The organism is Luteimonas sp. A501 (assembly GCF_054052085.1).
The window spans coordinates 903,244-959,832 of record NZ_JBSVRI010000001.1; the positions used below are offsets into that span (position 1 = coordinate 903,244).

At 69.7% G+C, this 56,589-nt stretch carries 49 protein-coding genes and 1 tRNA gene (1 of these 50 only partly in view); 29 read left to right on the forward strand and 21 right to left on the reverse strand.

The genetic code is table 11. The annotated features are described in order from the left end of the window. From ACW7G5_RS04110 to ACW7G5_RS04125, 4 genes are all read right to left on the reverse strand, one after another. On the reverse strand, positions 1-684 hold the 5' portion of the coding sequence (locus tag ACW7G5_RS04110; protein ID WP_457002044.1) for a polysaccharide biosynthesis protein. It extends 81 nt beyond the left edge of the window; 684 of the gene's 765 nt are visible here — the first part of the coding sequence; it begins with the start codon at positions 682-684; the stop codon falls past the left edge of the window. After that, a complete protein-coding gene (locus ACW7G5_RS04115; protein ID WP_457002046.1) occupies positions 681-2,270 on the reverse strand; it encodes an XrtA system polysaccharide chain length determinant in 1,590 nt (529 codons plus the stop codon). The genes ACW7G5_RS04110 and ACW7G5_RS04115 overlap by 4 nt, the downstream gene beginning before the upstream one ends. Beyond that, entirely contained in the window at positions 2,270-2,890 is a 621-nt protein-coding gene (locus tag ACW7G5_RS04120) for an XrtA/PEP-CTERM system exopolysaccharide export protein (RefSeq protein WP_457002047.1), read from the reverse strand. The genes ACW7G5_RS04115 and ACW7G5_RS04120 overlap by 1 nt, the downstream gene beginning before the upstream one ends. Before the next feature lie 104 nt (positions 2,891-2,994). Beyond that, complete coding sequence (locus tag ACW7G5_RS04125) at positions 2,995-5,028, reverse strand: HzsA-related protein (protein WP_457002049.1); 2,034 nt, start codon at positions 5,026-5,028, stop codon at positions 2,995-2,997. A 576-nt stretch (positions 5,029-5,604) separates the two neighbouring features. On the opposite strand from ACW7G5_RS04125, the gene galE reads away from it, so the two are divergent. Continuing rightward, on the forward strand, positions 5,605-6,654 hold the full coding sequence (gene galE, locus ACW7G5_RS04130; protein ID WP_457002050.1) for a UDP-glucose 4-epimerase GalE: 1,050 nt from the start codon (positions 5,605-5,607) through the stop codon (positions 6,652-6,654). On the opposite strand, the gene ACW7G5_RS04135 is transcribed toward galE, so the two are convergent. Together ACW7G5_RS04135 and thiD are read right to left on the reverse strand one after the other, a co-directional pair. Beyond that, positions 6,606-7,535: an alpha/beta hydrolase family protein gene (locus ACW7G5_RS04135; RefSeq protein WP_457002051.1), complete on the reverse strand. Its 930-nt coding sequence runs from the start codon at positions 7,533-7,535 to the stop codon at positions 6,606-6,608. The genes galE and ACW7G5_RS04135 overlap by 49 nt on opposite strands. Beyond that, positions 7,532-8,335, reverse strand: a complete 804-nt coding sequence (gene thiD / locus ACW7G5_RS04140; protein ID WP_457002053.1) for a bifunctional hydroxymethylpyrimidine kinase/phosphomethylpyrimidine kinase — start codon at positions 8,333-8,335, stop codon at positions 7,532-7,534. The genes ACW7G5_RS04135 and thiD overlap by 4 nt, the downstream gene beginning before the upstream one ends. 138 nt (positions 8,336-8,473) lie before the next feature. Between thiD and ACW7G5_RS04145 the strand changes: the two genes are divergently transcribed. Continuing rightward, positions 8,474-10,147: a SulP family inorganic anion transporter gene (locus tag ACW7G5_RS04145; protein ID WP_457002055.1), complete on the forward strand. Its 1,674-nt coding sequence runs from the start codon at positions 8,474-8,476 to the stop codon at positions 10,145-10,147. Positions 10,148-10,471: 324 nt separating this feature from the next. Here ACW7G5_RS04145 and ACW7G5_RS04150 read toward each other — a convergent pair whose 3' ends face one another. The 3 genes from ACW7G5_RS04150 to ACW7G5_RS04160 form a co-directional block, all read right to left on the reverse strand. Beyond that, entirely contained in the window at positions 10,472-11,875 is a 1,404-nt protein-coding gene (locus tag ACW7G5_RS04150) for a PhoH family protein (RefSeq protein WP_457002057.1), read from the reverse strand. A gap of 115 nt (positions 11,876-11,990) precedes the next feature. Further along, positions 11,991-12,470: a peroxiredoxin gene (locus tag ACW7G5_RS04155; RefSeq protein WP_457002058.1), complete on the reverse strand. Its 480-nt coding sequence runs from the start codon at positions 12,468-12,470 to the stop codon at positions 11,991-11,993. A gap of 16 nt (positions 12,471-12,486) precedes the next feature. Next, positions 12,487-13,050 carry a glycine cleavage system protein R gene (locus ACW7G5_RS04160; RefSeq protein WP_343254837.1) on the reverse strand — a complete coding sequence of 188 codons (564 nt, stop codon included), beginning with the start codon at positions 13,048-13,050 and terminating at the stop codon, positions 12,487-12,489. 190 nt (positions 13,051-13,240) lie between these two features. Between ACW7G5_RS04160 and dapA the strand changes: the two genes are divergently transcribed. Together dapA and ACW7G5_RS04170 are read left to right on the forward strand one after the other, a co-directional pair. After that, on the forward strand, positions 13,241-14,152 hold the full coding sequence (gene dapA, locus ACW7G5_RS04165) for a 4-hydroxy-tetrahydrodipicolinate synthase (RefSeq protein ID WP_457002060.1): 912 nt from the start codon (positions 13,241-13,243) through the stop codon (positions 14,150-14,152). A 22-nt stretch (positions 14,153-14,174) separates the two neighbouring features. Then, on the forward strand, positions 14,175-14,708 hold the full coding sequence (locus ACW7G5_RS04170) for a hypothetical protein (protein ID WP_457002062.1): 534 nt from the start codon (positions 14,175-14,177) through the stop codon (positions 14,706-14,708). A gap of 49 nt (positions 14,709-14,757) precedes the next feature. Here the strand turns inward: ACW7G5_RS04170 and fdxA are convergent, their stop codons facing one another. Both fdxA and ACW7G5_RS04180 read right to left on the reverse strand, forming a co-directional pair. Further along, positions 14,758-15,081, reverse strand: a complete 324-nt coding sequence (fdxA, locus tag ACW7G5_RS04175) for a ferredoxin FdxA (RefSeq protein ID WP_457002064.1) — start codon at positions 15,079-15,081, stop codon at positions 14,758-14,760. 93 nt (positions 15,082-15,174) lie between these two features. Beyond that, positions 15,175-15,250: transfer RNA gene (locus ACW7G5_RS04180), tRNA-Glu, on the reverse strand. Positions 15,251-15,386: 136 nt separating this feature from the next. Between ACW7G5_RS04180 and pcnB the strand changes: the two genes are divergently transcribed. From pcnB to pgi, 6 genes are all read left to right on the forward strand, one after another. Next, positions 15,387-16,715: a polynucleotide adenylyltransferase PcnB gene (gene pcnB, locus ACW7G5_RS04185; RefSeq protein WP_457002065.1), complete on the forward strand. Its 1,329-nt coding sequence runs from the start codon at positions 15,387-15,389 to the stop codon at positions 16,713-16,715. Continuing rightward, positions 16,712-17,206 carry a 2-amino-4-hydroxy-6-hydroxymethyldihydropteridine diphosphokinase gene (gene folK, locus ACW7G5_RS04190; RefSeq protein ID WP_457002067.1) on the forward strand — a complete coding sequence of 165 codons (495 nt, stop codon included), beginning with the start codon at positions 16,712-16,714 and terminating at the stop codon, positions 17,204-17,206. Before pcnB ends, folK begins: the two co-directional genes overlap by 4 nt. A 65-nt stretch (positions 17,207-17,271) precedes the next feature. Next, the gene (gene panB, locus ACW7G5_RS04195; RefSeq protein ID WP_457002069.1) at positions 17,272-18,087 is read left to right on the forward strand and encodes a 3-methyl-2-oxobutanoate hydroxymethyltransferase; all 816 of its coding nucleotides are present in this window, start codon (positions 17,272-17,274) and stop codon (positions 18,085-18,087) included. Continuing rightward, positions 18,084-18,974 (forward strand): pantoate--beta-alanine ligase, encoded by an 891-nt coding sequence (gene panC, locus ACW7G5_RS04200; protein WP_457002071.1) that lies wholly within the window; start codon positions 18,084-18,086, stop codon positions 18,972-18,974. Before panB ends, panC begins: the two co-directional genes overlap by 4 nt. A gap of 462 nt (positions 18,975-19,436) precedes the next feature. After that, entirely contained in the window at positions 19,437-19,817 is a 381-nt protein-coding gene (panD, locus tag ACW7G5_RS04205; protein ID WP_457002073.1) for an aspartate 1-decarboxylase, read from the forward strand. Positions 19,818-19,821: 4 nt separating this feature from the next. Then, positions 19,822-21,336, forward strand: coding sequence for a glucose-6-phosphate isomerase (pgi, locus tag ACW7G5_RS04210; RefSeq protein WP_457002074.1), 1,515 nt, complete (start codon positions 19,822-19,824; stop codon positions 21,334-21,336). Positions 21,337-21,382: 46 nt separating this feature from the next. On the opposite strand, the gene queG is transcribed toward pgi, so the two are convergent. Then, entirely contained in the window at positions 21,383-22,465 is a 1,083-nt protein-coding gene (queG, locus tag ACW7G5_RS04215; protein WP_457002076.1) for a tRNA epoxyqueuosine(34) reductase QueG, read from the reverse strand. Between the two features lie 26 nt (positions 22,466-22,491). Here queG and ACW7G5_RS04220 point away from each other — a divergent pair, with 26 nt between their 5' ends. From ACW7G5_RS04220 to ACW7G5_RS04245, 6 genes are all read left to right on the forward strand, one after another. Then, entirely contained in the window at positions 22,492-23,985 is a 1,494-nt protein-coding gene (locus tag ACW7G5_RS04220; RefSeq protein ID WP_457002077.1) for an NAD(P)H-hydrate dehydratase, read from the forward strand. After that, complete coding sequence (gene tsaE / locus ACW7G5_RS04225) at positions 23,985-24,485, forward strand: tRNA (adenosine(37)-N6)-threonylcarbamoyltransferase complex ATPase subunit type 1 TsaE (protein ID WP_457002079.1); 501 nt, start codon at positions 23,985-23,987, stop codon at positions 24,483-24,485. The genes ACW7G5_RS04220 and tsaE overlap by 1 nt, the downstream gene beginning before the upstream one ends. Positions 24,486-24,559: 74 nt before the next feature. Continuing rightward, the gene (locus ACW7G5_RS04230; protein ID WP_457002867.1) at positions 24,560-26,119 is read left to right on the forward strand and encodes an N-acetylmuramoyl-L-alanine amidase; all 1,560 of its coding nucleotides are present in this window, start codon (positions 24,560-24,562) and stop codon (positions 26,117-26,119) included. Positions 26,120-26,192: 73 nt separating this feature from the next. Beyond that, positions 26,193-28,085 carry a DNA mismatch repair endonuclease MutL gene (gene mutL / locus ACW7G5_RS04235; protein WP_457002081.1) on the forward strand — a complete coding sequence of 631 codons (1,893 nt, stop codon included), beginning with the start codon at positions 26,193-26,195 and terminating at the stop codon, positions 28,083-28,085. Next, positions 28,085-29,044 carry a DUF1684 domain-containing protein gene (locus ACW7G5_RS04240; protein WP_457002083.1) on the forward strand — a complete coding sequence of 320 codons (960 nt, stop codon included), beginning with the start codon at positions 28,085-28,087 and terminating at the stop codon, positions 29,042-29,044. Before mutL ends, ACW7G5_RS04240 begins: the two co-directional genes overlap by 1 nt. Positions 29,045-29,105: 61 nt before the next feature. Then, the gene (locus ACW7G5_RS04245; RefSeq protein WP_457002085.1) at positions 29,106-30,107 is read left to right on the forward strand and encodes a TraB/GumN family protein; all 1,002 of its coding nucleotides are present in this window, start codon (positions 29,106-29,108) and stop codon (positions 30,105-30,107) included. Here the strand turns inward: ACW7G5_RS04245 and rnfB are convergent. The 4 genes from rnfB to ACW7G5_RS04265 form a co-directional block, all read right to left on the reverse strand. Then, positions 30,104-30,529, reverse strand: a complete 426-nt coding sequence (gene rnfB, locus ACW7G5_RS04250) for an Rnf electron transport complex subunit RnfB (RefSeq protein WP_457002087.1) — start codon at positions 30,527-30,529, stop codon at positions 30,104-30,106. The two genes, ACW7G5_RS04245 and rnfB, sit on opposite strands and share 4 nt — an antisense overlap. A gap of 7 nt (positions 30,530-30,536) precedes the next feature. Then, positions 30,537-32,642, reverse strand: a complete 2,106-nt coding sequence (metG, locus tag ACW7G5_RS04255) for a methionine--tRNA ligase (RefSeq protein WP_457002088.1) — start codon at positions 32,640-32,642, stop codon at positions 30,537-30,539. Positions 32,643-32,711: 69 nt separating this feature from the next. Continuing rightward, complete coding sequence (locus ACW7G5_RS04260; protein WP_457002090.1) at positions 32,712-33,152, reverse strand: DUF2147 domain-containing protein; 441 nt, start codon at positions 33,150-33,152, stop codon at positions 32,712-32,714. A 163-nt stretch (positions 33,153-33,315) separates the two neighbouring features. Next, complete coding sequence (locus ACW7G5_RS04265) at positions 33,316-36,345, reverse strand: TonB-dependent receptor (protein WP_457002092.1); 3,030 nt, start codon at positions 36,343-36,345, stop codon at positions 33,316-33,318. 344 nt (positions 36,346-36,689) lie between these two features. On the opposite strand from ACW7G5_RS04265, the gene apbC reads away from it, so the two are divergent. Together apbC and dcd are read left to right on the forward strand one after the other, a co-directional pair. Further along, positions 36,690-37,568 carry an iron-sulfur cluster carrier protein ApbC gene (apbC, locus tag ACW7G5_RS04270; RefSeq protein ID WP_457002094.1) on the forward strand — a complete coding sequence of 293 codons (879 nt, stop codon included), beginning with the start codon at positions 36,690-36,692 and terminating at the stop codon, positions 37,566-37,568. 124 nt (positions 37,569-37,692) lie between these two features. Then, positions 37,693-38,280: a dCTP deaminase gene (dcd, locus tag ACW7G5_RS04275; protein WP_457002096.1), complete on the forward strand. Its 588-nt coding sequence runs from the start codon at positions 37,693-37,695 to the stop codon at positions 38,278-38,280. A gap of 6 nt (positions 38,281-38,286) precedes the next feature. Here dcd and ACW7G5_RS04280 read toward each other — a convergent pair whose 3' ends face one another. Beyond that, positions 38,287-38,721, reverse strand: coding sequence for an HIT family protein (locus ACW7G5_RS04280; RefSeq protein WP_457002098.1), 435 nt, complete (start codon positions 38,719-38,721; stop codon positions 38,287-38,289). Between the two features lie 148 nt (positions 38,722-38,869). Here ACW7G5_RS04280 and rimO point away from each other — a divergent pair, with 148 nt between their 5' ends. Together rimO and ACW7G5_RS04290 are read left to right on the forward strand one after the other, a co-directional pair. Continuing rightward, complete coding sequence (gene rimO / locus ACW7G5_RS04285) at positions 38,870-40,255, forward strand: 30S ribosomal protein S12 methylthiotransferase RimO (RefSeq protein ID WP_457002100.1); 1,386 nt, start codon at positions 38,870-38,872, stop codon at positions 40,253-40,255. After that, positions 40,246-41,412 (forward strand): acyltransferase family protein, encoded by a 1,167-nt coding sequence (locus ACW7G5_RS04290; protein WP_457002102.1) that lies wholly within the window; start codon positions 40,246-40,248, stop codon positions 41,410-41,412. The genes rimO and ACW7G5_RS04290 overlap by 10 nt, the downstream gene beginning before the upstream one ends. On the opposite strand, the gene greB is transcribed toward ACW7G5_RS04290, so the two are convergent. Together greB and ACW7G5_RS04300 are read right to left on the reverse strand one after the other, a co-directional pair. Further along, complete coding sequence (gene greB / locus ACW7G5_RS04295) at positions 41,382-41,903, reverse strand: transcription elongation factor GreB (RefSeq protein WP_457002103.1); 522 nt, start codon at positions 41,901-41,903, stop codon at positions 41,382-41,384. The two genes, ACW7G5_RS04290 and greB, sit on opposite strands and share 31 nt — an antisense overlap. Before the next feature lie 87 nt (positions 41,904-41,990). Continuing rightward, positions 41,991-43,517 carry a helicase HerA-like domain-containing protein gene (locus ACW7G5_RS04300; RefSeq protein ID WP_457002105.1) on the reverse strand — a complete coding sequence of 509 codons (1,527 nt, stop codon included), beginning with the start codon at positions 43,515-43,517 and terminating at the stop codon, positions 41,991-41,993. A 129-nt stretch (positions 43,518-43,646) separates the two neighbouring features. Here ACW7G5_RS04300 and ACW7G5_RS04305 point away from each other — a divergent pair, with 129 nt between their 5' ends. From ACW7G5_RS04305 to ACW7G5_RS04320, 4 genes are all read left to right on the forward strand, one after another. Further along, positions 43,647-45,170 (forward strand): transglycosylase SLT domain-containing protein, encoded by a 1,524-nt coding sequence (locus ACW7G5_RS04305; protein WP_457002106.1) that lies wholly within the window; start codon positions 43,647-43,649, stop codon positions 45,168-45,170. 41 nt (positions 45,171-45,211) lie between these two features. Then, complete coding sequence (locus ACW7G5_RS04310) at positions 45,212-46,822, forward strand: protein adenylyltransferase SelO (protein ID WP_457002107.1); 1,611 nt, start codon at positions 45,212-45,214, stop codon at positions 46,820-46,822. A gap of 41 nt (positions 46,823-46,863) precedes the next feature. Beyond that, positions 46,864-48,768: an ATP-binding cassette domain-containing protein gene (locus tag ACW7G5_RS04315; protein WP_457002109.1), complete on the forward strand. Its 1,905-nt coding sequence runs from the start codon at positions 46,864-46,866 to the stop codon at positions 48,766-48,768. A gap of 189 nt (positions 48,769-48,957) precedes the next feature. Then, positions 48,958-49,968, forward strand: a complete 1,011-nt coding sequence (locus tag ACW7G5_RS04320; protein WP_457002111.1) for a diguanylate cyclase — start codon at positions 48,958-48,960, stop codon at positions 49,966-49,968. 49 nt (positions 49,969-50,017) lie between these two features. On the opposite strand, the gene ACW7G5_RS04325 is transcribed toward ACW7G5_RS04320, so the two are convergent. Next, the gene (locus tag ACW7G5_RS04325; RefSeq protein ID WP_457002113.1) at positions 50,018-51,844 is read right to left on the reverse strand and encodes a M14 family metallopeptidase; all 1,827 of its coding nucleotides are present in this window, start codon (positions 51,842-51,844) and stop codon (positions 50,018-50,020) included. 119 nt (positions 51,845-51,963) lie between these two features. Here ACW7G5_RS04325 and ACW7G5_RS04330 point away from each other — a divergent pair, with 119 nt between their 5' ends. Continuing rightward, complete coding sequence (locus ACW7G5_RS04330; protein WP_457002115.1) at positions 51,964-53,601, forward strand: POT-type proton-dependent oligopeptide transporter; 1,638 nt, start codon at positions 51,964-51,966, stop codon at positions 53,599-53,601. Between the two features lie 14 nt (positions 53,602-53,615). Next, positions 53,616-54,218 (forward strand): rhomboid family intramembrane serine protease, encoded by a 603-nt coding sequence (locus ACW7G5_RS04335; RefSeq protein ID WP_457002868.1) that lies wholly within the window; start codon positions 53,616-53,618, stop codon positions 54,216-54,218. Position 54,219: 1 nt separating this feature from the next. Here ACW7G5_RS04335 and ACW7G5_RS04340 read toward each other — a convergent pair whose 3' ends face one another. Continuing rightward, positions 54,220-54,405: a hypothetical protein gene (locus ACW7G5_RS04340; protein ID WP_457002117.1), complete on the reverse strand. Its 186-nt coding sequence runs from the start codon at positions 54,403-54,405 to the stop codon at positions 54,220-54,222. A 204-nt stretch (positions 54,406-54,609) separates the two neighbouring features. On the opposite strand from ACW7G5_RS04340, the gene ACW7G5_RS04345 reads away from it, so the two are divergent. The 3 genes from ACW7G5_RS04345 (at position 54,610) to ACW7G5_RS04355 (ending at position 56,479) form a co-directional block, all read left to right on the forward strand. Then, on the forward strand, positions 54,610-55,401 hold the full coding sequence (locus tag ACW7G5_RS04345; RefSeq protein WP_457002119.1) for a histone H1-like repetitive region-containing protein: 792 nt from the start codon (positions 54,610-54,612) through the stop codon (positions 55,399-55,401). 12 nt (positions 55,402-55,413) lie between these two features. After that, on the forward strand, positions 55,414-55,692 hold the full coding sequence (locus ACW7G5_RS04350) for a GNAT family N-acetyltransferase (RefSeq protein ID WP_457002121.1): 279 nt from the start codon (positions 55,414-55,416) through the stop codon (positions 55,690-55,692). Positions 55,693-55,765: 73 nt separating this feature from the next. Beyond that, positions 55,766-56,479, forward strand: a complete 714-nt coding sequence (locus ACW7G5_RS04355; RefSeq protein WP_457002123.1) for a pseudouridine synthase — start codon at positions 55,766-55,768, stop codon at positions 56,477-56,479. Positions 56,480-56,589 lie beyond the last annotated feature (110 nt).

Sequence of the window (56,589 nt, forward strand, 5' to 3'; positions counted from 1 at the left end):
GGCCTTGCCGTAGCCGGTCACCAGCACCACCACGTCGGCAAGGTCGGAGAGGATGCGGGCGTCGGGCGAATTCAGCGCCGACGGCGCGTCCAGGATGATGTAGCGGTTGGGATCGGCCTGTCGCAGCGAATCGATCATCGTCCGCGCGCGCGCCGAGGTGAAATACTCGCCGGCGATCTCGCGCACGCTGCCGTTGGGGATCAGCTGCAGGCGCGGGATCCCGGTGGAGTACTGGATGTCGTCGAGGTCGTCGATGCCGCCGCCGAGGTAGTCCATCAGCCCGCAGTTGTCGCTGCCCGCGGCCAGCGCGATGTGCTGGCTCGGGTGCAGGGCGTCGCAATCGACCAGCAGCGCGGTCTTGGCTTCGTCGAAGGCGAACGCCAGCGCGAGATTGCGTGCCACGAAGCTGCCGCCGCAGTTGTGCGCCACCGGCGCCACCAGGGTGATGAAGTTCTGGTTGCCGCGCAGGTTGAGCAGGCGCGTGCGCAGGTCGCGGAAGGCGTCGGCCTGGACGCGCACGGAGTCCTGGCGGTGGATCAGCCGGCGCTCTTCGAGCGCGCGCGGCGAAAACGGCTGCGGCTGGACGCGGGCCAGGCTGCGCGAGGCCTCCTTCGGTGGCGTGCCGACGGCTTCGGCCAGGGCATGCGCGCCGCGCTGCGGTTCGATCATCGATGCGGAGTTCATGCGGCCACGACCCTGTATGCGTAGGTGAGGACATAGACCAGCGCCACCGAGCCGAGCATGGCGATGGCGAAGGCCACGGAGAAGTATTCGCGGCGGCGTTCGCCCGGCGTCGGGTAGGCCGGGACGGTGGTCAGCAGCGGCAGGCTGGCATGCTTGACGATGAGGTGCTGCGAGCGCACGCGCGGGTCGAAGCGGGCGACCGCGAACACCAGCATCAGCGGCAGCGCGATGGCGATCAGCAGGCCGACCGCCGCGATGTGCATGAAGCGCAGGCCTGAAGGCCGCAGCGGCATGATCGCCGGGTCCTGGATGCGCAGCGTGAGGCCGCGGTTTTCCTGGTCGAGGCCCATCGAGACACGCGCGTTCTCGCGCCGGCGCAGCAGGTCCTGGTAGATCTCGCGGTTGACCTCGTAGTCGCGGGTCAACTCGGCCAGCGCGCCTTCCGACGCCGCGATCCGCCGGCTGCGGTCGAGTTCGTCGTCGAGCAGCGATTGCGCGATCTGCAGCCGCGAACGGGTGGCGGCGGTCTCCCGGCGGGCCTGCGACAGCTGGCTGCGCAGCTCCTGGTAGAGCGGATTGGCCTGGGCTTCATCGGACAGCGTGCCGGCCGCGCCGGGCGCCTCGCGGCGGTCCCGCTCGTCGGCGAGCATTCGGGTGATGTCGTCGATCTGGTGGCTCAGGCGCAGCACGTCCGGGTGCTGCTCGGTGTACGCCAGCAGCAGCCGGTCGCGTTCGGACTGGAGCTCGATCAGGCGCGTGCGGTAAAGGTTCTCGCGCGTCTGCACCGCAGTCACCGCAGACTCTCCCGACAGCTGGGCGGCGATCGAAGATTCGCGCGACTCCTGCTCGAGCAGGGCCATGCGCGTCTGCTCGAGCTGGGTGCGCAGTGCACCGATCCGGGTGGTGGAGTCGGCGGCGCTTCCCGGCTGGGCGTCGACGTTGCGCGACTGGTAGTCCTGCAGGTTGCCCTCGGCGCTCGAAAGCTTGGCGTGGTATCCCTGCACCTGGCTGTCGATGAACTCGTAGGCCTCGCGGCTTTCGCGCTGCTTGGCTGCAGCGGCCTCCTTCATGAACATGTCGCCGAAGGTCGCCGCGAGCGCAAAGGCGCGCTCGGGGTCCCGGTCGCGATAGCTGATCTGCACCAGCTCGGGCCGCGGACTCTCGATCAGCGTGCGGTTGCGGATGTCCTCCATCAGCCGGTCCTGCTCGATCGGCGAGGGATTGCCCTGGAGCCAGCCGCCAACCGCCAGGGCTTCGCCCAGCACCTTGCGGCCGTAGATGATCTGGCGCGCCATGCCGGCGCGGTCGGACACACCGGTGGGAACCGCCCGCCCTTCCAGCAGCGGCTGGATGATGTCGCTGTCCTGGGCCAGGATCGTCACCGAAGAGGTGTAGTTGCGCGGGATCACGAACAGGCCGACGACCAGGGTCAGCAGCGCGATCGCGGTGAAGATCGAGACCAGCAGCATGATCCGCGCCCGCGCCTCGCGCAGCAGGATCGGGAGCAGTTCGGTGGGTGCCAGGTCGGGAACGCTGGAGGGCGGGCCACCGGGGCGCCGGGGTGCGGCCAGTGCGTGGGACGCCATCAGAATGCGCGCTCGGGAATGGTGATCACGTCGCCGGGTGCCACGCGGTGGTTGCTGGCCAGGTCGCCGCGGTCGAGGATCCGGTCCAGGCGCACGGCGTAGGTCGTGGTGGAGTCGTCGCCGGTGCGGCGGTACAGCGCGGCGCGGTCGGAGGCCGCGAACTCGTTGACGCCGCCAGCCGCGAGCACCGCGTCAAGCACGGTCATGCCCTGGCGGAAGGGGATCGAGACCGGCTGGCGCACGGCACCGGTGACGCGGACGCGCGAGAGGTATTCGTGGCTGCGCAGGTCGGTGAGGATCACCGCCACCTGCGGGTCGCGCACGAAGGCCGAGAGCTTGTCCTGGATGTCGGCCGCCACGGCGGCGGGTGCCAGCCCGCCGGCGACCACGTCGCCGACCAGCGGCACGGAGATCCGGCCGTCCGGGCGCACCGGGACCGTGATCCCCAGCTCGGGGTTGCGCCACACGGTCACCTGGACGATGTCGTCGACGCCGATCAGATACTCACCGACGGCGGCCTGGGGCTGGTCGGGTGGGACATCGGTGATGCCGCGGGACGACGCGCATGCGCCCATCAGGGCGGCAAGCGCGAGTGTGGCGATCATGCGGAGCGCGGTCATCGGCGGGGTTTCCACGTGTGGCGGGTTGCCAGATACAACGGCAAAGCCCGCCGCCTGCGGTCACCACGCCGCCGGCGGTCACCACGCCGCCGCGCGTCCGCGTGCTAAGGGGCCGGCGGGAGCAGCGGTGCCGATCCGTCGCGCGGTGCCGGCTGGGCGCCGCGCTGCTTCCAGTGCCGCAGCAGGGTCCTCAGGGCCGTCGGCGCGTTGGCCGGTTCCGCCTGGCCGGCCTGGTTGCGCGTGTTCTCGCCGTGGCATCCGCCACAGGTGCGGATCTCGCCGGGCTGCATGGTGATCCACACGCGCTCGCGCACGACCGGCACGCCGTTGGGATCCACCGTCTGCCAGGTCAGCGCGCGGTTGGCGGGCACGAAGGCGGCGGTCGAGCCATCGGCCTCGATGCGGACGCTGCCATCCGGCCCCAGCGGATTGCCGGGATTGGCGCCCGTGTCGATCGGCTGTGCGAGCACGCGCCGCCCGGACGTGGAGTCCCGGTACGCACGCACCAGGTTGCCCTGCAGGACCTGGAAGTGGGCGATGTCGTAGACGATGCCGTCGTTGGCCACCGTCTGCGTGCCGCCGGGGACGCGCAGGTTGTAGGGCTGCTGGCGGTCGCTCCGGTCGCGGCTGGTCTGGTTGCGGGTGACGATGATCGCAAGGTCGTTGGCCCGCAGCCAGCTGCGGAAAGCGCCCTCGTCCACGCCTTCGGACGCGAACAGCGCGCGTTCCGGCGTCTGCAGCGCCGCTTCGGAGGTGTAGGGCGGGCGCGGGCGTGCGACCACCTCGACGGGTTCGATTTCCCACAGCGCGCCCTCGAAGGACCGCAGGCTGTCGGGTGTCCACCAGGACACCGACTTGACGATCCCGGGCGTCAGCGCGGGGCCCGCGGCCAGCGTGCCCGGCGTACCCACCACCTGGCGCAGGCGGAGCTCGATGCCCGGGCCGGCGTTGGCGCTGGGCGTGTGGCTTGCGACCATGTGCCCGCTGGTCATCGGCAGCGGGTTGCGGAAGCGGCCACCGCTCAGGCCGGCGCCGGTCGGCGCGGGCGATGCATCGGTGATCACCATCTGTTCCGGGTTGAGGTGCGGAGCGCCGCTCATGCGGATGATCTGATGGGTCGTCAGGCTCCCGAATTCGGCGGTGTTGATTCCGTAATAGATCCCCGGCTGCGTCGGGTCCTCGCGGAGATGGAACAGGCCGCCGTACTGGCTGATGAACTTGCGGTTGGCGATCAGCGACGTGTCGGTGTTGTCGGACAGCGACGGATCGCCGGCGAAGGAGCGGCCGAGGAAGCCGAAGCTGATTTCGTGCCGGCCGACGTGGTTGAGCGTCTGTTCGAAGCTGCCGTCCTGGTTGACCTGCCAGGGCATGAAGATGTTGCTGTGGTAATTGCCGACCGGGCCGTAGGGACTGTCCATCCCCAGCCGCGCCTCGGGGAAGACATCCGTCCGGGTGCCGACCGAAGGCGCGCCCGTGGCTTCGCTGGCGTAGTCGAACGAGCCGGAGGTACCGGCGTCCTGCTGCTGGTCGCGCTGCAGGTGGTCCCAGCGGGTGAAGACGATGCGGCCATAGCTGTCGATGACGGGGCTGAAGGCCCCGCTGGGCGCGTGGTTGAGGATGCGCACGGCGCCGCTGGCGGGATCAAGCCGGAAGAGGCCGGTGACGATCGGCGTGCTTTCGTATTCATCGAGCTGCGGATACAGGTGCGCCGAGCCATCGCGGGGCCGGTCGGAGGTGAAGAGGATGCTGTCGTCCGAGCCGTACAGCGGCGAAACGTTGTTGTAGGCGGGCTGGTTCGCGACTTTGGTGATGCTTGCCGCCAGACCCTGGCCCAGGCCGCTGACCTCGTACATCTGCCAGCGCCCGGTGGTGGCGCCGTACTGCTGCGTGGGCGCGCCGACCAGCATGCTGAAGATCGCCTTCGTGCCCGACCAGTGCACGGTCGGCTCGCGGACGGCGATGGCGTTGGCACCCTGGCGGCCATCCATGCCGAAACCCGCTTCGCGGGTCAGGTCGCGCAGGCTGCCGTCGGGATAGCGGATCAGCAGGCCGCCACCGCGGGGCACCGACGTCATGCCGGTCATGTGGTTGGCGAAGGTGGACAGGCGCGATGCGAACACGTCGCCGTCGGTCGGCACCTGGGTGACGAAGAGGACGGGGTTCTGGACGGGGGTGGAAGCGAACGCGGCGGCGGGCGGCGGCGGGGATACTGCCTGGCCGGCGGCGCGGGCCGGGCCGGAGGTCGATGACGCGATGGCCGGGGCGGTTTCGGCCGCGGGGGGCTGCCGGGAGCCGGGGCTGCAGGCGGCGAGCGTGCCGGCGGCGAGCAGCAGAACAATGAGCCGGGACGTGGAAACAGGGGTGGTGCGGGGTAATCGGAAAAAGGTGGATAAGCGCGATACGCAAGCCGGGGGGCTTGGCGGGCGGGGCGGGACTGTCATCGTGGCGTATCCAGGAAGGGATCGGGGGAATGCACTCGGCCGTTGCCGCCAACCGCGGGTGGTCGGCGCGGCTCTCACGCAGCTGGAATTCAGGCTGAATACCAGATCGAGAACAAGTGGCAAGGCATGAATAGGTGACGCAGTTCACTGTTTGGCGGTTGCGGCGGAGCGCAGGCGTTCCACCCGCCCGCCTGGACACCGCGATGCCTGGGTTTCCGCTGGCGCCGGGCATTCGCGTACGCTTTCGACGCAGATTCCAAGGGGGACGATCCAATGCGCATCCTGGTCACCGGCGGCGCCGGCTACATCGGCAGCCATGCCTGCATCGAACTGGCCGCTCGCGGTCATGACTTCGTGGTCGCGGACAACTTCAGCAACAGCTCGCCGCGCGTGCTCGAACGCCTGGCCACGCTCCTGGGCCAGCCACCCGCACTGCGCCGGGTGGACCTGCGCGACCGCGCCGCGGTAGACGCGCTGTTCGCGGGGGAACGCTTCGACGCGGTGATCCACTTCGCGGCGCTCAAGGCCGTGGGCGAGTCCTGCGAGCGCCCGCTGGACTACTTCGACAACAACATCGGCGGCACCATCCACCTGCTGCAGGCCATGCGCGGCCACGGGGTCCACAGGCTGGTCTTCAGCTCGTCGGCCACCGTGTACGGCGACCCGGCCTCGGTGCCCGTGCGCGAGGACGCGCCGCTGCAGGTCACCAATCCCTACGGGCGCACGAAGCTGGTCATGGAGCAGCTGATCGGCGACCTCTGCGCCAGCGACCCGGGCTTCCACGCCGTCAACCTGCGCTACTTCAATCCGGTGGGAGCGCACGCCTCGGGCCTGATCGGTGAAGCGCCCGGTGGCGTGCCCAACAACCTCATGCCCTATGTCTGCCAGGTGGCCGTGCAGCAGCGGGAGCGGCTCGCGGTGTTCGGCGGCGACTGGCCGACCGTGGACGGCACCGGCGTGCGTGATTACATCCACGTGGTCGACCTGGCCCGCGCCCATGCAGACGCGCTTGAATTCCTGGTGCGCGAGGGTCGCAGCGCCAACATCAACCTCGGCACCGGGCGCGGCACCAGCGTGCTGGAACTGGTCCGGGCCTTCGAAGAGGCATCGGGGCACGCGGTGCCCTTCGAGGTCGTCGCCCGCCGCCCCGGCGACGTGGCCGAGGTCTATGCGGATCCTTCGCTTGCGCAGGAGCTGCTCGGCTGGCGCGCCGAACACGGGATCGAGGCGATGTGCCGGGATGCGTGGCGCTGGCAGTCGCGCAATCCGCGTGGCTACGAGCCCGCCGGGGCGGTGGAGCCGCCGGCCGACGGAGCGTCCTGAACGGTCAGCCCGCCCGGGCCCGGCTCCTGCAGCCACCTGGCCACGCGGGCAGGCGACCTCATCCAGGCGAAGTGGTCGGAGGCCACCCCGAGGGCGTCATCGTCGAACACCGCGCGCGCCGACGGTGACCTCGGCAGTTTCGACAACAGGCAGTCGAGCGACGACGCCGGCGCAAGCCAGTCGCGTGCGAACAGGGCCGCGCGGATGTCCACGCGCACCGCGGCCATCGCCGGCTCCAGGTTGCCCAGCCCGCTCGCGGCATAGCGGCAGCTGGTCGCAGTCGCGCTCCAGTCGCGCATGAGCCCCCGCGCTTCGTTGCCGCCGAAGCCAAGGCGCCGCCCCGGAAGGCTGCCGGCGCGATCGGCAAGCCACGGCAGCACGCGGTAGGCCAGCGGCAGCCACAGGCGCTGCGGCAGGGGGAACGCCCGCCAGTACGGCGCACCGCAGCCGGCCAGCCACAGCGCCGCGTACGTGGCGGGCGCCAGCGCCAGGCGGCAGGCACCGAGCTGTCCGCCCAGGCTGTGGCCGCCGATGACGCGTGGAAGGCCGGGCAGGGCGGCGGTGATCGCCTCTTCGCTGGCGGGGATGTCGAGGGACAGCAGTTCGCGATAGCCCCAGTCCACCTGGCGGCCGGCGCGCAGGCTGCTGCTGCCGTGTCCGCGCCACTCGTGCACGAACACGGCGATTCCGTGCCGTGCCAGCGCCTCGGCCAGCGGCAGGTAGTGGCGCGCGGCGACGCCGAGCGCCGGCAGCCAGAGCAGGCTGCGTCGAGGCCGGTCGGTGGCGCAGGCCAGCAGTTCGAACCGGTGGCCGTCCGCGGCTTCAATCGCGAGCGCCCGCGTCGCGACATGCCCTGCGCCCGCCGCGGTTCCCGGCGTCATGCCCCGGGGCGCGCGTCGAAGTGCCCGAGGACCAGCACGTCGCTGCGGCCGGGCCGCATGCCCTTGCGCAAGGCGTCGCGCACGTAGGCGATGCCGTGGCTGACGGCATCGGGAAGATCGCGGCCAAGGCAGAGGTTGGCGGTGATCGCCGATGCCAGCGTGCAGCCGGTGCCGTGGCCATCGACCACCAGCCGCGGCCCGCGGTGTCCGGTGCACGCGCTGCCGTCGGCGAAGCGGTCGACGACGGTGTCGCCCTCGTCCAGGTGCCCGCCCTTCAGCAGCACCGCGTCCGCGCCCAGGGCACGCAGTGCGGCAAGCGCCGCGTCCGCCGCCGGTCCGTCGGCGATGGCGTGTCCCAGCAGCAGCTCGGCCTCGGGGATGTTGGGGGTGAGCAGGTTGGCCATCGGCAGCAGCCGCGTGCGCATGGCCTCAAGCGCATCGGCCTCGAGCAGGCGCGCACCCGAGGTCGCCACCATCACCGGGTCGAGTACCAGCCACCGCGGGCGATGGACCTCGAGCGCATCCGCCACGGCGTGGATCACCTCGGCCGAAGCCAGCATTCCCAGCTTCACCGCGCCAACGTCGAAATCATCGAAGCAGGCATCGATCTGCGCGCGCAGGAATTCCACCGGCGGTACGTGCACCGCGGTCACCCCGCGCGTGTGCTGCGCGGTGAGTGCGGTGATCGCCGACAAGCCGTGGACGCCGTGGGCGGCGAAGGCCTTGAGGTCGGCCTGGATGCCGGCGCCGCCGCCGGAGTCGGAACCGGCGATGGTCAGTGCTGAGATGGGCCTGGTCATGGTCGGGTATTGTGATGTTTCACATATCAGAATGCATGTCCTCGACAGGGCCAGGCGAATGAGTGGAGTTGCATGGAATCGGGCCGCCAAGGCCCTGCCCGGGGGCGGGCGTCGGTGCCCGGGCCAGGCGGGCGGCGCATGATCGCGCTGCTTGAAGCCAAGCGCGCCGGCCTGTTCCGCCGCGACAACTGGATGCGCAACGTCACCGCTGGCCTGATCGTCGGCGTGGTCGCGCTACCGCTGGCGATGGCCTTCGCAATCGCCTCGGGCGTGAAGCCGGAGCAGGGCCTGTACACGGCGATCATCGCCGGCATCGCGGTGTCGCTGTTCGGCGGTTCGCGGGTACAGATCGCCGGTCCCACGGGCGCCTTCATCGTCATCCTCGCCGGCGTCGTCGCGCAGTTCGGCGTGAGCGGGCTGCTGGTGGCGACGCTGATGGCCGGCGTCATCCTGGTGGCGATGGGCCTGGCGCGGCTGGGCTCGGTGATTCGCTTCATCCCGGACCCGGTGATCGTGGGTTTCACCGCCGGCATCGCGGTCATCATCTGGGTGGGGCAGTGGCAGTATTTCTTCGGCCTGCCGACGGCGGGCGAGGGGCCGTTCTACATGAAGGCCTGGCAGATGCTGCAGTCGTTCACGCAGCTGCACTGGCCCACCGCGCTACTTGGGCTGGGCAGCCTGGCCCTGGCATTGTCCGGGCCGCGCATCCCCGGGCTTTCGCGCGTGCCGGGGCCGCTGCTGGCGATGGTCGCGGCGACCGCGGTGGTCGCGGCGTTCGGGCTGCCGGGCGTGGCCACCATCGAATCGACCTTCGGCGCGATCCCGCGCTCGTTGCCGGAGTTCGCGGTGCCCTCGATCAGCTTCGACACCATCATGTTGCTGCTGCCTTCGGCGTTCACCATCGCCATGCTGGGCGCGATCGAGTCGCTGCTCTCGGCCGTGGTCGCCGACGGCATGGCCGGCACGAAGCATGACTCCAACCAGGAGCTGGTGGGGCAGGGCATCGCCAACATCATCTCGCCGCTGTTCGGCGGCATCGCGGCGACCGGTGCCATCGCGCGCACGGCGACCAACATCCGCAACGGTGGCAATGCGCCGATCGCGGGCGTGGTGCATGCGATCGTGCTGGTGCTGATCCTGCTGGTGATCGCGCCCTATGCGGGCAAGGTGCCGCTGGCGGCGCTGGCGGCGATCCTGTTCGTGGTGGCCTGGAACATGAGCGAGGCGCCGCGCTTCATCCGGATGGTGCGCCAGGCGCCGCGCGCGGACGTCGCGATCCTGCTGATCACGTTCGCGCTCACCATCCTGACGGACCTGGTGGTGGCGGTGAACATCGGCGTGATCCTGGCGATGATGCAGTTCATGCGCCGGATGAGCGCGTCGGTGGAGGTGGTCGAACACCAGCAGGCCAGCCTGCGCCAGGAGCTGGAAGAGGCCGGGCTCTCGACATTGCCGAAGGACGTGGCTGTGTATTCCATCGACGGGCCGTTCTTCTTCGGCTCAGTCGATTCGCTCGAACGCGCGCTGTCATGGTCACGCGAGGCGCCACCGCGCTACGTGGCGCTGCGCCTGGAGCGGGTTCCGTTCATCGATGCGACGGGCCTCAAGAGGCTGGAGTCCTCCATCGCAAGCCTGCGCGCGCGCGGGGTGCGAGTGCTGCTCAACGGCGCCAACATGGCCGTGTTGCGCAAGCTGGTGCGTGCCGACATCGTGGGCCGGGATGATCCGGGCAGCTACTTCAAGACTCTGTCGGAGGCGTTGCTTTACATCGAGGCCCGGCGTGACGTGGTGGAGCCTGTCGTCGACGAGTGATGGCCGGCTTTAGGGCGAGGGCGGCGCGCGCAAAGGCGCAGGCAACCGGGCAACAGCTGCGGCACGCGGTGCGCGGCGGTGCCGGGTCGATGGGTACTCCCATCAATCCGCCATGGATACGCCTTCGCAGGCGCGGCGGCGGCTGTTGTGGGAGCCGCTATAGCCGCTCCCACAAGGTCATTGTCCAAGCGAAGGCTCGCAGTTGCTGTTGCCGTTGTTCTTGCCTTTGCCCTTGCCTTTCACCCCCAGCCTGCAGTGTCGATGGCAGCGGAGTACCCACACACCTCCGCCCCCACGACCCAAGCCCACACGACCCAAAGGCCCTTAAAGCACCTCGGACGCGTAATCCGCCAGGCGCGAACGTTCGCCGCGCCGCAGGGTCACGTGCGCGCTGTGGGCCCAGTGCTTGAAGCGATCGACGGCGTAGGTCAGGCCGGAGGTGGTTTCGGTGAGGTAAGGCGTGTCGATCTGCTCGACGTTGCCCAGGCAGACGATCTTGGTGCCGGGGCCGGCGCGGGTGATCAGGGTCTTCATCTGTTTGGGCGTGAGGTTCTGCGCCTCGTCCAGGATCAGCCAGCGGTCGAGGAGCGTGCGGCCGCGCATGAAGTTCAGGGAGCGGATCTTGATGCGCGAGGCCAGCAGGTCGTTGGTGGCGGCGCGGCCCCAGCTGCCGCCTTCCTTGTTGCTGGGCAGCAGCACTTCGAGGTTGTCGGTCAGCGCGCCCATCCAGGGCGTCATCTTTTCTTCTTCGGTGCCGGGCAGGAAGCCGATGTCCTCGCCCACGCTGATGGTGGCGCGGGTCATGATGATCTCGCGGTAGCGCTGGGCGTCCATGGTCTGTGCCAGGCCCGCGGCCAGGGCCAGCAGGGTCTTGCCGGTGCCGGCGGTGCCGAGCAGGGTGACGAAATCGATCTCGGGATCCATCAGCGCGTTCATCGCGAAGTTCTGCTCGCGGTTGCGCGCGACGATGCCCCAGACGGCGTGCTGGTGGCTGCGGTAGTCGTCGACGATCTGCAGCACCGCGCGGTCGCCTTCGACCGACGCCACGCGGAACTCCGCGTTTTCGTCGCCCGGCAGGTAGAGGTACTGGTTGGGATGCCAGTCGTCGTCTTCGGTATGGCGCAGTTCGTACCAGGTACGGCCCTTGTCGGTCCAGGACTTGAGGTCCTTGCCGTGGCGCTGCCAGAAGTCCTCGGGCAGGGCGGTGGCGCCGGTGTAGAGCAGGCTGAAATCGTCCAGCGCGCGGTCGTTCTCGTAGTCCTCGCTGGGGATGCCGGCGATGGCCGCCTTGATGCGGAGGTTGATGTCCTTGGAGACGAACACCACGGGGTCGCTGCCGTCCTCGCGCTTCAGGTCGAGGATGGCGCCGAGGATGCGGTTGTCCGGGGCCACGGCGCCGAACGAGGTCTTGTCCTCCTTCGGTACGGTGGTCTGGAAGCGCAGCACGCCGCTGGCGCCGGTGCCGCGCAGCTGCAGGTCGCCGGGGCGCTCCAGTTTCAGTCCGGACGCGATGTGGTCGGCACCGTGGGCCTCGATCAGTTCGTTGATGAAGCGGCTGACCTGGCGCGCGTTGCGGTTGGCTTCGGTAGTGCCCTTCTTGCCGTTGTCGAGCTCTTCGATCACCTGCATCGGCAGGTAGACATCGTGCTCCTCGAACTTGAACAGTGCAGTCGGGTCGTGCATCAGCACGTTGGTATCGAGTACGTAGATCCGCTTGCCGTGGTTCATCAGGGTGTTCGTCCGTCCGGAGTGGCGTGGCAGGGGGGTAGTGCAAATGTGGCGCACGCGCGGACCGCCGCGGCCCGCATGGCGGGGCGGCGATGGGCGGGGGCGCAGCGGTGGTTCACCGGGCGCGGGCTTCCTTCAGCGCCTCGAACACGGCATCGGCATGCCCCGGGACGCGCACCTTGCGCCATGCGCGAGCGATGCGTCCCTCGGGGTCGATCAGGAAGGTGCTGCGCTCGATGCCCATCACCTTGCGGCCGTACATGTTCTTCTCTTTGATCACGTCGAACGCGCGGCACAGGGCCTCGTCGGCGTCGCTGACCAGCGGGAACCGGAAACCCTGCTTCGCGCAGAAGTTGTCGTGCGACTTCACCGAGTCGCGGGAGACGCCCAGCACGGTCGCATCCAGCGCTTCGAGTTCCGGCAGCAGGGCGTTGAAGTCCAGGCCCTCGGTGGTGCAGCCGGGCGTGGAGTCCTTGGGATAGAAGTACAGCACCAGCCAGCGGCCGGCATGATCGGCCAGCGTCGCGCTTTGCCCGCCTGACAGCTGCAGCGGGAGCACGAGGGTGGTGCGGTCCAGCTTGTCGCCTTCGTTCATTGCCATTCCTGCGCGCTCAGAACTTCATCGGGTCCATGATCGCGTCGAGGTTGAGGTGGTCGCAGAATTCGAGGAAATCGTCGCGCAGCACCGCGATGTGCATGTCCGCGGGCACGCCGATGGTGACCTGGGCCGAGAACATGTCGGCGCCTGTCTGCATCGCGCGGTAGCGCGAGCAGTGCAGGCTTTCGATGGTGATGCTCTGGCGGTCGAAGAAATCGGCCAGCTGGTAGAGGATGCCGGGCTTGTCCGACGCCACCACTTCGACGATGTAGGGCAGCAGGTTGGACTGCACGGGCTTGGCGCCGGTGCGGTACCACACCAGCTTCAGGCCCTCTTCGCGCTCCAGGCGCGAGAGCATGGCTTCGAGCTTCGCCACTGCGTCCCAGGAGCCGGTGGCCAGCGCCGTGACCGAGACGTCGCGGCCGACGGTGGACAGGCGCGTGTCGACCAGGTTGCAGCCGCTGTCGGCGATCCGCCGCGATACCGCCAGCAGCGGCGAGCGCGGATGCGTCGTATAGGCGTTGATGAGCAGGTGGTTCTCGGTCGGCGCGGGCCGGGTTGTATCGGTGTCGGTCAAATCGGAGTCCACGGGGGTGGCAGTGCGGGGCGCCGGGAGACTGGCTGCCATTCGCGCCTGGACGGGCCAAGCGGCCGCCCTTGAGGCTGCAGCCAGCATACTTGCCCGTGCTTCGACGCCGCAAGTAAGATCACCCTGCTGCGCGCCCCGTCGCGCAGCCTCCCGCACGGCTTCCCAACGCAGGTCCAGCTTGCATCTTTCCGGCAGCATCACCGCGCTGGCGACGCCTTTCAGGGCCGCCGGTGGACTCGATACCGACGCATGGCTGCGGCTGGTCGACGCCCAGCTTGCGGGCGGCACCCAGGCCCTGGTGGTCGCCGGCTCCACCGGCGAGGCCGCCGCGCTCACCGGCGCTGAATACGAAGTCCTGCTGCGGGCGGCCGTGGAGCGCGTGGCCGGCCGCGTGCCGGTCATTGCCGGCACCGGCCACTCGGGCACCGCGCATACCGTCGAACGCACCCGTCTTGCCGCCGCCTGCGGCGCCGACGCGGCGCTGGTGGTCACGCCGCCCTACGTGCGGCCGACGCCAGCGGGCCTGGTCGCTCACTACCGCGCGGTCGCCGACGACGGCGCGCTGCCGGTCATCCTGTACAACGTGCCGCCGCGCACCGGCTGCGACATGCAGCCGGACACGGTCGCCCAGCTGGCCACCCACAAGGCCATCATCGGGATCAAGGAGGCCGTCGCCGACGAAGCACGCATGCGCGCGCTGCTGCCGTTGGCGGGGCCGGGCTTTTCGATTCTGAGTGGCGACGATGGCAGCGCGGCGCGCGCGATGCTGGCCGGCGCCGATGGCCTGGTCTCGGTTGCGTCGAACGTGGCACCCGCGGCCTTCCGCCGCCTGTGCGACCTTGCGCGGGGCGGCGATGCCGGCGGTTGCGCGACCCTGGGTGCGAAGATCCGGGGATTGATCGAATTTTGCGGCGTCGAATCCAACCCGATCCCGGTCAAGGCCCTGCTGGCGCGGCGTGGCTTCGGTGACGGCGATGGCATCCGCCTGCCGCTGCTGCCGCTTTCGGCGGCGTACGCTGCGGCCGCGGACGACCTTGCCGCCGGCCTCGATGCGCTTGAACAGACCTGCCGCGAAGCCATCGCGGCCTGAACCGTTTTCCCAGGAGACAGCAATGCAGCCTTCCCGTTCCATGCTTCGTCCGGCCATTGCGGTCGCCCTTGTCGCGACCCTGGTCGCCACCGCCGGCTGCAGCTGGTTCCGCAAGGACAACGCGCTTTACGCAGCCGCGCCGCAGGACCGGCCGCTCGAGGTGCCGCCCGATCTCGATCGCCCCGACACCAGCTCGGCGATGGCCGTTCCGGATACCGGAACCACCAGCGTGACCCGGTCGGACATGTCGTCCGCAGCGCCGGCGGCACCGGCCGCGCAGGGCTCGACCAACGGCTTCACCGTCCAGCTCGCGCGCGACGACGCGTTCGAGCGCATCGAGTCGCTGCTCGGCGGCATCGAGGGCGTGACCGTGGTCAGCAAGGCGCAGCTGCTGGGCACCTACGACATCGACGCCGGAGACACCAAGTTCCTGGTGCGCGTGACCCAGGTCGAAGCGGGCACCTATGTGTCGGCGGTCGATCCGCGCGGCCTGCCGGCGGCCGGCGAGGACGCGGTGCGCGTGATCGAAGCCCTGCGCGCGGGCCTGGAGCAGTAAGCCTTCCGCGGGCAGTGGCGGGGCGCGCGGTCCGGAAGCGGATCGCGCGTCAGCGCTCCAGCAGCGGCAGCTTGTTGGGCTTGCCGTCCCACTCCTCGGCGTCCGGCAGCGGGTCCTGCCGGGTGGTGATCACCGGCCATTCCTTGGACAACTCGGCGTTCAGGGCCACGAAGCCCTCCTGGCCGGCGGGAACGTCATCCTCGGCGTAGATCGCGCCGATCGGGCATTCGGGCTCGCACAACGTGCAGTCGATGCACTCGTCGGGATCGATCACCAGGTAGTTCGGACCTTCGTGGAAACAGTCCACCGGGCACACTTCGACGCAGTCGGTGTACTTGCACTTGATGCAGTTCTCGGTGACGACGAAGGGCATGGTTCGCGATGCTGGCTGTGGAGGCCGCATATTGTAGCGCCCACGCATAAAAACAGGGCCCGCGACCGTTGCCGGTGCGGGCCCTGATGAATATGGTGCTCCCTACGGGATTCGAACCCGTGTTTTAGCCTTGAGAGGGCCACGTCCTGGGCCTCTAGACGAAGGGAGCAGTGGTGCATTCGCCGCCCTTTCGGGACGGCACCGGCTGGACGACCGGTCCCGCGACAAGCCAAGGCTGTATGCGGCTTGCTAGTATAGCAAGCACAGGCTGCCACTGGGCAACCAGCGCAGGTACTTTTTCCCCGATGCCCAACGATATCCCTTCCGTTACACCGGTCCTGCGGACGATCCCGCGCGACCAGCACACCATCTCCCGCAAGGACATCAGCGCCAGCGCGCTGCGCGTCCTCTATCGGCTGCGCGAAGGCGGCCACGAGGCCTACCTGGTCGGTGGCGCGGTCCGCGACCTGCTTGTCGGCGGCAGCCCCAAGGACTTCGACGTCGCCACCAGCGCCACGCCCGAAGAGGTCAAAGCGCTGTTCCGCAACTGCCGCCTGATCGGGCGCCGGTTCCGGCTGGCGCACGTGGTCTTCGGGCGCGAGATCATCGAGGTCGCGACCTTCCGCGCCAACGTCGACGACGGCAGCGGTGACCGCGAGACCCACGAGGGCGGGCGACTGCTGCGTGACAACGTCTACGGCACGGTCGAGGACGACGCCGTGCGCCGCGACTTCACCGCCAACGCGCTGTATTACACGATCGACGACTTCTCGGTGCGCGACTACCTGGGCGGCTTCGAGGACGTGCAGAACCGCGTGCTCAAGCTCATCGGCGACCCCGAAACCCGCTACCGCGAAGATCCCGTGCGCATGCTGCGCGCGGTGCGCCTGGCGGCCAAGCTCGACTTCGACATCGACCCGGCCACCGCGGCACCGATCCGCGCGCTGGCGCCGCTGCTCTCCGAGGCCGCGCCCGCGCGCCTGTTCGAGGAAACCCTGAAGCTGTTCCTCTCCGGGCACGGGGTGGCCAGCTTCGAGGGCCTGGAGCGCCACGGCCTGCTGAAGGCGATGTTCCCCGAGGCGGGGGCGGCGATGGAGGCGAACCGCAGCGGTGCGCTGCGCGCCGTCGTGCTGGAGGGCCTGCGCGGTACCGACGCGCGCGTGGCCGCCGACGAGCCGGTGTCGCCTGCGTTCCTGTTCGCACTGCTGATGTGGCCCGCCTATTGCCGCACGCTGATGACGCTGCAGGCGCAGGACGTGCCGCCGGCCGACGCCCAGCGCCGCGCCGCCGACCGGGTCACCGTGCACGAGCTGGCCACCATTGCGGTCCCGCGCCGGTTCTCGCTGCCGATGCAGGAGATCTGGCTGCTGCAGTCGCGCTTCGGCCTGCGCCAGCGCAAACGGGTGATGCGCATGATCGCGCACCCGCGCTTCCGCGCCGCCTTCGACTTCCTGCAGGTGCGCCAGGCCGGTTCCGACGAACACGCCGAAGACATCGCCTTCTGGCGCGAGGCCCAGCTTGATCCCGACATGGCCATCGCCCACAGCCCGCTGGACGACGTGGAGGGCGACGGCGACGACGCCCAGCGCACGCCCCGCCGCCGCCGTCGCCGACGGCCCGTGACCACGGGATGAGTGCGCCGGTCCGGGCCTTCATCGGCCTGGGCGGCAACATGGGCGAGGTGGCCGCCACCCTGCGCTCGGCGCTGGCCGCGCTCGATGGGCTGTCGGCCACTCGCCTGCTGCGCACCTCGCGCCTCTACCGCACGCCGGCCTGGGGCGTGGAGGCGCAGCCCGATTTCGTCAACGCGGTCGCCGCGCTGGAGACCACGCTCAGGCCGCGCGAGCTGCTCGACGCACTGTTGTCGATCGAACGCGACCATGGCCGCGAGCGCGCCGCAGACGGCAGCCGCTGGGGGCCGCGCACGCTCGACCTTGACCTATTGCTGCATGGCGACGCGGTGGTGGACGAACCGGGACTGGTGGTGCCGCATCCCCTGCTGCACGTGCGCGCCTTCGTGCTGGTGCCGCTGGCCGAGGTCGCGCCCGACGTCGTGGTTCCCGGGCTCGGCCGCGCCGACGCGCTGCTCGCGGGCATCGACGCCAGTGGCATCGCAGCCGTCTGAGCCCTCACGCCACCACGCGGCGTAAGATTGGGGTGCCTCCCCCCCAACCACGGACGCGATACTCGATGGCCAAGAACCAGGACCGCCGGCCGATGACCGTGCCCGGCCTCGCAGAGGCGCGCGCAGCGGGCCGCAAGCTCGCCATGCTGACCGCCTACGACGCCGGTTTCGCGCGCGTGTTCGACGCCGCGGGCGTCGACCTGATCCTGATCGGTGATTCACTGGGCATGGTAGTGCAGGGCCGCGCTTCGACGCTGCCGGTGACCGTCGACGACATCACTTATCACACCGCTTGCGTTGCCCGCGCGCTGAGCCATGCGCTGCTGGTGTCCGACCTGCCGTTCCAGGCCGACGCCACGCCCGAACGCGCGCTGGACGCATCCACCCGGATGCTCCAGGCAGGCGCGCAGATGGTGAAGCTGGAGGGCGCTGGTCCCAAGCTCGACGTGATCCGCTTCCTGGCCGAGCGCGAGATGCCGGTCTGCGCCCACCTCGGCCTGACGCCGCAGTCGGTGCTGCGCTTCGGCGGCTTCAAGGTCCAGGGGCGCGAAGAGGCCGCTGCCGGGCGCCTGCGCGCCGAAGCGCGCGAAGTGGCCGAAGCCGGCGCCGCGCTGATCGTGCTGGAGGGCGTGCCCGCAGCGCTGGCGGCCGCCATCACCCGCGACAGCGCGGTGCCCACCATCGGCATCGGCGCGGGTGCCGACTGCGATGGCCAAGTGCTGGTGATGCACGACATGCTCGGCCTCGATTCCGGCCACCGGCGCCCGAAGTTCGTGAAGGATTTCCTGGCCGAAGGCGGCTCGGTGGCCGGCGCCGCGGAGGCGTTCGTGGCCGCCGTGCGCGACGGCAGCTTCCCCGACGCGGCGCACTCCTACGCATGAGCGCGGCGATCGAAGTCGCGCGCGCGCTCGGCGCGCTGAGCGCACGCATCGCCGCCTGGAAGCGCGACGGCCTGCGCGTGGCCCTGGTCCCGACCATGGGCAACCTGCACGAAGGCCACTACAGCCTCGTGCGCCTGGCGCGCGTGCATGCCGACCGCGTGGTCGCCAGCGTCTTCGTCAATCCCACCCAGTTCGGTCCCGGTGAAGACTACGAGCGCTATCCGCGCACGCCCGATGCCGACGTCGCCGGCCTCGATGGCGCCGGCTGCGACCTCGTCTGGCTGCCGCAGCTTGCGGAGATGTACCCGCTGGGCACGGCGCGCGCGGTGCGCGTGCAGGTGCCCGGGATCACCGGCGTGCTCGACGGCGCGCATCGCCCGGGGCACTTCGACGGCGTGTGCACCGTGGTGGCGCGGCTGTTCAACCAGGTGCAGCCCGACGTCGCGGTGTTCGGCCGCAAGGACTACCAGCAGTTGGCGGTGATCCGGCACATGGTCGACGACCTCGCGTTCCCGGTGGAGGTGCTGGGCGCCGAGATCGTGCGCGACGACGATGGCCTGGCGCAGAGCTCGCGCAACCAATATCTGTCGCCCACCGAGCGCGCGCTGGCTCCTGAAATCCACCGCGCCCTGCTGGCGATGCGCGCGGCGGTGCAGGGCGGCGCCGACCGGCGCGCCGCGGAAGCCGAGGCCGTCACACGACTGCAGGCCGCCGGTTTCGAAGTCGACTACGCCGTGGTGCGCACGCCGCTGCTGGTCGAACCCGATGCGCCGGGCGATGCCGACGACGGCCGCCGCGTCGCCCTCATCGCCGCCCGCCTCGGCCGCACCCGCCTGATCGACAACCTCGAATTCCCGGCCCGACCCACCGCGCCCCCGCCTCTGTAGGAGCAGCTACAGCTGCGACCCCCACATGACGCGACGTCTCGCCAAAGGCGCGCGGTACGGCGGGCCGGTGGCTACTCCGTGGGCTGTCCCGCTGCGCGGGCCTTTATGCCCACTGCGCACCCCCCGACCCGCCTTGCAGCGCCTTCCCGCGGGCCGCCGGAAAATCAAAGGCGCGACGCTCCTGCTCGTTCCACCACCCCACTGCGCCGATGGCAGCGGAGGGTGGGCGGGTATTCCGCCGGCAATCAGGAGCAGCTTCACCGCGACGCCGGCGGAGTACCCGCCCATCCTCCGCCCCCGCCAAGCCCAGGTCCCTGACACGCCTGCGAAGCGTCCGCCCTGCAACCCACCCGGAACCCTGAACCAGTCCACGGCAGCAGTCGTCCCGGACAAGAGCAAAACCCGCCATCTTGTAGAATCGAAGGCTGACGCCGATTTCCCGGCAGATCGCGGTCCCCAACCATGCTCCTGACCCTCCTCAAAGCCAAGATCCACCGCGCCACCGTCACCCACGCCGAGCTGCATTACGAAGGCTCCTGCGCGATCGACGGCCGCCTGCTCGACCTCTCGGGCATCCGCGAATACGAGCGCATCGAGATCTACAACATCAACAACGGCAAGCGCTTCGCGACCTATGCGATCCGCGCCGAAGAAGGCAGCGGCATTATCTCCGTCAACGGCGCCGCCGCCCATCAGGCCGAACCGGGTGACCTGGTCATCGTCTGCGCCTATGGCGCCTGCGACGAGGCCGAGGCCGCCGCGTTCAAGCCCAGCCTGGTGTACGTCGATCGTGAGAACCGGATGACGCACACCAACGACGCCATCCCGGCGCAGGCGGCCTGACGCCTTGGCCGGCGAAGCGCTGGTCCGGCAGTTCCTCGACCACGCCGAGCGTCTTGCCGGCTCGCGCATCCCCGACCTGGTCGCAGCCGATCCCGCGCGTGCGCAGGCGATGGCGCTGCGCGTGGGCCCGGTGTACGCGAGCTTCGCGCGCCAGCGTCTGGATGGGCCGACCCTGGCCACCCTCGGCGAACTCGCCGGGCATGTGCGCCTGTCGCTGGCGCTGCGCGCCCTGGTCGATGGTGCCGAGGTAAACGTTTCCGAGGGCCGGCCCGCGCTGCATACGGCGCTGCGTTCGGACATCGGTCGCGGCGAGGTTGCGCAGCGCGCGCACGCCGATGCGCTGGCCGCGCGGGAACGCATGGCGGGCCTGGTCGCGTCGCTGCGCGAATCCGGCGTCACCGACATCGTCAACATCGGCATCGGCGGTTCGGATCTTGGCCCGCGGCTGGTGGTGGATGCGCTGAAGGATTTCAACGACGGCCGCTTCCGCCTGCACTTCGTCAGCAACGTCGATGGCAGCGAGGTGCAGCACACACTGCGCGGCCTGGATCCGGCGCGCACCGCGGCGATCCTGGTGTCCAAGAGCTTCGGTACCCAGGAGACGCTGCTCAACGGCGAGGTCGTCCGTGACTGGCTGGGCGGGGGCGAGCACCTGTACGCGGTCAGCGCCAACGTGGCCGCGGCCGAGGCCTTCGGCGTGGCGCCGGAGCGCGTGCTGCCGATGTGGGATTGGGTCGGCGGGCGCTATTCGCTGTGGTCGGCGGTCGGGTTCTCGATCGCGCTGGCGGTGGGCATGGGCGGGTTCGAGGCCCTGCTTGCCGGCGCCGCCGAGATGGACGCGCACGCCGTCGAAGCGCCGCTGGAAGCCAACCTGCCGATCCGCCACGCGCTGGTGGCGGTCTGGAACCGCAACGCGCTCGGCCTGCCCACGCAGGCCGTGCTTCCCTACGACCAGCGCCTGGCGCACCTGCCGGCCTACCTGCAGCAGCTGGTGATGGAAAGCCTGGGCAAGTCGGTGCGCAGCGACGGCCGCGCGCCCGGCGTGGCGACCGTGCCGGTGGTCTGGGGTGGCGCCGGCACCGGCGCCCAGCACAGTTTTTTCCAGGCCCTGCACCAGGGCACCGACGTGGTGCCGGCCGATTTCATCGGCGTGGTGCGGCCGGCGCATGCGCATGCGGGCAACCACGATGCGCTGCTCGCCAACCTGCTGGCGCAGGCCGAGGCGCTGGGCAACGGGCATGCGGCCGATGATCCGCAGAAGGCGTATCCCGGCAACCGGCCGTCGACGCTGTTCCTGCTCGACGAACTCACGCCGCATTCGCTCGGCGCGCTGCTGGCGATGTACGAGCACAGCGTCTACGCGCAGTCGGTGCTGTGGGGCATCAACGCCTTCGACCAGTGGGGCGTGGAGCTTGGCAAGCGCATCGCCGGCGAGCTGCTGCCCGCGGTGCGCGGCGAGCGCGAGGCGGGTGATGCTGTGACGCGGGCGCTGCTTGAAGAGATCCGCGCGCACCGCTGAATCCCTTGGGTCGCGCCTCGCTGCTCCTACGAAAGGGGCGGGGTGTTCAACGGGCGGCGTGTCGCGCCAGGGCCCAGGCAACGTGTTCGCGGATGACGGGGTCGGGGTGTTCGCGGCGCGTTTCAAGCGCGTGCAGCACGTCCGGCGTGGCCGGTGCATTGCCCAGCGCGATGGCGATATTGCGCAGCCAACGCGCATGCCCGCTACGGCGCAGCGCGGTGCCTTCGGTGCGGCGCAGGAATTCGTCCTCCTCCCACGCGAACAGTTCGGCAAGGCTGGCGGTGTCCAGGTCGTTGCGGGCGCGGAAGTCGGGTTCGTCGTGGCGGCGGGCGAACTTGTTCCAGGGGCAGACCAGTTGGCAGTCGTCGCAGCCGAAGATGCGGTTGCCCATCAGCGGCCGCAGCTCCTCGTCGATCGGGCCTTCGTGCTCGATGGTGAGGTAGCTGATGCAGCGCCGCGCATCCAGCACGTTCGGCCCCAGGATCGCCTGCGTCGGGCAGACATCGATGCAGCGCCGGCAGCTGCCGCAGTGCGGCGTCGCCGGCGGGTCGGGGGGCAGGGCGATGTCGAGGTAGAGCTCGCCGAGGAAGAACCAGGAGCCGCCGTCGCGGTCGATCAGGCAGGTGTGCTTGCCGATCCAGCCGAGGCCGGCGTTGCGCGCCAGCGCGCGTTCCAGCACCGGCGCCGAATCGACGAACACGCGATGGCCGAACGGCCCGATCTCCGCGGCGATGCGGTCGGCCAGCTTCTGCAGGCGGTTGCGCATCAGCTTGTGGTAATCGCGGCCCAGCGCGTAGCGGGCGACGTAGGCGCGCTCGCCGTCGGCCAGGGTCGCCCAGGCCTCGACGTCGTCGCGGCGGCCGTAGTCCAGGCCCACCGACAGCACGCTGATCGTCCCCGGCACCAGTTCCTGCGGCCGCGAGCGCTTGCTGCCGTGGCGCGCCATCCAGTCCATCGAGCCGTGGAAGCCGCGCGCGAGCCAGTCGCGCAGGTGGCCTTCGTCATCGCCGAGGTCGATGCCGGTGATGCCGCAGCGCTGGAAGCCGGCCTCGTGCACCAGGGCGCGGACCCGCGCGGCAAGCGCGGCGGGGTCGGGCGTGATCGCAGCGCTGGCGGGAAGCCGGGACATGGCGCGCCAAGTATAGAATCCGGGCCATGCACGCCTCCCGAACCGACGCCGCCACGCCGCTGTACGACATTGCAGGCATGCGCCGGATCGAAGCGCAGGCGATCGCCCTGCTTCCCGGCGACGATTTCGCGCTGATGCAGCGCGCCGGCGCCGCGGCCTGGCGTTTCCTGCTTGAACACTGGCCGCAGGCGCTGCGGATCGTGGTCGTCTGCGGCCCGGGCAACAACGGGGGCGACGGCTATGTGCTGGCGAGGCACGCGCTCGAGTCAGGGCGCGACGTGCGCGTGCTGCACGCCGGTGGCCAGGTGCCACGCAGCGCGCTGGCCAAGCGCGCGGCGGCCGAATTCCTCGATGCGGGCGGTGCCGTGGACGTGGCGGAGGCGCTCCCACCGGGCTGCGACGTCGTGGTCGATGCGATGTTCGGCATCGGTTTCGACGGCCGCGCCGACATTGCCTGCACCGCGCTGATCGCTGCGATCGCCGCGAGTGTCACGGAGGTGCTCGCGCTCGACGTGCCGTCGGGCGTGGACGCGTCCTGCGGAAGCGTGCCCGGCATCGCTGTGCGCGCGAGCCGTACCCTGCAGTTCCTCGGCGACCACGCGGGACTGGCGACGGGTGCGGCCCTCGACCACGTGGGCAGCCTGGCCATGGCGCCGCTCGACATTCCGCATGCCGCGTTCGACGGCGTGCGGCCGGCGGCGTGGCGGCTGCGCGCAGGCGCACTGGGGGCACTGCTGCCGCGGCGCGTCCGCACCGCGCACAAGGGACGCTCGGGCCACGCGCTGCTGGTCGGTGGCAACCACGGAATGGGTGGCGCGATGCTGCTTGCGGCAGGCGCGGCGCTGCGGGCGGGCGCCGGCCTGGCCACCGTCGCCACGCGCACGGCCCATGTGGCGCCGCTGCTGGCGCGCACGCCCGAGGCGATGGCGCATGCGCTCGAAGAGCCGGCTGCGCTTGGGCCACTGCTGGCCGCGGCCGACGTCTGCGCGATAGGCCCCGGGCTGGGTCACGACGAGTGGGCCACGGGCCTACTGGATGCCGCGATCGCCGGCGCCGGCGCGCTGGTGATCGATGCCGATGCCTTGAACCTCATCGCAAGCGAGCCGCGCAGCGTGCCTGCCGACGCAGTGCTGACGCCGCATCCCGGCGAGGCCGCGCGCCTGCTCGGCTGCACGGTGGTAGCGGTCGGACGCGACCGCATCGCCGCGGCGCACGCACTGTGCGCGCGCCATGGCTGCGTGGTGGTGCTCAAGGGCGCCGGCAGCGTGGTGGCTGCGCCGGACGGCCGGGTCTGGATCATCGACGCGGGCAATCCCGGCATGGCCGTGGGTGGCATGGGCGATGCGCTCACCGGAATCATTGCAGCGCTGCGCGCCCAGGGCCTTCCGGCCATCGAAGCCGCGGTCGCCGGCGCGCTGCTGCACGCCGTGGCCGGTGATCATGCAGCGGCAGCCGGTGGCGCCCGCGGGCTGCTGCCCAGCGACCTCATCGCGTCCCTGCGCGACGTGGGGCAGGGCTGATGGACGCCCGCGAACGCAGCATGTTCCTGCCCGGTGCCGAGGCGACCGCGTTGCTGGCCGAAGCACTCGCCGGCACGCAGCCGGTCCTGTCCGTGGTGCACCTCCACGGAGATCTCGGCGCAGGCAAGTCCACCCTGGCCCGCGCCTGGCTGCGCGCACTGGGCGTGACCGGCCCGGTGCGCAGTCCCACCTACACCCTGGTCGAACGCTATCCGCTGGCGACCGGTGGCGAAGCCCTGCACCTGGACCTGTACCGCATCGGCGATGCCGGCGAACTCGAATTCCTGGGCCTGGACGACGCCGACGCGCGGCTGTGGCTGGTTGAATGGCCGGAGCGGGGCCTGGGTGCCCTGCCGGCGGCCGACCTCGAGGTCCACCTCGGGGTGGATGGAGAGGGTCGAAGCTGCAGGCTGGCATTCCGCGGCGCGGCGGGCGAAGCGTGGCTGGCCGCCCTGGCCCAACGGGGTCGTTTGCAGGGGCTTCCTGAACCCAACCCGTAGGAAGGGCGGGCAGGTCCCGGATTCCTAAGGGAAAACCTGTTGCAAACCTGCCGAAGTGATGCTTGACTACGGCCATGCGCGTCCGGGGCATCCATCTGCAGCAATTCCTGCTCGGCGCGGCCCTCCTGGCTGCGCTGCTCTGGAATTTCGCCAAAGCGTCCGAAATCAATGACGTGCGGTTGACTGCCGGGCCTACGGGCACGCGCGCCGAGCTCAAGCTTGACGCCGAGGCGGACTACAAGCTGATTGCGCTCTCAGGGCCCGATCGCCTGGTCGTGGATTTTCCAAGCAGCCGGCTGGCGCTTCGCGCCGGTGCCCCGGCCGGCGCGGGCGTGGTCAAGGCGGTGCGTACTGGAGAGCCGGCGCCCGGAACCACCCGGGTGGTATTCGACCTGGCGATGCCGGTGGTCGCCCTTGCTCCGCGGTTCGAAGCCGGCCCCGACGGCGCCCGGCTGGTGCTTGAATGGCCCGGCGACCACGGCTCCGCGCCTGTGGCCCCGGCAGCAAGTGCCCGCGCTCCCACGGCTGGGGCGCCGGCCACGAACGATCCGATCGCGCGGATCGCGGCCGCTACCCAGTCCGGCGTCGGGGTGGCCACGGCCGCCACGAACGGTCCGGCCCCCGATCCGGCACGCGCGTCCGCCGATGCCACGTCGCGGCTGATCGCGAACCTTCCCGCCGCCGGCGCCCCGGCGCCCGCGGCCCCGTCCACGGCATCCCCGCAGCGGCCACAGCCATCGAGCGATCCGTCGCCGCGGCAGGCGGTGCCGACCACGATTGCCACCGGCGTGCCCGCGCCCGTCAAGCGCGAGGCCGCGGCGCCGGCCGCCTCCCGGCCGTCCAGCACCAACGCCGCGCAGGCCGCGGCCAGCGGTGCGACGCGTCCGCTGGTGATCTCCATCGATGCCGGCCACGGAGGCCAGGATCCCGGCGCCGTCGGCCCGACCGGCAAGCGCGAGAAGGACATCAACCTCGCCATCGCCCGCGAACTCGCGCGCCAGGTCAACGCCACGCCCGGCCTGAAGGCGCACCTGGTGCGCGACGCCGACGTCTTCATCCCGCTCAACCGCCGCGCGCAGCTGGCGCGCGCCGCCGGCGCCGACATGTTCATCTCGCTGCACGCCGATGCCGCCGAGAACCGCAGCGCCAAGGGCTCGTCGGTGTACGTGCTGTCGCTCAAGGGCGCGTCCTCGCAGCGCGCCCGCTGGCTGGCCGACAAGGAAAACGCGGCCGACCTGATCGGCGGCGGCAAGGTCGCGACCTCCGACAGCATGCTCACCAACGTCCTGCTCGACCTCACCCAGAGCGGGCAGATGAAGGCCTCGGAAGACGCCGGCAACCACATCCTCGCGGGCCTCAAGCGCATCGGCAACAACCATAAGCCGCACATCGAGCGCGCCAACTTCGCGGTGCTGCGTACCTCGGACATGCCTTCGATGCTGGTGGAAGCCGCCTTCCTTTCCAATCCGGAGGAAGAGAAGCGCCTGATCGACCCGACCTTCCAGGGCAACGTCGCGCGCGCGGTGCTGGACGGGGTCAAGACCTATTTCACCAGCCAGCCACCGCCGGGCACGCTGTTTGCGATGCGCGCATCCGCGGATGGCGTTCCGGTCGCGAGCGGCGGCAGCCGCTGAGGGCGGCAAGCTCGCTTATCATCGGGTCTGGCCCCTATCAGCCGGACGCACAGCGGCCGGTGCCCGCGACCTCTTGAGCATCCGCCAGCTTCCCGACACCCTCGTCAACCAGATCGCCGCCGGCGAAGTCATCGAACGCCCGGCGTCGGTGGTCAAGGAGCTGGTCGAGAACGCGCTCGACGCCGGCGCGCGGCGCGTCGACATCGACCTCGAGGAAGGCGGCGTGCGCCTGATGCGGATCCGCGACGACGGCGGTGGCATCGCGCCGGAGCAGCTGCCGCTGGCGGTGTCGCGGCATGCCACCAGCAAGATCGCCTCGCTCGACGACCTGGAGGTCGTGGCCACGCTCGGCTTCCGCGGCGAGGCGCTGCCGTCGATCGCATCGGTCAGCCGCTTCAGCATCACTTCGCGCCGCGATGGCGACGGGCACGGTGCCAGCCTGCAGGTCGAGGGCGGACGCGTGGGCGAGGTGCTGCCCAAGGCGCATCCGCAGGGCACCACGGTCGAGATCCGCGACCTGTTCTACAACGTGCCGGCGCGGCGCAAGTTCCTGCGCGCCGAGCGCACGGAGCTGGGCCACATCGAGGAATGGCTGCGCTCGCTGGCCCTGGCGCGCCCGGACGTCGAGCTGCGGGTCACGCACAACGGCCGTGCGTCGCGGCGCTATCGCGGCGGCGGCGAGGGGCTCGCGTTCGATGAAGGCGCCGGGCGCCTGGTCGAGACCCTGGGCGAGGCGTTTGCGCAGGCCGCATTGCGGGTCGAGCACGCGGTCGGCCCGCGCCCAGGCGACGACAGCCGCGGCGACGCGCCCGCGCTGCGCCTGCACGGCTGGATCGCGCAACCGACCTACTCGCGCGCCAGCGCCGACCAGCAGTACCTCTACGTCAACGGCCGCGCGGTCCGCGACCGCAGCGTCGCGCACGCGGTGAAGCAGGCGTATGCCGACGTGCTGTTCCACGGCCGCCAGCCGGCCTACGTGCTGTTCCTGGAGCTGGATCCGGCGCGGGTGGACGTGAACGTGCACCCGGCCAAGCATGAAGTGCGTTTCCGCGATTCGCGCATGGTCCACGATTTCGTCTATCGCACGTTGCATGAAGCGCTTGCGGCAACCCGCGCGGGTAACGCGCCGCTGGTGGCGGCGGTCAGCACCCAGGCTGTGGTCGGGCGCGAGCTGGCCGCGCGCGCTGCCGGCCAGTCCAACCTGTCGCTGCGCGTGGACGAGGCACGCGACGCCTATGCGCTGCTCTATGGCGCGGCAGCCACGGTTGCCGGTGGCGATGCGGGCGCCGGCAGCGCAAGCGCGGCCGGCGGCGTGGGCGGCCTGGCCTGGGCGCCGCAGCCGGGCACGCAGGGCCCGCTGCCCGAGACCGGCGAGGACGGCGTCCCGCCGCTCGGCTTCGCCGTCGCACAGCTGCACGGCATCTTCATCCTGGCCGAAGCCGCCGACGGCATGGTCGTGGTCGACATGCACGCCGCCCATGAGCGCATCGGTTACGAGAAGCTCAAGACCGCGCACGATGGCGCCGGCCTGCGCCTGCAGCCGCTGCTGGTGCCGCAGGCGGTGGCGGTGAGCGAGCGCGAGGCCGACATCGCCGAACGCGAGGCCGCGACCCTGGCCGAGCTCGGCTTCGAAGTCTCGCGCACCGGCCCGCAGTCGCTGCTGCTGCGCGGCGTGCCTGCCCTGCTTGCGAGCGGCGATACCGAGGCCCTGCTGCGCGACGTGCTCGCCGATCTGCGCGAACATGGCGAGAGCCGCCGCGTGCGCGCCGCCCGTGACGAGCTGCTTTCAACCATGGCCTGCCACGGCGCGGTGCGCGCGCACCGGCGCCTGACCATCGCTGAAATGAACGCGCTGCTGCGCGACATGGAAGCCACTGAACGCTCCGGACAATGCAACCACGGTCGCCCGACGTGGACACGCTTTTCGCTCGCCGATATCGACCGTTGGTTCATGAGGGGACGTTGATGACCAGACACACACCGCTTGCCGCCGCCGCGGCCTGGCTCCTGTTCGCCGTCGCGCTGGCGGGCTGTGGTTCCGATGCGCCACCGGCCGGTGGCGACCACCAGGCCACCGACGTACCCCAGACCAGTCCGGCACTGACCGCGGCCGAGGCCGAATGGCGCAGCGAGCGACGCGAAGGCCTGCTGGCCGAAGACGGCTGGACCAGCCTGGTCGGCTTGCACTGGCTGGAGCTGCGCGCGCACTACATCGGCAACAGCGCCACCAGCGGCATCCGCCTGGGCCACGGCCCGGCGAAGCTCGGCCTGGTGCAGCAGGAGGGCGGCCGGGTGTACTTCACGCCGGAGCGGGGCGTGGCGGTCGCCGTGGGCGATGCGCCGGTCACAGGCCGCATCGAGCTGCGCGACGCCCTCGATCCGGAACCGACGGAGTTGCAGTTCGATGACGGCAAGGGCAGGCTTTCACTGATCACGCGCGGTGAACGCCGCGCGCTGCGCGTCAAGCACGCGGAGGCGCGCGGGCGCACGGGCTTCGGCGAACTGGAATACTGGCCTGTGGATGCGGACTGGCTGGTCGAGGCGCGCTTCGAGCCGCATCCCGCCGGGCGCACCATCGAAATCGCCAACATCGTCGGCGGGATCGACCTGCTGCCCAATCCGGGCGCGGTGGAGTTCAGCAGGGACGACACCGACTACAGGCTTGAAGCCATCGCTGGCGAGGACGGCGGCCTGTTCCTGGTCCTTGCCGACCGCACCAATGGCCACGCCAGCTACGGCGCCGGCCGTTATCTGGATACGTCGCCGCCGGAAGCGGATGGCCGGGTCATGCTCAATTTCAACCGCGCCTACAATCCGCCCTGTGCCTTCACGGATTTCGCCACCTGCCCGCTGCCGCCGCCGGAAAACCGGCTCGACCTCGCGTTGACCGCGGGCGAAAAGGCCTATGCGAAGCCGGGCGCCTGACGTGCACGGGCACGCACCTGGCCGCCGCAATGCGGCGTCCACCACCCAGAAAAGGACCTCCATGTTCATTACCCACGGGGCCCGCGGGTCCCTGCTTGCCGGCGCCGTTGCCGCGACCCTGCTCATTGGCGCCAGCGCCTTCGCCATGGCCGCGCCACCGGCCAGCGCGCAACCGACCGCCGCGGCGACTGCCGGAACGACGGCTCCGGTGCCGCTGCTGTGGAAGGTGTCCGACAAGGACAACTCGCTGTACCTGCTCGGCTCCTTCCACCTGCTGCTTCCCACCGACTATCCGTTGTCGCGCGACGTCGACATGGCCTTCGCCGACGCCGAGAAGCTGGTGTTCGAGGTCGCGCCGGACGAACTGGCCTCGCCGCAGCTGGCCTTGCAGATGGCCCAGGCGGCAATGCGCACCGACGGCAGCACGCTTGACGACGAGCTTGGCCCGGAGCTGGCGGCGAAGCTTGCCGATTGGGGCCGCGACAACGCCGCGCAGCTGGCCGCCACCGGCATGACGGTCGAGGTACTGCAGCGTTTCGAGCCCTGGTTCGTGGGCATGATGGTGACCATCAGCCAGATGACCGGGCTGGGCTTCGATCCGGCCATCGGGCTCGACGCGCACATGGGCGGACTGGCGGAGACCGCGCAGAAGCCCGTGGCCGGGCTCGAGACCGGTGCCCAGCAGATCGCCTTCCTCGACGGAATGGACGCCGGCGAGCAGCTGCAGATGCTCGAGCAGGCGCTGGAACAGGCGGAGGCCGGTGCAGAGCAGATGCTCGCCCTGCACGGCGCGTGGCGGGCCGGCGATACGCAAGCGATCATCGACGGCACGATCGCCGAATTGCGCCGCGACTTCCCCGCGCTGTACCAGGTGATCAACGTCGGCCGCAACGACGCCTGGGTGCCGAAGCTGGAAGCGCGGCTGCGCGAAGATGGCAGCGACGACAGCCTGGTGGTGGTCGGCGCGATGCACCTGCTGGGCGAGGACGGCGTGGTCGAGAAGCTGCGTGCGAGGGGCTATGCAGTGGAGCGCGTGTGTTCGGAGTGCGTCGGCACGCGCTAGGGCAGGAGAGGGTCCGGCAGCATCACGATGCAGTCCACGGGACATGCCGGAACGCACAGCCGGCATCCCGTGCACAGCGGTGCAAGCACCACGTGCATGCGCTTGCTGCCGCCGATGATGGCGTCGACCGGACAGGCCTGGATGCACTTGGTGCAGCCGATGCAGTCGGGTTCGATCACCAGCGCGACCTCGGCCGGGCGGTGTTCGCCCAGGCTGCGGTCGAAAGGCAGTGGTGATACGCCCAGCAGGGTCGCCAATGCGCGCGCGCCGGAATCCCCGCCCGGGGGGCAGCGGTCCACGCCGGCGTCGCCTGCGGCCATGGCTTCGGCATAGGGCCGGCAGCCGCTGTAGCCGCACTGCCCGCACTGGGTCTGCGGCAGCAGCCGGTCGAGGCGCTCGACCAGGGCGTCGCGGCCGCTCATCGCCGGCTCAGCGGACCGGCATCCCGGGCGCGGCCGCGGGATCGGCGCCAAGCAGCGCCAGCGCGCCGGCGTCGAAGCCGGCGGACAGGATCATCCCTTCGCTCATGCCGAAGCGCATCTTGCGCGGCGCGAGGTTGGCGATGAAGACCACGCTGCGGCCGACCAGCGAAGCCGGCTCGCCGTAGCTTGCACGGATGCCGGAGAAGATCTGGCGCGTGCCGAGCTCACCGGCGTCTAGCTCGAAGCGCAGCAGCTTGTCCGAACCTTCGACAAATTCGCAGGCGATGACCTTGCCGATGCGCAGGTCGAGCTTGGCGAAGTCGTCGATGGTGATGGTGGGGGCCGCGGCGTCGCTGGACATCGCTTTGTTCGCCGTCGTGGTGGGCGTGCCGCCTTTGGTGGCTACGGACGGCGCGGTCGCAGCCGTAGCTGCTCCTACAAGGACGGGGGCGGCGGCAGGCTTGAGGTCGTCCTTGCTGGCTTCGGTCATGGTGGCGATGTTCTTCGGGTCGATGCGGGTGAACAGCGGCTGGTAGGGCTGGATGCGGTGGCCGGTGAGCGGGGCGTCCAGGTCCTGCCAGCGGGCGAGCGGAGCCGCGAGGAAGGCTTCCACCTGCACGGCCATCGCCGGCAGCACCGGGTGCAGCGCGCCGGCCAGCACGCGAAACAGGTTCAGGCCCTGGCTGCAGACAGCGTGCAGCTCGGCGTCGGCACCGTCCTGCTTCGCGATCACCCAGGGCTTGCGCTCGTCGATCCAGCGGTTGGCCTCGTCGGCCAGCGCCATCACCTGGCGCAGCACGCTGGCGGGCTCGTTGCGTTCGTAGGCGTCGCGCACCGGCGCCAGCGCCGCGACGAAGCGCGCGTACATCTCCGGCTCCGGCAGCGCCGGCGCGAGCATGCCGTCGAAGCGCTTGCCGATGAAACCGGCGCAGCGGCTGGCCAGGTTGACGAACTTGCCGACGATGTCGGAGTTCACCCTGGCCACGAAGTCGGCCAGGTTGAGGTCGATGTCCTCGACGCCGCCGCCGGACTTGGCCGCGAAGTAATAGCGCAGGGCCTCGGGCGGGAGCCCGGCATCCAGCCAGGTGCGCGCCATCACGAAGGTGCCGCGCGACTTCGACATCTTGGCGCCGTCGACGGTCAGGTAACCGTTGACGTGCAGTCGCGTGGGCGGGCGCAGCCCGGCACCATCGAGCACCGCCGGCCAGAACAGGCCATGGAAGTTGATGATGTCCTTGCCCAGGAAATGGTGCATCTCGGCCTGGCTGCCGGCATCGACGAATGCGTCGAAGTCGAGGCCTTCGCGCTCGCACAGCGCCTGGAAGCTGGCCAGGTAACCGATCGGCGCGTCGATCCAGACGTACAGGTACTTGCCCGGATGGCCGGGGATCTCGAAGCCGAAGTAGGGCGCGTCGCGCGAGATGTCCCAGGCGCGCAGCCCGCCCTCGCCGTCGACCCACTCCAGCAGCTTGGCCTTGACCCCGGGGGTGGCGACGTCACCGGCCAGCCACTCACGCAGGAAGGCTTCGAAGTGGCCGAGCTCGAAGAAGAAGTGTTCGCTCTCGCGCAGCTCGGGCGTGGCGCCGCTGACCACCGAGTACGGCTGCAGCAGCTCGGTGGGCGAGTAGGTTGCGCCGCAGTGTTCGCAATTGTCGCCGTACTGCTCGGCGGTGCCGCAGCGCGGGCAGGTGCCCTTGACGTAGCGGTCGGGCAGGAACATGCCCTTGTCCGGGTCATACAGCTGCGCCACCGAGCGCCGGCTGACGTGCCCGGCAGCGTCCAGGCGCGCGTAGATGGCCTCGGTCAACGCGCGGTTGCGTGGTGAGTGGGTCGAGTCGTAATGATCGAACGCGACGCCGAAGTCCGCAAAGTCGCGCTCGTGCCCGGCCTGGATGCCGGCGACGAAGGCCTCCGGCGTGGTCCCCGCCTTCTCGGCGGCGAGCATGATCGGCGTGCCATGGGTGTCGTCGGCGCAGACGTAGTGGACCGTGCCGCCGGCCATGCGCCGCGCGCGCACCCAGATGTCGGCCTGCACGTAGCCGACCAGGTGGCCGATGTGCAACGGACCGTTGGCGTAGGGCAGGGCGTTGGTGACGAGTGCGGGGCGTGGCATGGCGTGGCTGCGTGCGAAAGGATGCGGATTATCGCATGCCGGCCTGGAGCTCCCCGGGGGCGCGTAAGGCTAGATCCGCTCCCAGAGCTGCGACTTGCAAATGAAGGCCACGCAGCCGGAGACCTTCAGCTTGGCACCGCCTTCGACCAGTTCCATCTTCGACTTGTAGACCTTTCCTTCGTCGGGCTTGAGGATGGTGCCGCCCGACCAGGAGGCGCCGTCGGTCTTCATGCCGCGGATGATTTCCATGCCCGTGATCGGCTTGCCTTTGCGATCGTCCTTGCACTTGTCGCAGCTTGGATCGGGCCGGCTGGGGTCGAGCAGTTCGATGATGCGGCCGCTGTAAGTGCCGTCCGCGGCCCTGGAGATCTCGACAATCGATTTGGCCTTGCCGGTCTGGTCGTCGATCGTCTTCCACTGGCCCGTGGGTCCGTTGGCCTGTGCGCTGGCGCCTGGTGCCAGCAGGGCGGCGGTTGCGAACAGGATTGCGGAAAGGAAGTGCATGCGCATTGGGGGCTCCTGGGTAGTCAGTGGTCCGCCTTGGGGGCGGCCCCGCCGTTATAACCGCTGTCGCAGCGGAAGAGAACAAGGCCGGCGGGTCCGCGTCCGGCGTGGCCCCGCAAAAACGACGGGACCCGCGGCGCGAGCCGCGGGCCCCGTCCCCGACCTCGCCCTAGAAGCTGTAGCGCAGGGCGAAGCGGACGTTGCGTGGCGCCGAATAGCTCAGGATGCGCTCTGTCTGCGAGTAGGGCACGCCGACGCCGCCGTTCTCGCCGTACTCCACCATGCTCTGCCCGATCTGGTCGTCGAAGACGTTGAACACGTCCATCGACAGGACCAGCTTGTTGTCGGCAAACGCGGGGAGGTAGGCCACGCCAAGGTCGAGGCGCTTGTTCCACGGCATCCGGCCGCCGGTGCCGCGCGGCTGCGGCTCGTTGTTGCAAAAGTGGTAGTAGGGGCCGCCGTACGAATAGAGTTCGTTGAACTCGTCGTTCGCCGGGTCATCCGGGTAGTAGCCGGTGCAGTTCTTCGGGCGGCCGGAGATGAAGCTGGCGGTCGCGGAGAAGCGCCATTCCGGGCTGGCCTGGTAGTAGCCGTACGCCGTCAGCTTGTGGCGCCGGTCGTTGGGCAGGTACCCGTTGGCGAATTCCATCAGCTCCGGATGGTCCCAGTCCATCGTCTGCGAGACGTCACCCTGGCCCACGTCCGACTTCAGCTGGCCCTCCGCGTTGCCGTAGTTGCGCGACAGCGTGTAGTCCACGCGGCCAAACCAGGTGCCGTCGAAAGGACGCTCGACGAAGAAGTCGATGCCCTGGTACATGCGCTTGAGCTCGGGGAAGCCGAGTTCGGCTGCACTCAGCGCAACCTCGACCAGGTTGCCCGTGCCGTCGTCGAGCAGGAACGTGTTCGCTTCGCCCGGATTGAACAGGCGGCAGGCCGCCAGCGCATCGCCCAGACTGGTCGCGGTTTCCTCGCCCAGGCCCTGGTTGATCGCCCAGTTGTAGGCAGGGCGGAAGTCACACATGTCGTCGATCGCGCTGCGCAGGTTGCGGTGCACGTAACGGGCGCCAAAGGTGAACTGGTCGGCGAACTGCTTTTCGAAGCCGAGCACGAACTCGTCCTGGAAGTGCGGATCGATGCCCTTGGCGGTGACGGTCCGGGGATCGGGAGCCTGGCCATACTCGCGATTGGACGAGTACGGGCCGTCGCCGAGCGCGGTCGTCCCGATCGGCTCGCCGGTGGCCGGATCGATGCCGGTGAACGCGAAGTACTCATTGGTATACAGCGAGCCCGCGGCGCCGCGCAGGGCGACGTTGTTGGGCATGGCCAGGTGGTAGCGGCCGGCGTTGGCGAACACCTTGAGGGAGGCGTCACCGAGGACGTCCCAGCTCAGTCCGATGCGCGGCGCCCACTGGTCCCTTTGTTCCACGTAGGAAACGCCGTCGGCGTTGAAGTTCTCGAAGTTCTCGTTGCGCAGGCCCAGCGAAAGCAGCCAGTTGTCGGAAACCTGCCAGCGGTCCTCGAGGTAGTACGCGTACTGTTCGACGGTAAACGTGCCGCCGTTCGCGTACTTGTACTGCGACACGTAGTCGCCGCTCCCGCCCGGGCAGGTGGCGCCGCCGCCGCCGTCGATCCCGTCGCCTTCGCGGCCAGGGCCGCAACTGCTGTAGATCCAGCGATAGCCAGGGCCGGATGTCACTTCACCGGCCCGCGATTCGGAATCCTGCCGGTCATAGCCCAGCCGCAGCAGGTGCGAGCCCGCCTGCCATTCCAGGTCGATGCGACCGCCCTCGGTTTCGTCGTACGCGTCGGGGAAGGCGAGCTGTCCATACGAACCGCGCTGCACCGGATTGGCGATAGAGCGGGTGTCGCTGACATAGGTGATGCCGGGGTCGTACCCGAACGGCACGGCCTCGTGGTCGCCCTGTTGCTGGCCATAAAGCGCGGTCAACGTGAGGTTGTCGGTCAGGTAGCCGGTGTAACGGCCGATATAGAGCTCGCCGCCGTCGCGATAGTAGTACCCGCCGGTCTTGGTCGTGCCGCGGATGACGTCATCGGCATTGGGCACGTACTGGAACTGGGAATACTGGACGTTCTGCTCGGTCACGTCCGATACCGCCGTGAATTCCAGGGCATGGTTGTCGGAGATCTGCCAGTCGACCTTGGCCATCCAGCGCGGGATGTCGTACTCGGAACGCTGTCGGCCGTTGGTGGCGCCGCCCGGGCGCGCAAGAACCCCGATCTGGTCCTGCTGGGTGATCTCGCCGCTCGCGTACACGAACAGGCGGTCCTTGATGAGCGGGCCGCTGGCGTGGACGCCATAGCTCCACGCACCGGACTCGATCTCGTCGCGCTTCTGGTAGAGCAATCCGTCGGTGGGCGTACCGTTGTCCGGGTAGTAGATGTTCCTGGAAGTGGCACGCAAGCTCGACGGCGAATAGGTCAGCAGGCCACCGAACTTCCACTCGTTGCCACCACGGTTTGTGACGATGTTCACGACACCACCGGTCGCGCGCCCGAACTCGGCGCCGTATCCGCCGGTGATCACCTGCATCTGGTTGATGCCGTCGAAGGGCAGGGTGGTCGAGCCGAGGTTGGTCAGCGGGTTGGTGACGGCGTAACCGTTGATGTAGAACGCGTTTTCCGACGCCGCCGAGCCGCCGAACGAGGCGGTATTGGGATAGCGCGAGTCAGCCTGGATGACGCCGGGGGCGAGCAGCGCCACGGCCTGGATGTTGCGCGCAACCGGCATGTTCTGGAGCTTTTCGGCGGTGAAGACGGTGCGCGTATCAGTGGCCGACACGTCAATCGACGGGCCGCGGTTGCCCAAGACCTGCACGCCGTCGATGGTGGTGACATCGCCGCCAGCCGTGGCCGAGAAGGAGACCTCGGCACCGCCGCCGATCACCACCGCGACGTTGTCGCGCGAGCCCACGACCTCGGCGCCGCGCGCCGCGGTGACGCGATAGCGGCCCACCGGCAGGGACGACATGCTGAAACGCCCGCTCGAGTCGGCAACGACGTCCCTGCGAAAGCCGGTGTCGGCGCTCTCCACGGTGATGGTTGTTCCCGGCTCGACGCCGGATCCGAAAATGGAGCCTGCGGTATTGGATTGGGCGTGGACGCCCGAGACAAAGCACATTCCGAGCGCGAGGCTCAGCACGGTGCGTCGTGCAGTGGAGCGGATGGTGGGTTTCTTCACGGCGTTCGGACTCCCCGGTTGATGTGGAGGACGCTAATGCCGCGAATTCATTCCCCATGGGTCCGGGAGCGCAGCGGCCGTCGGGTCCGTTTCTTGCCTTGCTTGACTCTGGTATGCATGCGGCTTTGCGGACTGCAGAATTTCTTAACATGGGGTTAACGCTATTGCAACAGTTCTGTGTTGCATTTCCCGCGCAAATGTGCGCTGGATCCGGTTTCCGCTGCGGAAGCGTCGCGTTTGATTCCCACGCAGGGCCGGAGGCGGCGTATTCAGAGCGGCGTGGCTCGCAGTCGCTGCTGCTTTGGCGCAAGCTTGCCGGCCGTAGTCACTGCCGGAGTGGAGAGTTGTTCCCGAAAACGCCGTCGCCCCCGGCCGCGCGGATCCCCGCGCGTGCCGTCCAAGGCACCCTCAAGCCCCTGCCGCGGGTCCGCAACATCATTGCCGTGGGCTCCGGGAAGGGCGGTGTGGGCAAATCGACCACCGCCGTCAACCTGGCACTGGCCCTCGCGGCCGAGGGGCCGCGCGTCGGCATCCTCGACGCCGACGTCTACGGCCCCAGCATTCCGACCATGCTCGGCCTGTCGGGCCGGCCCGAGAGCCCGGACAACAAGTCGATCCTCCCGATGCGCGCCCACGGCATCGAGGCGATGTCGATCGGCCTGCTGGTCGAGGACGACACGCCGATGATCTGGCGTGGACCGATGGCCACGTCGGCGCTGACGCAGCTCCTGGGCGACACGCTGTGGGGCGGTGAAGAAGGCCTCGACTACCTGGTGATCGACCTGCCGCCGGGCACCGGGGACATCCAGCTGACGCTGGCGCAGAAGATCCCGGTCGCCGGCGCGGTCATCGTCACCACACCCCAGGACGTGGCCACGCTTGACGCCCGCAAGGCGCTGAAAATGTTCGAAAAGGTGGAGGTGCCGGTGCTGGGCCTGGTCGAGAACATGGCGGTGCACGTGTGCTCGAACTGCGGCCACGCCGAACACGTGTTCGGCGAAGGCGGCGGCGCACGCATGGCCAGCCAGTACGGCGTGCCGCTGCTCGGTTCGCTGCCGCTGGAGATCGCGATCCGCCAGCACGCCGATTCCGGGGTGCCGGTGGTGGCCGCGGCGCCCGATTCCGCCGCCGCCGCCGCGTACCGCGAGCTTGCGCGCAACGTGGTCGCCGAGCTGGCCAAGCGGCCACGCGCGCCGGCGTCGATCTCGGCCTCGCTGCTCTGAACCTGCAGCGCGGTCGAAGTCGCCGCGCTGCCACGTCGCCGCCGGGATGCCCCGGCGGCGACCATTCCCTACAATCGCCGCACCTGCCCTGGCGTCCCGCCGGGGCATCGTTGCCGGGAGCCGCATGAGCATCAAGTCCGACCGCTGGATCCGCCGCATGGTCGCGGAAAAGAACATGATCGAGCCCTTCGAGCCCGGCCAGGTCAAGTTCGTCGACAAGGGCGGCGCCAGCGCCGAGCGCATCGTCAGCTATGGCACGTCGAGCTACGGCTACGACGTGCGCTGCTCGCGCGAGTTCAAGGTGTTCACCAACATCAACTCCACGATCGTCGACCCGAAGCACTTCGACCCCAAGAGCTTCGTCGACATCGAGGCCGACGAATGCATCATCCCGCCGAACTCGTTTGCGCTGGCGCGCACCGTGGAGTACTTCCGCATCCCGCGCGACACGCTGGTGGTCTGCCTGGGCAAGAGCACCTACGCGCGCTGCGGGATCATCGTCAACGTGACCCCGCTGGAGCCGGAGTGGGAGGGGCACGTGACGCTGGAGTTCAGCAACACCACGCCGTTGCCGGCGCGCATCTATGCCAACGAGGGCGTGGCCCAGATGCTGTTCTTCCAGGCCGCGGCCGACGACATCTGCGAAACCTCGTACCGCGACCGCGGCGGCAAGTACCAGGGCCAGACCGGGGTCACCCTGCCGCGGACCTGAGCATGGTCAGGGAGCCAGCGCCGCCTGCAGTTCGCGCACCCGGGCTACCAGGGCTTCGGGCGCGTAGGGGCGTGCGGCGACCCGGCCCCAGACCGGCGCCGGCCAGGCCGGGTCATGCTCGAAGCGGGCGATCACGTGCACGTGCAGCTGCGGCACCAGGTTGCCGAGCGCGGCGACGTTGAGCTTGTGCGGCTGGAACACGTCGAGAAGCAGCCGTTCGCAGCGGCTGATCTCCTCGACCAGGGACGCGCGCTGCGCGGGGTCCAGATCAAGCAGTTCGCGTGCGCCTGCCACCCGCGGCACCAGCACCAGCCAGGGGTAGTTGCTGTCGTCCATGAGCTGCAGGTCGCACAGGGGCAGGGCGGCGAGCGGATGGCTGTCGGCGGCGAGCTGCGGATGCAGGGCGTAGGGTTCGTGCTGTGGTGACCTGTGCCTGGGCATGGCGCCCTCCTTCAATGGTCCGCCGCGGGCGCGAGCGGCAGGAAGTCGGCCCTCGGCTCGATTCTAGCCCGCCGCTATAATCGCCGCGCGAAGACCCCGCACCCTCCCGTCCGCGTAGCGCGGACCACTTCCAGAGCCATCCCAGCGCATGACCGACACCATTTCCCCGACCGCACCGCGCGTGGGCTTCGTCAGCCTCGGCTGCCCCAAGGCCCTGGTCGACTCCGAGCGCATCCTCACCCAGCTCCGGGTCGAGGGCTACGCGCTGTCGTCCAGCTACGACGCCGCCGACGTGGTCGTGGTCAACACCTGCGGCTTCATCGATTCCGCCGTGGCCGAATCGCTGGACGCGATCGGCGAGGCCATGGCCGAAAATGGCAAGGTCATCGTCACCGGCTGCCTGGGCAAGCGCGCCGACGTGATCCGCGAGGCGCATCCGGGCGTGCTCTCGATCAGCGGCCCGCAGGACTACGTGAGCGTGATGGACGCGGTGCACACCGCGCTGCCGCCGCGGCACGATCCGTTTGTCGACCTGGTGCATGCGCCGCGCCTCAGCGGCGAGGACTACGCGTCGGGGGTGAAGCTCACCCCGAAGCACTACGCCTACCTGAAGATTTCCGAAGGCTGCAACCATCGCTGCAGCTTCTGCATCATCCCGTCGATGCGCGGTGACCTGGTGTCGCGCCCGGTCGACGAAGTGCTGCGCGAGGCCGAGCGCCTGGTGCACGGCGGCGTGCGCGAGCTGCTGGTGGTGTCGCAGGACACGTCCGCCTATGGCGTCGACCTGCGCTATGCCGAGCGCACGTGGCGGGGCAGGGCCTACCAGACCCGCATGAAGGCGCTGTGCGAAGGCCTTTCCGAGCTCGACGCCTGGGTGCGCCTGCACTATGTCTATCCGTATCCGCACGTCGACGGCATCATCGAGCTGATGACGCAGCGCAAGGCCGACGGCCAGCCGCGCCTGCTGCCCTACCTCGACATTCCCTTCCAGCACGCCAGTCCGCGCATTCTGAAACTGATGAAGCGCCCGGGCGCCGTCGAGCGCACGCTGGAACGCGTGCAGTCCTGGCGCGCCGCCTGCCCGGAGCTGACGGTGCGCTCGACCTTCATCGTCGGCTTCCCGGGCGAAACCGAGGCCGAGTTCGAAGAGCTGCTCGACTTCCTCGATGAAGCCCAGCTCGACCGGGTCGGCGCCTTCGCCTATTCGCCGGTGGAGGGTGCCGCGGCGAACGCGCTGCCGGACCCGGTGCCGGAGGAAGTGAAGCAGGAGCGGCTTGCGCGCTTCATGGAGCGCCAGGCCGACATCTCGGCCGCGCGCCTTGAAGCCAAGGTCGGCACCGTGCAGCGCTGCATCGTCGATGCCATCGACGGTGACCTGGCGATCGCACGCTCGATGGCCGACGCCCCGGAGATCGACGGCCTGGTGCAGGTGCAGGACGGCCGCGAGGCCGGACTGGTGCCGGGCGAATTCGCCGACATCCGCATCATGGGCAGCGACGAGCACGATCTCTACGGCGAGGTGGAGTGGACGTAAACGAATCACCCGCGCGGGCGCTGCGCGCGTGGCGCTCGATCACGCGGACCCATCCGACGGCCGGTCAGCATCTTGCCGTCCTGGATGGCCTGCGCGGCCTGGCGTTGCTGCTGGTGCTTGCCAGTCACTTGGGGTTGGTCGGCGCACACCTGATCCCGGGGCTCGACTTTTCCGGGGCCGGCAAGACCGGGGTATGGCTGTTCTTCGCGTTGAGCAGCTTCCTGCTGATGCAGCAGTTGCTCGCGCTTGACGCAGCGGGCCGGCTCGATGCCCGTGCATGGGGCCGCTTTGCCGTGCGCCGGGTGCTTCGCATCTACCCGCTGTACGTGGTTTACCTGCTGGTGTGCTGGCTGGCGCCGTTCCCGGTCTATCCGCGGATGGACGATACCGCCGAGCTGGGGCGTCACCTGGTGGCCATCGAGGGAACCGGCCACCTGTGGTCGATCGCAGTGGAGGTCCACTTCTACCTGCTGCTGCCGGTGCTGGTACTGGCATGGCGATACCTGCTGCGCCGACGCGTGGCCGCGGCGCTGCTGGCGATCGCGGTGGTCATCGCGGTGCGTCACCTGGCCGATCCGGCCTTCGACCGCGACGGCCTGCATACATACCTGGCGATCTTCATGGCCGGCAGCGGCGCCGCGGTCTTCCACCACCATCTGCGCGGGCGCGCCTGGTGGCGCGCACCGGCAACCAGGCACGCACTGGCGGTGCTTGCCTGTGCATTGACCCTGTTGCTGGTCGTCATCACGCCAGGCATCTGGAACCTCGTGACCGGCAGCGCACTGCTGCTCAACCACTGGCACCATGCGTTCACGCCCTTTGCGCTGGTGTCCGCGCTGCTGGTGCTGGCCGCGGCCAACGCGGCGCCATGGCTGCAGTCCGCGTTCGCCATCCTGCCGCTGCGGGTGGCGGGCGTGGTCAGCTTCGGCGCGTACCTGTGGCATGCGACGCTGCTGGCCAACGTGCGTTACAGCGACTGGTTTGCCGGCACCTGGCAGGCCTGGGCGTTCGTGGCCGTGACGCTGGCGGTTTCGATCGCGAGCTATCTGCTCCTGGAAGAACCCTTCCTTCGCATCGGCGCGCGCAAGCGGTCTCCGTCGACGCCGGCGCGGCCCGCGGCCCGGGTTCAAACCGCCGGCCGTGCGCCTTCCGGATAGCTTATTCCAAGCACCGCATAGCAACTGATGCCGCCGGGCAGGGTTACGTCGACTTCGTCATCCGTTCGCTTTTTCAGCAGTGCGCGCGCCAGCGGCGAGTCGATGCTGATCCAGCCGAGCGTGGCATCGGTCTCGTCCGGGCCGACGATCCGGTAGGTCGAGCATTCACCGCTGGCGACATCCTCCACCTCCACCACGGCGCCGAAATACACCGCCGACGGATCGCTGGGGGCGGTGTCCACGACGCGTAGCTCCTGCAGGCGCTTGGACAGATAGCGCACGCGGCGGTCGATCTCGCCGAGCTGTTTCTTGCGGTAGGTGTATTCGGCGTTCTCCGAACGGTCGCCCTCGGCCGCGGCGGCGGCGAGCGCGCGCACCACTTCGGGGCGGCGCACGCGCCAGAGGTCGTCGAGCTCGGCCTTCAGGCGTGCGTGGCCCTCCGGCGTCACCAGTGCGGTGGATTTCTCCGGCGGTGGGCGCCAGCGCGACATGGTGGTCTCAGCGCCTGCCGGCCGCGGTCGATACCGGCATCGACACCGACACGCACGCCAACGTCGCGGGGCGGACCATGCGCGCGCTCACTTCTTTCCCGTCAGGCCGCCAAAAATGCCGCGCAGGATCTGCCGGCCGATCTGGTTGCCGACTGTTCGCGCGGTCTGCTTGGCCATGGTTTCGACCATGCCCTGGCGGCGCTTGGTGCCGAACACCGCGTCCTTCATCGATTGTGCGAAGCCGCCGCCCGATTCCTGCTCGTCCTGCTTGGCGGTGCGCGCCTTCGGCGCATCGGCCTGCTCGGCGAGGCCGTCGGCCTTCTTTGCCAGCATCTCGAAGGCCGATTCGCGGTCGACCGTGGTGTCGTACTTCGCCCCCACCGGGCTGCCCGCGCGCACACGCTCGCGTTCCGAGTCGGTGATCGCGCCCATCCGGCAGCGCGGCGGCGCGACCAGGGTCTGCTCCACCGGCATCGGCGCGCCCTTGCCCTGCAGCGTTGATATCAGCGCCTCGCCCGTCCCGAGCTGGCCGATCGCCTTGGCGACATCGAGCCCGGGGTTGGACACGAAGGTTTCCGCCGCGGTACGCACCGCCTTCTGGTCGCGCGGGGTGTAGGCGCGCAGCGCGTGCTGCACGCGGTTGCCGAGCTGGCCGAGCACGTTGTCGGGCACGTCGTCGGGGAACTGCGAGCAGAAGTACACGCCGACGCCCTTGGAGCGGATCAGCCGCACCACCTGCTCGATGCGCTGCAGCAGCGCCGCCGGCGCATCGTTGAACAGCAGGTGCGCCTCGTCGAACACGAACACCAGCTTCGGCTTATCGAGGTCACCGACCTCGGGCAGGGTTTCGAACAGTTCCGACAACAGCCACAGCAGGAAGCTCGAATATAGCCGCGGTTTCAGGATCAGGCGGTCTGCGGCCATGATGCTGACCACGCCGCGGCCGTCGCTGGTGGTGCGCATGATGTCGGCCAGTTCGAGCGCCGGCTCGCCGAAGAAGGCTTCGCCGCCGTCGGATTCCAGGCGCAGCAGCGCGCGCTGGATGGCGCCGATCGACGGCGTGCTGACCAGGCCGTACTGGGTGGACACCGCCTTGCGCTCCTCCGCCACCAGCGCGAGCAGGGCGCGCAGGTCGGCAAGGTCGAGCAGCAGCAGGCCGCGGTCGTCGGCGAGCTTGAACACGATGTCGAGCACGCCGGACTGGGTGTCGTTGAGCTCCAGCATGCGCGAAAGCAGGGTCGGCCCGATCTCGCTGACCGTGGTCCGCACCGGGTGGCCGGCCTTGCCGTAGATGTCCCAGAACAGCACCGGGCTGGCTTCGGGGCCGTAGGCGTCGACGCCGATCATCGCCGCGCGTTCGCGCAGCTTGTCGTCGATGTCGCCGGGCACGGCGAGGCCGGCGACGTCGCCCTTCACGTCGGCCATGAACACCGGCACGCCGATCCGCGAGAAGCCTTCCGCCAGGGTCATCAGGGTCACGGTCTTGCCGGTGCCGGTGGCGCCGGCCACGAGGCCGTGGCGGTTGGCGAGCCTCGGCTGCAGGAAGACGCGGCCGCCAGTTTCGGGCAGGGATTCCGGGGTGGTGACGGCCTTGCCGACGAGGATCGGGTCCATGGGGGCTCCTGTGTGATAGGCGGATTCTAGCGACAAGGGGCTGCCGGGCGGGGTCCCCGGCGAAGCGCTTGCCGCTGGCCGAGACCGGCCGCTACCCTGCAGGATCGAAAAGCAGTCCCTGGTCCTCGAATGCCCCCATTTTCCGTTGTCCTGCCGCGGCTGGCGCTTGCCGCGGCCGTTGCAGTCCTTGCCCTGCACATCCCCGAAGCCTCCGCCCAGTCAAAGCGCGACCGCGCCGCCGCCGCAGACCTGGTCGAGCGCATGGCCACCGCCGAGGCCCGCTACCGCGAGTCGCTGGTAAAAGCCGCCAACGCCGACCCCGTCGCCATCGACGAGGGCAACGCCGCGCTCGAGGACATGGAAGACGTGATGCTGGCCTGTGAGAAGCAGCGCGGCTGCGAAGTCGCCTCGATGCTGCCGGGGTGGAAGCGGCTGCTGAAGGCCCAGGCCGACGACGCCGCGGGCGTGTACGGCGGCGAATTCGATTCCGAAGGCTTCGACGAGGGCGGCCTGCCGACGGGCGACGTGCCCGAGGGTGCCAGCGCCGCGGCGCTGCTGAGCGAGGACGGCCAGCGCTTCGTAAGCATGGTGCAGTTCAACCCGGCGGTGCAGGAAGGCATCCGCCGCTGGCTGACCGACATGCGCGTGTCGCTGATCACCAGCCACGAGAACTACCAGTACATGCGCCACCTGATGGCGCCGGCCTTCGAGAAGCGCGGCCTGCCCGAGGCGTTGCTGTTCGGGATCATGGCCAAGGAATCCACCGGCCGCGTGCACGTGGGTTCCCGCGCCGGCGCGGTGGGTCCGCTGCAGTTCATGCCGGCCACCGGGCGGCGCTTCGGCCTGGGGGTGGATGCCAGCGGCTTCGACACCCGGTACGACCCCGCATTGTCCGCGGACGCCGCGTCGAGCTACCTCAGCGAGCGTTTCGCCGAATTCGGCAACGAAGTCGAGAAGTGGCTGGCCGCCTACAACGGCGGCGAGGGCCGGGCAAAGCGCATCCACGATGCCACCGGCGGCCGTCCGTTCTGGGAGGCTGACGTTTACAACCAGTTCCCGGCCGAGACCCGCGACTACGTGCCGATGGTGATCGCCGCGGCCTGGCTCTACCTGCATCCGAAGGAATATGGGCTGAGCTTCCCGCGGGTTGATGCGCGCCCGACGCACTTCGCGCTCTCGCGGCCGGCGTCGATCTACGAACTCACCGTGTGCATGGGCGACAGCGGCAGCCGGCATGGCTACATGCGCCAACTGCGCAACCTGAACCCGCGCTTCGAAGCGGACCAGGTGATTCCCGCCGGCGCGGTGCTCCAGGGCACCACGCGCATGGCCGCGCTGTACAAGCGCTGGTGCGCGCAGGGCCGGCGCGCGGAGCTTGCAAAGCAGTTGATGGGCAGCAGCGTCAATGCGGCCCTGGTGCGCACGGGGCCGATCGAAGTGGTGCGGCCCGCCGGGACCACGGTCGCCACCGGCGTCGCGACGCCGAGCGCGGCGCCGCGCGAGCACCAGGTGGCGCGTGGCGAAACCCTGGCCGCGATCGCGCGCCAGTATGGCTGCGAGGTGCGGAAGCTGGCCCAGGCCAACCGTCTGAAGGGGCCTGCCTTCGCCATACGCACCGGCCAGCGGCTGCGCCTGGAAGGTTGCAGCCGCTGAAGGGCACGGAGCCGCCGCGCTCCGCCTGCCAGACTACGGGAATGCACCTGCGCTTCGACAACGTTTTCCTTCGCGAACTTCCCGGCGATCCGCTCGCCGGACCGGGAGTGCGCCAGGTGCAGGGTGCGGCGTGGTCGCGGGTTGCGCCGACGCCGGTTGCGGCGCCGCGGCTGGTCGCGCATGCGGCCGAGGTGGCCCGGCAGTTGGGCATCGCCGCCGATGCGCCTGGCGCGCCGGCGTTCGCCGGGGTTTTCGGCGGCAACGAGCTGCTCGCGGGCATGGATCCCTGGGCGGCGAACTACGGCGGCCACCAGTTCGGCCATTGGGCCGGCCAGCTTGGCGACGGGCGCGCGATCAGCCTGGGCGAAGCCGTGGCCGCCGATGGCAGCAGGCACGAGCTGCAGCTGAAGGGGGCGGGCCAGACGCCGTACTCCCGCGGCGCCGACGGCCGCGCGGTGCTGCGGTCCTCGATCCGCGAGTTCCTGTGCAGTGAAGCCATGCATCACCTGGGCGTGCCGACCACCCGCGCGCTGTCGCTCGTGGCCACCGGCGAGCCGGTGGTGCGGGACATGTTCTACGACGGCCACCCGCGGCCGGAGCCCGGTGCGGTCGTGTGCCGGGTCGCGCCCTCGTTCATCCGCTTCGGGACCTTCGAGCTGCCGGCCTCGCGCGGGGACGTGGACCTGCTGCGCGCGCTGGCGGAATTCTGCATCTGGCGGGACTTCCCGTGGCTGCTGGGCCAGGACCACGAGGGCCGGCCGCTGGCGGAACTGCGTGCGGCCGGCGCCTTCGACGAAGCGCTGTTCGCGGCCTGGTTCCGCGAGGTTTGCGTGCGCACCGCTGTGCTGGTCGGCCACTGGATGCGGGTGGGCTTCGTCCACGGCGTGCTCAACACCGACAACATGTCGATCCTCGGACTCACGATCGACTACGGCCCCTATGGCTGGATCGACGACTACGATCCCGACTGGACGCCCAACACCACCGATGCCAAGGGACGCCGCTACCGTTTCGGCTGGCAGCCGCGCATCGCGCACTGGAATCTGTCGCGGCTGGCAGGCGCACTGTCGCCGCTGTTCGCCGAAGCAGCACCGCTGCAGGCCGGGCTCGACGCCTACGCGGCCACTTGGAGCCGGTGCGAGCGCGACAACGCCGCCACCAAGCTGGGACTCGCGGACTGCAGCGACGACGATCTCGAGCTGATGCGCGCGCTGCAGGCGCTGATGCACCGCACCGGTGCCGACATGACGCGTCTGTTCCGCGCGCTGTCCGATATCGATGTCGAAGCGGCCGCGCCCCCGGCCGCACCGCTGCGCGGCGCGTTCTACGATCCGGCGCTGCCGGCCGAGCATGCCGCCGCGCTGGACGCCTGGCTCGCCCGCTACGCCGCCCGCTGCCGGGCGGACGGACTGCCTCGCGAAGCGCGGATCGCACGCATGCATGCCGCCAATCCGCGCTACGTACCGCGCAACTACCTGGCGCAGCAGGCGATCGACCGCGCGGAATCGGGTGACGAATCCGGAATCGCCGAGCTGTTGGACGTGTTCCGGGACCCCTACGGCGAGCAGCCTGGCCGCGAGGCCTTCGCCGCCCTGCGCCCCGACTGGGCCCGGGACCGCGCTGGCTGCTCGATGCTGTCCTGCAGTTCATGAAACCAGCCGGCCGCGGCGCCCGCGAGCGGTAGAATGGGCGGATGCCCCTGATCACACTGAATTCGGTCGACTACAGCGTCGGCGGTCCGCTCCTGCTCGAGAAAGTCGAGTTGGCCATTGAGCCCGGCGAGCGCATTGCGCTGATCGGCCGCAACGGCGCCGGCAAGTCCACTCTGATGCGCCTGCTGTCGGGCGAGATCAAGCCCGACGATGGCGACATCCGCCGCGACGGCACCGTGCGCGTGTCGCGCCTGGAGCAGGAGGTGCCTGCCGGCGCCGCCGGCACGGTGTTCGACGTCGTCGCCGAAGGCATGGGCGAGCTGGGCGCGTGGCTCGCCGAGTTCCACCACCTGAGCCACGGCGACAACTACGACGCCGACGCGATGTCGGCGGTGCAGGCGAAGATCGATGCCGCCGACGGCTGGGCCGCGGACCAGCGCGTGGAAGAGACGCTGCAGAAGCTCGACCTCGATGGCGAACTGGCCTTCTCCGAGCTTTCCGGTGGCATGAAGCGCCGCGTGCTGCTGGCGCGTGCGCTGGTGTCGGCGCCCGACCTGCTGCTGCTCGACGAGCCCACCAACCACCTCGACATCGCCGCCATCGACTGGCTGGAAAGCTTCCTGAAGGGCTGGTCCGGCGCGCTGGTGTTCGTCACCCATGACCGCCGTTTCCTGCGCGCGCTGGCCACCCGCATCGTCGAGATCGACCGTGGCCAGGTGACCAGCTGGCCGGGCGACTGGGGCAACTATCTGCGCCGCAAGGAAGAGCGTCTCAACGCCGAGGCGCAGGAGAACGCGCGCTTCGACAAGATGCTGGCGCAGGAAGAAATCTGGATCCGCCAGGGCATCAAGGCCCGCCGCACCCGCGACGAGGGTCGCGTGCGGCGCCTGGAAGCGATGCGCAACGACCGCGCCAAGCGCCGCGAGCTGACCGGCAACGTGCGCATGGACACCGCGCAGGCCGGTGCGTCCGGCAAGAAGGTGATCGAGGCCAAGGACGTGTCGTTCGCGTTCGGCGACCGCGCCATGGTGCGCGACTTCTCGACCACCATCCTGCGTGGCGACCGCATCGGCCTGGTCGGTGCCAACGGCAGCGGCAAGACCACCCTGCTGAAACTGCTGCTGGGCCAACTGCAGCCGCAGTCCGGCGAGATCCGCATCGGCACCCAGCTACAGGTCGCCTATTTCGACCAGTACCGCGCCACGCTGCGCGAGGACTGGAACGCGCTGGAGAACGTGGCCGAGGGCCAGGATTTCGTCGAGGTCGGCGGCAAGCGCAAGCACGTGATCGGCTACCTGCAGGACTTCCTGTTCACGCCCGAGCGTGCGCGCGCGCCGATCACCCGGCTCTCGGGCGGCGAGCGCAACCGGCTGCTGCTGGCCAAGCTGTTCGCGCAGCCGTCGAACCTGCTGGTGATGGACGAACCCACCAACGACCTCGACGTCGAGACGCTTGAGCTGCTCGAGGAACTGCTGGCGGACTACCCGGGCACGCTGCTGCTGGTCAGCCACGACCGCGACTTCCTCGACAACGTGGTGACCTCGACCCTGGTGATGCAGGACGGCGGCGAGGGCCGGATCGGCGAGTACGTTGGTGGATACAGTGACTGGCTGCGGCAACGGTCCGTCGTGCGAAGCACGGAGACGCACGCGCGCGCGGTCCAGGACAGGTCTGTCGAAACTCCGGCAACGGTGGAGGCCGACGCGGGTGCAGCCCCGCGCCGCAAGCTCAGCTACAAGCTCGAACGCGAGCTGGAACAGCTGCCGGCGCGGATCGACGCGCTGGAGGCCGACATCGCCCTGCGCATCGAGGCGATGAACGACCCGGCGTTCTACCAGCGTCCAGGCGCCGACATCGACGCCCACAAGCACGCGATCGCACTTGCGCAGGCGGAGCTCGACGCTGCGTATGCGCGCTGGGCCGAGCTGGAGCAAGGCGCGACCTGAGTGCCCTGGCGTCGTAAACCGGAGCGTCACTACTGCGGGGCGGGTGTGACGCAGTGCCGGGAACGCCCATTCGCCAGCTTGGCATTACTTGCCGCACGGGCGGATCGGGGCGACCCTGCGCGGATGCAATCGATAGAACAGACTGGAGTCCGCGAGCGCGAGAGGCGGTTCGTCGCGCGCGTGCACCACATGCGAACCCTGGGGGGCGCCCTGTCGGCGCTGCTCGTGGCATCGGTGTTGGCAGGCAACGACGCGCCGGCATGGACCTGGGCGCTGTGGGCCTTCAATGGATTCGCGTGGCCGCTGCTGGCGCGCTGGCTCACGCACCGCGCGCATGAGCCGAAGCTGGCCGCCCAGCAGCATCTGGTGATCGATTCGGCCGCCGCCGGCGCCTGGATCGCGATCATGGGATTCAACCTGGTGCCCAGCGCCGTGTTGCTGGTCATGGTCACCATGGACAAGATCGCCGTCGGCGGCTGGCGCTTCGCCGCGCGCACCACGCCGGCACTGCTCATCGCCTGCGTGCTTGTGTCCGCGGCGCTTGGATTCCCGGTGGGGCTTGAAAGCAGCATGGCGAGCATCCTTGCCACGCTGCCGTTCCTGGTCGTGTACCCGCTGGTGCTGGCCACGATCACATACGAGCTCGGGCGCAACATCAGTGCGAAGAACCGCCAGCTGCAGCGGCTCAACCGCATCGATGCGCTGACCGGCCTGCGCAACCGGCGTGGCTGGAACGAAGCCCTGGCCGCCGAGCTGGCCAGGCATGCGCGCACGCGGCGGCCGGCGGTGCTGATGCTGGTCGATGTCGACAACCTCAAGGAGGTCAACGACAGCCACGGCCACGTCGTGGGCGACGAGGTGCTGCGCAACGTGGCCCGGGTGCTGGAAATCTGTGCCCGGGACATCGACACGCCGGCGCGCTACGGCGGCGACGAGTTCGGCGTGCTGCTGGCCGAGACCGGGCTGCAGGGTGCGCTGCGGGTGGCCGAGCGCGTGCGCACCACCTTTCTCGCCGAGCGCCCCGAGGAGGCGGTGCTGCAGAACTGCACGTTGAGCATCGGCCTGGCCGAGGTCGATCTTGCGGTGGTCACCGCGGACGAGTGGCTGCAGCGCGCGGACGGGGCGATGTACCGGGCGAAAGCCGCGGGCCGCAACCGGGTCGAGTCCGACGTGACGGTGGCGTTCGAGCGACCGCGCTGAGCAGTTCGAATGGCCGCCGGGCCGCGCCGCGTTGCATGCGGCCAGCCGGTCAGTCGGGCGTCGTGTCGGTGCGGAAGACCGGGTAAAGCCCGAGGCGCTCGTCCCAGCTTGAGTGGCGGCGATGGAACCACTCCAGCCGTGCCCGCGGGCTGGCCGCGAACTCCGCGTCTTCCGCCACGCGGCGCTCGAAGGCATCGCGGACCACCGGATCGCGAAGCATGTCGCGCGCGACGGCTTCGGCGACGTAGGGCTCCATGTACTCCTTGGGTTCGAAGGCGTTGTTGAACTCGCCCCAGGCCGCCATCGAGTCCGGTGCCTGGGGTTCGAGGATGGCCATCACCAGGCGCGCGCGCGGCTGGGCGATGGGCACGAACAGCGCGCCGGCGACAAGGTCGCGGGTTTCCGGGCGCCACGCGCCATCCACGCCCAGGCGCTGGCGGCCCTCGCTCGAGGTCGCGGCCAGCCGCGGCGCCTCGGTGCGGAACGTTTCGATGGCGGCGCCCGCGAGCGGCCGGGCCACCCGGCGGTAGTCGACGCCGTGGACGTCGAGCCAGCGCGCGACCTGGCCCGCGTGCCGCGCCGGCACCAGATAGCCGGCGCCGGGCGCGACCACGCTGTGGCCGGGCACGATCTCGTCGCGCAGCGGCATCTTCCAGACCTGCGGCGTGGCTTCGTCGTAGCGCGTGGCCAGCGCGCCGGACACGTCGGAATGCGTGCGCGTCCAGGCGTAGCCGCGGAAGTCCACGGTGCGCACACGGTCGGTGGCGACGTAGTCCAGCGGCACCGTCCGCCCCGCGAGCCGCGCCGCGCGGGCGTCGGCCGCGGCCGCGACCTCCAGCCACTCGCGGCCGTGTGCGGCCGTCTGCTCAAACACCCCGACCACGAGGTTGCGGGTGATGCCGACGCGCACCGGGTATTCCTTCCAGGAATGCGTCTCCACCAGGATCCCGAAGCGGTTGCGCAGCGGGAAATAGCCGTGCGAGAAGCGCGGCGGGGAGACGCCGTCGACGATGCCCGAGCTGGGGTCGTCATGGACCTCGAACGAGGGATAGAAGGGCAGGGGCAGCGAACCCTGCGCCGCCAGGCCGTCGAGCAGGCCGTCGCGCAGGGCCAGGCCGGCGCGGGCCAGCGCGGCATCGCCGGAGTGCAGCGGTTCGATCTGCACCGAGACGTCGTGCTCGAACTGGGCGCCGTTGGTGGCGTGCAGGTCGACGTAGGCGATCGGATCCCAGGCCTCGACCAGGCCGAGCATCGCGCGCATCTCCGGCGCATCGGCCTTCAGGTAGTCGCGGTTGAGGTTGTAGTTCTGCGCGGTGGTGCGCCAGCCCATTTCCTCCGGGCCGCGCTGGTTGGGGCGGTTCCAGGCGCCGAAGCGCTCGTGGCCGTCGGCGTTGAAGACAGGCACGAACACAAGCACCTGCCGCTCGAGCGCCCCCGGCGCGGCCTCGCCGTCCAGGGCCTGGCGCAGGGCCAGGAAGCCGGCGTCCTTGCCATCGACCTCGCCGGCGTGGATGCCGCCCTGGACCAGCAGCACCGGCAGCCCGGCCGCGCGCGCGGCCTCCGGCGTCAGCGCGCCGCTGCGCGAGGCGACCAGCGCCTTCATCGGCCGTCCTTCGGGCGTGGTGCCGAAGTCGATGCAGCGCACCGCGTCCGGATACCGCGTGGCGAAGCCGGCGCACAGCGCGAGCACCTCGTCGTAGCGGCCGGTGCGCACGAAGCCTGACTGTTCGGCGACCGTGGACAGGGGCGGCGCTGCCGCGGCGGCAGGGCGCGGCGCGCCCACGATTGCGGTGGTGCCCGCCGTGGCGGCCGCAGTGGCAGCCGACAGCGCGAGCAGCAGGCACAGCGGCATTGCGGCGATCCTGGATCGGGACATGGAATCGGGCCGGGGTGGCGACGGGCGCCCATGATGCCGCGTCCATGCCTTTCGGCCAAAGCGCGCCCGCGGCGGATACGCTAGCCTTCGCGGCTTCGACCGCAAATCGGCCACACCGCATGAGCCACGCCCCCGTTGCCCCCGACGCCGGCAGGATGCCGCGCCAGATCGCCTACATCATCGGCAACGAGGCCTGCGAGCGCTTCAGCTTCTACGGCATGAGGAACATCCTCATCCCGTTCCTGATCAGCTCGATGCTGCTGGCCTACCTGCCCGCGGGCCCGGAGCGCGAGGGCGCCGCCAAGGACATCTTCCACAGCTTCGTCATCGGCGTGTATTTCTTCCCGCTGCTCGGCGGCTGGCTGTCGGATCGCTACTTCGGCAAGTACAACACCGTGCTGTGGTTCTCGCTGATCTACGTCGCGGGCCACGCCTGCCTGGCGCTGTTCGAGGACAGCCGCAACGGCTTCTACACCGGCCTGTTCCTGATCGCGCTGGGCTCGGGCGGCATCAAGCCGCTGGTGGTCTCGTTCTGCGGCGACCAGTTCGACCAGACCAACAAGTCGAAGGCGAAGGTGGTCTTCGACGCCTTCTACTGGATCATCAACTTCGGCTCGTTCTTCGCCTCGCTGCTGGCGCCGCTGCTGCTGCGCAGCTACGGGCCGGCGGTGGCCTTCGGCGTGCCGGGCGTTCTGATGCTCATTGCCACCGTCGTGTTCTGGCTGGGCCGCAAGGAGTACGTCAACGTGCCGCCGTCTGGGCGCGATCCCGATTCCTTCCTCAACGTCGTGCGCACCGCGCTGCGGGGCAGCGCAGGGCAGGGCGGCTCCGGCACGCTGATCGCGCGCGCGGGCATCACGCTCGCGGTGCTGATGCTGGCCCTGTGGGCGCTGGACGCGATTGGCGTGCCGCTGCCCTGGCCGGATTCCTTCGGCTTCGTCATCACCGCCTGCCTGGCGCTGGGCGTGGTGATCGCCTGCGTCGGCTGGGGCGCCTCGCTGCAGCTCGAGCGCGCGCGTGGCCTGCACCCGGACGCGGCGGTCGACGGCGTGCGCGCGGTGCTGCGCATCCTGATCGTATTCGCGCTGGTGACGCCGTTCTGGTCGCTGTTCGACCAGAAGGCCTCGACCTGGATCATCCAGGGCAACACCATGCTGATCCCGCACGAGGCCTGGTGGTGGCCGAGCTGGCTGATCAAGGAGGCGGCGCAGATGCAGGCGCTGAATCCGCTGCTGGTGATGCTGTTGATCCCGTTCAACAACCTGGTGCTGTACCCGCTGCTGCGCCGGATGGGCTTCACCGTGACCGCGCTGCGCCGGATGGGCTGGGGCATCGTGTTCTCGGGCATCGCCTGGATCGCGGCCGGGGTGCTGCAGCTGTGGCTCGACGGCGGCGCCGAGGTCTCGCTGGCCTGGCAGAGCCTGCCCTACCTGCTGCTGACCTTCGGCGAAGTGCTGGTCTCGGCCACCGCGCTCGAGTTCGCCTACAGCCAGGCGCCGCAGGCGATGAAGGGCGTGATCATGGCCTTCTGGTACCTGACCAGCACCTTCGGCAGCCTGTGGGTGCTGTTGACCAACGCCGGCGTGCGCAACGACGCGGTGACCTCGGCCATCGCCTCCACCGGGCTCAGCGAGAACGCCTTCCTGATGTTCTTCTTCGCCCTGTTCGCATTCCTGGCGGCGCTGGCGTTCGCGGCCTATGCGCGCAGGTACCCGATGCAGGACAACTACCGCGTGTCCGCCGGGGTCGCGGCATGAGCGGCGATGCCGGCCTGGTCACGCTGGCGATCCTGGCGCTGACGGTGCTGGTGTCGTGGCAGGCCTTCGGCAACCGCAGGCTGCTAGATCGCCTGCTGCTGTGGCCGCCGGCGATCGAACGCCACAAGCAGTACGACCGCCTGGTGACCCACGGCTTCGTGCACGCCGACTGGCAGCACCTGCTGTTCAACATGGTCACGCTGTTCTTCTTCGGGCGTTACGTCGAACGGATGTTCGCGCCCTACATCGGTTCGCTCGGGTTCGCGCTGTTCTACCTGTCGGCGATCGTGGTGGCGATCCTGCCCACCTACCTGCGCCATCGCCACGATGCCGGCTATCGCAGCCTCGGTGCTTCGGGCGCGGTGTCGGCGGTGCTGTTCGCCTTCATCCTGGTGCAGCCCTGGGCGCTGATCTTCGTGTTCTTCATCCCGGTGCCGGCGATCGTCTACGGCGTGCTCTACGTCGGCTATTCGATCTGGATGGAGCGCCGCGGCGGCGACAACGTCAACCACAGCGCCCACCTGTGGGGCGCGGGTTACGGCCTGCTGTTCACGGTGATCATGGAGCCGGGCGTAGTCGAGGTCTTCCTGGCGCGGCTGATGTCGCCGATGTCCTGAGTCAGGAGATCGATTCGCTGCCGGCGCCGATGCCGGCCTGGTCGCAGTCGTAGGCCTGGAGCAGGCGTGCGTAGACCAGCGAATCGAGCTGGTTGAACTCGACGTTGTCGACCTCGCCCGAGCGGGACAGGTCGAACAGCCGGGTGACGGCTTCGTGCGCGGCGCGCGTGTCGGTGGTGGCGTGCATGGTGGCTCTCCATCTGGGCTGCGTGCTGGACTGCATGCATCAACCGTGCCAGTCGTGGCCGCGATGGCCACGGCGCAGGCGGGGGTGACGCTTCCCGTCACAAGCGCACCCGGGCCGGCGGGCAGTGACCCGGGCCGGCGGCACTCACCGCGCCTGAATCCATTCCGTGATACCCATGAACCCGTCACCAAATGGAGAAATCAGATGGCCTTTACCCGCGCCCAGGCGACCGAACTGCTCAACAAGGCCGAGATGCGCCTGTACGACGACAGCCGGGCCAACGCCCTGCGCGGGTTTGACCGGGCGGCGTTGGCCGGCCGCGCGACGCGCGCACGCGCCTCGCGTGACCGGGCCCGGGACCTGCTGAAGCGTCAGCGCCTCGCTGCACGCAAGCGCGGGGACAGCAAGGCGGCCGGCCCGGGCGGCGTCGCGGCAAGGACCGCACGCAAGGAAGAACTGTTGGCCGAGATCCTGGGGCGCTTCGTCGAAGCCCGCAGGAGCGCGCCGGTAGTGGTGGCGAAGAAGGCCGTCGCGAAGAAGGCCGTCGCGAAGAAGGCCGTCGTGAAGAAGGCCGTCGCGAAGAAGGCGGTCGCGAAGAAGGCCACCGCGAAGAAGGCCACCGCGAAGAAGGCCACTGCGAAGAAGGCCACTGCGAAGAAGGCCACCGCGAAGAAGGCCACCGCGAAGAAGGCCACCGCGAAGAAGGCCACCGCGAAGAAGGCCACCGCGAAGAAGGTTTCGCCCGAGCGCGCGCTCGCGAACACCCGCAAGCTGCTCGAGGAAAAGCAGGAGCGCGATCGTTCACCCCAGCCCTGGCAGTCGCTCGACCCGGTTGCCGACCATGTTCCGCAGCCCGGCTACCAGTCGCCACAGGCAGCGAGCAAGGCGCAGGACCTGCATGCGGGTGAGTCGCGGATGGCTTCGATCCACGGCAGCATGTCCACCACCGATCGCCATAACCAGGGCAAGCGCGATGGCCGTGGCGACACCGACTGAGGAGTGATTGCGATGGGGACCCTGGATATCACCCACCACGGCATCCCGGGCCGGTTCGTGACCGAGGTCGACGGCCATGTGGCCAACCTCGACTACGAGATGGCCGATGGTCTCATGCACATCACCCACACCCGGGTGCCCGAGGCCATTGGCGGACGCGGCATCGCCGGCAAGCTTGTGGAAGCCGCCTTCCACCACGCCCGCACCGAGGGCTGGAAGGTCCGCCCGCTCTGCGCCTACGCCGAGGCCTGGGCAGGTCGCCATCCGGAGCATGCCGACTTGCTGGGCTGAAACGCATCGCGCGCGCTGACGCGTGATCTGCCAGACTTGCGCCCCTTTTCAACCTCGGTCAGTGTCGGCGGCCATGCGCCTCAACAAGCACATCAGCGAAACCGGCGCCTGCTCGCGTCGGGAGGCCGACCGCCTCATCGGCGAGGGCCGGGTCACCGTCAACGGCATGCGTGCGCGGATCGGCGCCGAGGTCGGCGAGGACGACACGGTCCTGCTAGACGGCCAGCCGCTGCGCCCGCGCGGCACTGCGCCGGGCAAGCGCAAGCACGTGTACATCGCCCTGTACAAGCCGGTGGGCATCACCTCCACCACGGAGTCCGGGGTCGCCGGCAATATCGTCGATTTCGTGGGCCACCAGCAGCGCATCTTCCCGATCGGGCGCCTGGACAAGGATTCCGAGGGCCTGATCCTGATGACCAGCAACGGCGACATCGTCAACGCCGTGCTGCGTGCGGAAAACAAGCTCGAGAAGGAGTACCTGGTGGCGGTGAACAACCCGGTCACCGACGAGTTCCTGCGCGGCATGGCCCGCGGGGTGCCGGTCCACGGGGAGACAACCCTGCCATGCCGGACCCGGAAGCTTGGCCGCTTCGGTTACCGGATCACCCTGGTGCAGGGGCTCAACCGGCAGGTGCGGCTGATGGCGGCGCATTTCGGCTATCGGGTGAAGCGGCTGGTGCGGGTGCGCGTGGGTCCGGTCCAGCTTGGCCACCTCAAGCCGGGGCGCTGGCGGAACCTCAGCGACGCCGAATTGACGGTCCTTTTGCCGCAGCAGGACGCCTGGTAGAGGGTCCATCCGGGGGCAGTCGACGACGAACGGTACACGCCGTTCACATTTGCAATCGAATTTGCGGTATGGTTCGCCCACTGTTCAAAGCGGGATCACGGTACATCGTG

Bases quoted from the DNA above. Each gene is read 5' to 3' on its own strand.
- panD (WP_457002073.1), top strand. From the start codon at position 19,437: ATGCTCCTGACCCTCCTCAAAGCCAAGATCCACCGCGCCACCGTCACC.
- panC (WP_457002071.1), top strand. From the start codon at position 18,084: ATGAGCGCGGCGATCGAAGTCGCGCGCGCGCTCGGCGCGCTGAGCGCA.
- ACW7G5_RS04340 (WP_457002117.1), bottom strand. From the start codon at position 54,405: ATGCACGCCACCACCGACACGCGCGCCGCGCACGAAGCCGTCACCCGG.
- ACW7G5_RS04245 (WP_457002085.1), top strand. From the start codon at position 29,106: ATGTTCATTACCCACGGGGCCCGCGGGTCCCTGCTTGCCGGCGCCGTT.
- thiD (WP_457002053.1), bottom strand. From the start codon at position 8,335: ATGACCAGGCCCATCTCAGCACTGACCATCGCCGGTTCCGACTCCGGC.
- ACW7G5_RS04260 (WP_457002090.1), bottom strand. From the start codon at position 33,152: ATGCGCATGCACTTCCTTTCCGCAATCCTGTTCGCAACCGCCGCCCTG.
- ACW7G5_RS04320 (WP_457002111.1), top strand. From the start codon at position 48,958: ATGCGAACCCTGGGGGGCGCCCTGTCGGCGCTGCTCGTGGCATCGGTG.
- ACW7G5_RS04240 (WP_457002083.1), top strand. From the start codon at position 28,085: ATGACCAGACACACACCGCTTGCCGCCGCCGCGGCCTGGCTCCTGTTC.
- ACW7G5_RS04345 (WP_457002119.1), top strand. From the start codon at position 54,610: ATGGCCTTTACCCGCGCCCAGGCGACCGAACTGCTCAACAAGGCCGAG.
- ACW7G5_RS04350 (WP_457002121.1), top strand. From the start codon at position 55,414: ATGGGGACCCTGGATATCACCCACCACGGCATCCCGGGCCGGTTCGTG.
- ACW7G5_RS04220 (WP_457002077.1), top strand. From the start codon at position 22,492: ATGCACGCCTCCCGAACCGACGCCGCCACGCCGCTGTACGACATTGCA.
- ACW7G5_RS04145 (WP_457002055.1), top strand. From the start codon at position 8,474: ATGATCGCGCTGCTTGAAGCCAAGCGCGCCGGCCTGTTCCGCCGCGAC.
- ACW7G5_RS04300 (WP_457002105.1), bottom strand. From the start codon at position 43,517: ATGGACCCGATCCTCGTCGGCAAGGCCGTCACCACCCCGGAATCCCTG.
- ACW7G5_RS04305 (WP_457002106.1), top strand. From the start codon at position 43,647: ATGCCCCCATTTTCCGTTGTCCTGCCGCGGCTGGCGCTTGCCGCGGCC.
- queG (WP_457002076.1), bottom strand. From the start codon at position 22,465: ATGTCCCGGCTTCCCGCCAGCGCTGCGATCACGCCCGACCCCGCCGCG.
- folK (WP_457002067.1), top strand. From the start codon at position 16,712: ATGAGTGCGCCGGTCCGGGCCTTCATCGGCCTGGGCGGCAACATGGGC.
- ACW7G5_RS04230 (WP_457002867.1), top strand. From the start codon at position 24,560: ATGCGCGTCCGGGGCATCCATCTGCAGCAATTCCTGCTCGGCGCGGCC.
- ACW7G5_RS04310 (WP_457002107.1), top strand. From the start codon at position 45,212: ATGCACCTGCGCTTCGACAACGTTTTCCTTCGCGAACTTCCCGGCGAT.
- ACW7G5_RS04280 (WP_457002098.1), bottom strand. From the start codon at position 38,721: ATGCCCAGGCACAGGTCACCACAGCACGAACCCTACGCCCTGCATCCG.
- ACW7G5_RS04325 (WP_457002113.1), bottom strand. From the start codon at position 51,844: ATGTCCCGATCCAGGATCGCCGCAATGCCGCTGTGCCTGCTGCTCGCG.
- ACW7G5_RS04115 (WP_457002046.1), bottom strand. From the start codon at position 2,270: ATGGCGTCCCACGCACTGGCCGCACCCCGGCGCCCCGGTGGCCCGCCC.
- metG (WP_457002088.1), bottom strand. From the start codon at position 32,642: ATGCCACGCCCCGCACTCGTCACCAACGCCCTGCCCTACGCCAACGGT.
- greB (WP_457002103.1), bottom strand. From the start codon at position 41,903: ATGTCGCGCTGGCGCCCACCGCCGGAGAAATCCACCGCACTGGTGACG.
- rnfB (WP_457002087.1), bottom strand. From the start codon at position 30,529: ATGAGCGGCCGCGACGCCCTGGTCGAGCGCCTCGACCGGCTGCTGCCG.
- ACW7G5_RS04150 (WP_457002057.1), bottom strand. From the start codon at position 11,875: ATGAACCACGGCAAGCGGATCTACGTACTCGATACCAACGTGCTGATG.
- ACW7G5_RS04135 (WP_457002051.1), bottom strand. From the start codon at position 7,535: ATGACGCCGGGAACCGCGGCGGGCGCAGGGCATGTCGCGACGCGGGCG.
- ACW7G5_RS04315 (WP_457002109.1), top strand. From the start codon at position 46,864: ATGCCCCTGATCACACTGAATTCGGTCGACTACAGCGTCGGCGGTCCG.
- dcd (WP_457002096.1), top strand. From the start codon at position 37,693: ATGAGCATCAAGTCCGACCGCTGGATCCGCCGCATGGTCGCGGAAAAG.
- ACW7G5_RS04355 (WP_457002123.1), top strand. From the start codon at position 55,766: ATGCGCCTCAACAAGCACATCAGCGAAACCGGCGCCTGCTCGCGTCGG.
- tsaE (WP_457002079.1), top strand. From the start codon at position 23,985: ATGGACGCCCGCGAACGCAGCATGTTCCTGCCCGGTGCCGAGGCGACC.
- pcnB (WP_457002065.1), top strand. From the start codon at position 15,387: ATGCCCAACGATATCCCTTCCGTTACACCGGTCCTGCGGACGATCCCG.
- rimO (WP_457002100.1), top strand. From the start codon at position 38,870: ATGACCGACACCATTTCCCCGACCGCACCGCGCGTGGGCTTCGTCAGC.
- ACW7G5_RS04170 (WP_457002062.1), top strand. From the start codon at position 14,175: ATGCAGCCTTCCCGTTCCATGCTTCGTCCGGCCATTGCGGTCGCCCTT.
- galE (WP_457002050.1), top strand. From the start codon at position 5,605: ATGCGCATCCTGGTCACCGGCGGCGCCGGCTACATCGGCAGCCATGCC.
- ACW7G5_RS04330 (WP_457002115.1), top strand. From the start codon at position 51,964: ATGAGCCACGCCCCCGTTGCCCCCGACGCCGGCAGGATGCCGCGCCAG.
- ACW7G5_RS04155 (WP_457002058.1), bottom strand. From the start codon at position 12,470: ATGAACGAAGGCGACAAGCTGGACCGCACCACCCTCGTGCTCCCGCTG.
- ACW7G5_RS04120 (WP_457002047.1), bottom strand. From the start codon at position 2,890: ATGACCGCGCTCCGCATGATCGCCACACTCGCGCTTGCCGCCCTGATG.
- panB (WP_457002069.1), top strand. From the start codon at position 17,272: ATGGCCAAGAACCAGGACCGCCGGCCGATGACCGTGCCCGGCCTCGCA.
- fdxA (WP_457002064.1), bottom strand. From the start codon at position 15,081: ATGCCCTTCGTCGTCACCGAGAACTGCATCAAGTGCAAGTACACCGAC.